This window comes from Stenotrophomonas sp. 05L414_2 (genome assembly GCF_056397905.1).
Genome location: NZ_JBFTOJ010000001.1, coordinates 1 through 56209, shown reverse-complemented (window position 1 = coordinate 56209; position 56209 = coordinate 1). Strand labels below are relative to the sequence as shown.

At 67.2% G+C, this 56209-nt stretch carries 54 protein-coding genes (1 of these 54 cut by a window edge); 20 read left to right on the top strand and 34 right to left on the bottom strand.

Annotated features, from left to right (window positions below; genetic code table 11):
• A protein-coding gene (locus tag AC1DJN_RS00270; RefSeq protein ID WP_478038539.1) for an MFS transporter crosses the window boundary here: on the bottom strand, positions 1-1119 show its 5' portion. The gene continues 216 nt to the left of window position 1, outside the view; 1119 of the gene's 1335 nt are visible here — the first part of the coding sequence; the start codon lies at positions 1117-1119; its stop codon lies off the left edge, out of view.
• Positions 1120-1340: 221 nt separating this feature from the next.
• On the opposite strand from AC1DJN_RS00270, the gene yedA reads away from it, so the two are divergent.
• Positions 1341-2246 carry a drug/metabolite exporter YedA gene (yedA, locus tag AC1DJN_RS00265; protein ID WP_025878341.1) on the top strand — a complete coding sequence of 302 codons (906 nt, stop codon included), beginning with the start codon at positions 1341-1343 and terminating at the stop codon, positions 2244-2246.
• On the top strand, positions 2243-3142 hold the full coding sequence (gene rarD, locus AC1DJN_RS00260; RefSeq protein ID WP_025878342.1) for an EamA family transporter RarD: 900 nt from the start codon (positions 2243-2245) through the stop codon (positions 3140-3142). The genes yedA and rarD overlap by 4 nt, the downstream gene beginning before the upstream one ends.
• 135 nt (positions 3143-3277) lie before the next feature.
• Here the strand turns inward: rarD and AC1DJN_RS00255 are convergent, their stop codons facing one another.
• Positions 3278-6136: a TonB-dependent receptor plug domain-containing protein gene (locus tag AC1DJN_RS00255; protein WP_218788439.1), complete on the bottom strand. Its 2859-nt coding sequence runs from the start codon at positions 6134-6136 to the stop codon at positions 3278-3280.
• 169 nt (positions 6137-6305) lie between these two features.
• Here AC1DJN_RS00255 and AC1DJN_RS00250 point away from each other — a divergent pair, with 169 nt between their 5' ends.
• On the top strand, positions 6306-6782 hold the full coding sequence (locus AC1DJN_RS00250; RefSeq protein ID WP_478038536.1) for a YrhB domain-containing protein: 477 nt from the start codon (positions 6306-6308) through the stop codon (positions 6780-6782).
• 74 nt (positions 6783-6856) lie between these two features.
• On the opposite strand, the gene AC1DJN_RS00245 is transcribed toward AC1DJN_RS00250, so the two are convergent.
• The 4 genes from AC1DJN_RS00245 to AC1DJN_RS00230 form a co-directional block, all read right to left on the bottom strand.
• On the bottom strand, positions 6857-8173 hold the full coding sequence (locus AC1DJN_RS00245; protein ID WP_025878344.1) for an ABC transporter permease: 1317 nt from the start codon (positions 8171-8173) through the stop codon (positions 6857-6859).
• Between the two features lie 13 nt (positions 8174-8186).
• On the bottom strand, positions 8187-9344 hold the full coding sequence (locus tag AC1DJN_RS00240) for an ABC transporter permease (RefSeq protein WP_282280299.1): 1158 nt from the start codon (positions 9342-9344) through the stop codon (positions 8187-8189).
• A 14-nt stretch (positions 9345-9358) separates the two neighbouring features.
• Positions 9359-10048: an ABC transporter ATP-binding protein gene (locus AC1DJN_RS00235; RefSeq protein WP_025878346.1), complete on the bottom strand. Its 690-nt coding sequence runs from the start codon at positions 10046-10048 to the stop codon at positions 9359-9361.
• A 117-nt stretch (positions 10049-10165) separates the two neighbouring features.
• Positions 10166-11413 carry an efflux RND transporter periplasmic adaptor subunit gene (locus tag AC1DJN_RS00230; protein ID WP_478038533.1) on the bottom strand — a complete coding sequence of 416 codons (1248 nt, stop codon included), beginning with the start codon at positions 11411-11413 and terminating at the stop codon, positions 10166-10168.
• 202 nt (positions 11414-11615) lie between these two features.
• Here AC1DJN_RS00230 and AC1DJN_RS00225 point away from each other — a divergent pair, with 202 nt between their 5' ends.
• From AC1DJN_RS00225 to AC1DJN_RS00215, 3 genes are read left to right on the top strand one after another with little or no spacing between them, the layout of a single operon-like run.
• Positions 11616-11951 (top strand): ATP-binding cassette domain-containing protein, encoded by a 336-nt coding sequence (locus AC1DJN_RS00225; protein ID WP_025878348.1) that lies wholly within the window; start codon positions 11616-11618, stop codon positions 11949-11951.
• 6 nt (positions 11952-11957) lie between these two features.
• Positions 11958-13172 carry a sensor histidine kinase gene (locus AC1DJN_RS00220; protein WP_478013594.1) on the top strand — a complete coding sequence of 405 codons (1215 nt, stop codon included), beginning with the start codon at positions 11958-11960 and terminating at the stop codon, positions 13170-13172.
• Entirely contained in the window at positions 13169-13771 is a 603-nt protein-coding gene (locus AC1DJN_RS00215) for a response regulator transcription factor (RefSeq protein WP_025878350.1), read from the top strand. Before AC1DJN_RS00220 ends, AC1DJN_RS00215 begins: the two co-directional genes overlap by 4 nt.
• A gap of 520 nt (positions 13772-14291) precedes the next feature.
• Here AC1DJN_RS00215 and AC1DJN_RS00210 read toward each other — a convergent pair.
• From AC1DJN_RS00210 to AC1DJN_RS00165, 10 genes are all read right to left on the bottom strand, one after another.
• Entirely contained in the window at positions 14292-14828 is a 537-nt protein-coding gene (locus AC1DJN_RS00210; RefSeq protein ID WP_025878352.1) for a cytochrome b, read from the bottom strand.
• Entirely contained in the window at positions 14825-15931 is a 1107-nt protein-coding gene (locus AC1DJN_RS00205) for a catalase family peroxidase (protein WP_025878353.1), read from the bottom strand. Before AC1DJN_RS00205 ends, AC1DJN_RS00210 begins: the two co-directional genes overlap by 4 nt.
• 168 nt (positions 15932-16099) lie before the next feature.
• On the bottom strand, positions 16100-17467 hold the full coding sequence (locus AC1DJN_RS00200; protein ID WP_032978292.1) for a leucyl aminopeptidase family protein: 1368 nt from the start codon (positions 17465-17467) through the stop codon (positions 16100-16102).
• Positions 17468-17470: 3 nt separating this feature from the next.
• Complete coding sequence (locus AC1DJN_RS00195; RefSeq protein WP_478038529.1) at positions 17471-18199, bottom strand: HAD family hydrolase; 729 nt, start codon at positions 18197-18199, stop codon at positions 17471-17473.
• Between the two features lie 62 nt (positions 18200-18261).
• Positions 18262-18732, bottom strand: coding sequence for a hypothetical protein (locus tag AC1DJN_RS00190; protein WP_032978295.1), 471 nt, complete (start codon positions 18730-18732; stop codon positions 18262-18264).
• A gap of 97 nt (positions 18733-18829) precedes the next feature.
• Entirely contained in the window at positions 18830-19936 is a 1107-nt protein-coding gene (locus tag AC1DJN_RS00185; protein ID WP_025878356.1) for an AI-2E family transporter, read from the bottom strand.
• 67 nt (positions 19937-20003) lie between these two features.
• Positions 20004-20441 carry a hypothetical protein gene (locus AC1DJN_RS00180; RefSeq protein ID WP_025878357.1) on the bottom strand — a complete coding sequence of 146 codons (438 nt, stop codon included), beginning with the start codon at positions 20439-20441 and terminating at the stop codon, positions 20004-20006.
• On the bottom strand, positions 20438-20908 hold the full coding sequence (locus AC1DJN_RS00175; RefSeq protein WP_442251799.1) for a phage holin family protein: 471 nt from the start codon (positions 20906-20908) through the stop codon (positions 20438-20440). Before AC1DJN_RS00175 ends, AC1DJN_RS00180 begins: the two co-directional genes overlap by 4 nt.
• Positions 20909-20916: 8 nt before the next feature.
• Complete coding sequence (locus tag AC1DJN_RS00170) at positions 20917-21279, bottom strand: hypothetical protein (protein WP_025878359.1); 363 nt, start codon at positions 21277-21279, stop codon at positions 20917-20919.
• A 104-nt stretch (positions 21280-21383) separates the two neighbouring features.
• Positions 21384-22817 (bottom strand): Do family serine endopeptidase, encoded by a 1434-nt coding sequence (locus AC1DJN_RS00165; protein WP_025878360.1) that lies wholly within the window; start codon positions 22815-22817, stop codon positions 21384-21386.
• A gap of 489 nt (positions 22818-23306) precedes the next feature.
• On the opposite strand from AC1DJN_RS00165, the gene AC1DJN_RS00160 reads away from it, so the two are divergent.
• Both AC1DJN_RS00160 and AC1DJN_RS00155 read left to right on the top strand, forming a co-directional pair.
• On the top strand, positions 23307-24188 hold the full coding sequence (locus AC1DJN_RS00160; protein ID WP_442251798.1) for a histone: 882 nt from the start codon (positions 23307-23309) through the stop codon (positions 24186-24188).
• Between the two features lie 141 nt (positions 24189-24329).
• Positions 24330-25028 carry a hypothetical protein gene (locus AC1DJN_RS00155; protein WP_059064128.1) on the top strand — a complete coding sequence of 233 codons (699 nt, stop codon included), beginning with the start codon at positions 24330-24332 and terminating at the stop codon, positions 25026-25028.
• Between the two features lie 15 nt (positions 25029-25043).
• Here the strand turns inward: AC1DJN_RS00155 and AC1DJN_RS00150 are convergent, their stop codons facing one another.
• Positions 25044-25403, bottom strand: coding sequence for a DUF1428 domain-containing protein (locus tag AC1DJN_RS00150; protein ID WP_025878363.1), 360 nt, complete (start codon positions 25401-25403; stop codon positions 25044-25046).
• A 278-nt stretch (positions 25404-25681) separates the two neighbouring features.
• Between AC1DJN_RS00150 and AC1DJN_RS00145 the strand changes: the two genes are divergently transcribed.
• A complete protein-coding gene (locus tag AC1DJN_RS00145) occupies positions 25682-26254 on the top strand; it encodes an OmpO family porin (protein ID WP_025878364.1) in 573 nt (190 codons plus the stop codon).
• A 190-nt stretch (positions 26255-26444) separates the two neighbouring features.
• Positions 26445-27122 (top strand): response regulator, encoded by a 678-nt coding sequence (locus tag AC1DJN_RS00140; protein WP_033832821.1) that lies wholly within the window; start codon positions 26445-26447, stop codon positions 27120-27122.
• Between the two features lie 9 nt (positions 27123-27131).
• Here the strand turns inward: AC1DJN_RS00140 and AC1DJN_RS00135 are convergent, their stop codons facing one another.
• A complete protein-coding gene (locus tag AC1DJN_RS00135; RefSeq protein WP_025878366.1) occupies positions 27132-27521 on the bottom strand; it encodes a DUF6165 family protein in 390 nt (129 codons plus the stop codon).
• 165 nt (positions 27522-27686) lie between these two features.
• Between AC1DJN_RS00135 and AC1DJN_RS00130 the strand changes: the two genes are divergently transcribed.
• The gene (locus AC1DJN_RS00130; protein WP_080150464.1) at positions 27687-28385 is read left to right on the top strand and encodes a TorF family putative porin; all 699 of its coding nucleotides are present in this window, start codon (positions 27687-27689) and stop codon (positions 28383-28385) included.
• Here the strand turns inward: AC1DJN_RS00130 and AC1DJN_RS00125 are convergent.
• Complete coding sequence (locus AC1DJN_RS00125) at positions 28382-29530, bottom strand: MFS transporter (protein ID WP_428700737.1); 1149 nt, start codon at positions 29528-29530, stop codon at positions 28382-28384. The two genes, AC1DJN_RS00130 and AC1DJN_RS00125, sit on opposite strands and share 4 nt — an antisense overlap.
• A 144-nt stretch (positions 29531-29674) precedes the next feature.
• Here AC1DJN_RS00125 and AC1DJN_RS00120 point away from each other — a divergent pair, with 144 nt between their 5' ends.
• A complete protein-coding gene (locus tag AC1DJN_RS00120; protein ID WP_478038525.1) occupies positions 29675-30562 on the top strand; it encodes a LysR family transcriptional regulator in 888 nt (295 codons plus the stop codon).
• Here the strand turns inward: AC1DJN_RS00120 and AC1DJN_RS00115 are convergent.
• On the bottom strand, positions 30531-30998 hold the full coding sequence (locus tag AC1DJN_RS00115) for a YehS family protein (RefSeq protein WP_025878370.1): 468 nt from the start codon (positions 30996-30998) through the stop codon (positions 30531-30533). The genes AC1DJN_RS00120 and AC1DJN_RS00115 overlap by 32 nt on opposite strands.
• 85 nt (positions 30999-31083) lie before the next feature.
• Between AC1DJN_RS00115 and AC1DJN_RS00110 the strand changes: the two genes are divergently transcribed.
• A complete protein-coding gene (locus tag AC1DJN_RS00110; protein WP_099844680.1) occupies positions 31084-31578 on the top strand; it encodes a hypothetical protein in 495 nt (164 codons plus the stop codon).
• A gap of 88 nt (positions 31579-31666) precedes the next feature.
• Entirely contained in the window at positions 31667-32419 is a 753-nt protein-coding gene (locus AC1DJN_RS00105) for an SDR family NAD(P)-dependent oxidoreductase (protein WP_025878372.1), read from the top strand.
• Between the two features lie 86 nt (positions 32420-32505).
• Here AC1DJN_RS00105 and AC1DJN_RS00100 read toward each other — a convergent pair whose 3' ends face one another.
• From AC1DJN_RS00100 to AC1DJN_RS00085, 4 genes are all read right to left on the bottom strand, one after another.
• The gene (locus AC1DJN_RS00100; protein WP_032977036.1) at positions 32506-33399 is read right to left on the bottom strand and encodes an SPOR domain-containing protein; all 894 of its coding nucleotides are present in this window, start codon (positions 33397-33399) and stop codon (positions 32506-32508) included.
• 21 nt (positions 33400-33420) lie between these two features.
• Entirely contained in the window at positions 33421-35109 is a 1689-nt protein-coding gene (argS, locus tag AC1DJN_RS00095) for an arginine--tRNA ligase (RefSeq protein WP_025878374.1), read from the bottom strand.
• 114 nt (positions 35110-35223) lie between these two features.
• The gene (gene radC / locus AC1DJN_RS00090; protein WP_032977045.1) at positions 35224-35928 is read right to left on the bottom strand and encodes a RadC family protein; all 705 of its coding nucleotides are present in this window, start codon (positions 35926-35928) and stop codon (positions 35224-35226) included.
• 71 nt (positions 35929-35999) lie between these two features.
• Positions 36000-36626, bottom strand: a complete 627-nt coding sequence (locus AC1DJN_RS00085; RefSeq protein ID WP_025878376.1) for a response regulator — start codon at positions 36624-36626, stop codon at positions 36000-36002.
• Between the two features lie 225 nt (positions 36627-36851).
• Here AC1DJN_RS00085 and coaBC point away from each other — a divergent pair, with 225 nt between their 5' ends.
• Genes coaBC through AC1DJN_RS00070 form a run of 3 tightly spaced genes read left to right on the top strand, consistent with a single transcriptional unit; the run spans position 36852 to position 40954 of the window.
• Positions 36852-38108 carry a bifunctional phosphopantothenoylcysteine decarboxylase/phosphopantothenate--cysteine ligase CoaBC gene (coaBC, locus tag AC1DJN_RS00080; RefSeq protein WP_059064131.1) on the top strand — a complete coding sequence of 419 codons (1257 nt, stop codon included), beginning with the start codon at positions 36852-36854 and terminating at the stop codon, positions 38106-38108.
• Positions 38105-38593, top strand: coding sequence for a dUTP diphosphatase (gene dut, locus AC1DJN_RS00075; protein ID WP_025878378.1), 489 nt, complete (start codon positions 38105-38107; stop codon positions 38591-38593). The genes coaBC and dut overlap by 4 nt, the downstream gene beginning before the upstream one ends.
• A gap of 12 nt (positions 38594-38605) precedes the next feature.
• Positions 38606-40954 (top strand): phosphomannomutase/phosphoglucomutase, encoded by a 2349-nt coding sequence (locus AC1DJN_RS00070; RefSeq protein WP_282280743.1) that lies wholly within the window; start codon positions 38606-38608, stop codon positions 40952-40954.
• Positions 40955-41289: 335 nt separating this feature from the next.
• On the opposite strand, the gene AC1DJN_RS00065 is transcribed toward AC1DJN_RS00070, so the two are convergent.
• From AC1DJN_RS00065 to pyrE, 8 genes are all read right to left on the bottom strand, one after another.
• Positions 41290-42003, bottom strand: a complete 714-nt coding sequence (locus tag AC1DJN_RS00065) for a response regulator transcription factor (protein WP_025879418.1) — start codon at positions 42001-42003, stop codon at positions 41290-41292.
• On the bottom strand, positions 41984-44644 hold the full coding sequence (locus tag AC1DJN_RS00060; protein WP_025879419.1) for a sensor histidine kinase: 2661 nt from the start codon (positions 44642-44644) through the stop codon (positions 41984-41986). Before AC1DJN_RS00060 ends, AC1DJN_RS00065 begins: the two co-directional genes overlap by 20 nt.
• Positions 44645-44695: 51 nt before the next feature.
• Positions 44696-45340, bottom strand: a complete 645-nt coding sequence (gene kdpC / locus AC1DJN_RS00055) for a potassium-transporting ATPase subunit KdpC (protein WP_442251797.1) — start codon at positions 45338-45340, stop codon at positions 44696-44698.
• Complete coding sequence (gene kdpB, locus AC1DJN_RS00050) at positions 45337-47397, bottom strand: potassium-transporting ATPase subunit KdpB (RefSeq protein ID WP_478038523.1); 2061 nt, start codon at positions 47395-47397, stop codon at positions 45337-45339. The genes kdpC and kdpB overlap by 4 nt, the downstream gene beginning before the upstream one ends.
• A 9-nt stretch (positions 47398-47406) precedes the next feature.
• A complete protein-coding gene (kdpA, locus tag AC1DJN_RS00045; RefSeq protein ID WP_478038521.1) occupies positions 47407-49116 on the bottom strand; it encodes a potassium-transporting ATPase subunit KdpA in 1710 nt (569 codons plus the stop codon).
• Positions 49117-49128: 12 nt separating this feature from the next.
• Positions 49129-49221 (bottom strand): potassium-transporting ATPase subunit F, encoded by a 93-nt coding sequence (locus AC1DJN_RS00040; RefSeq protein WP_313444161.1) that lies wholly within the window; start codon positions 49219-49221, stop codon positions 49129-49131.
• 175 nt (positions 49222-49396) lie between these two features.
• Entirely contained in the window at positions 49397-50071 is a 675-nt protein-coding gene (locus tag AC1DJN_RS00035; RefSeq protein ID WP_025879423.1) for a hypothetical protein, read from the bottom strand.
• A gap of 19 nt (positions 50072-50090) precedes the next feature.
• Entirely contained in the window at positions 50091-50750 is a 660-nt protein-coding gene (gene pyrE / locus AC1DJN_RS00030) for an orotate phosphoribosyltransferase (protein ID WP_025879424.1), read from the bottom strand.
• A gap of 163 nt (positions 50751-50913) precedes the next feature.
• Between pyrE and AC1DJN_RS00025 the strand changes: the two genes are divergently transcribed.
• The 3 genes from AC1DJN_RS00025 to AC1DJN_RS00015 all read left to right on the top strand — a co-directional run bounded on the left by AC1DJN_RS00025 (position 50914) and on the right by AC1DJN_RS00015 (position 53323).
• Positions 50914-51714, top strand: coding sequence for an exodeoxyribonuclease III (locus AC1DJN_RS00025; protein WP_478038518.1), 801 nt, complete (start codon positions 50914-50916; stop codon positions 51712-51714).
• Entirely contained in the window at positions 51711-53015 is a 1305-nt protein-coding gene (locus AC1DJN_RS00020) for an AmpG family muropeptide MFS transporter (protein ID WP_478038516.1), read from the top strand. Before AC1DJN_RS00025 ends, AC1DJN_RS00020 begins: the two co-directional genes overlap by 4 nt.
• Positions 53016-53092: 77 nt before the next feature.
• Positions 53093-53323, top strand: coding sequence for a hypothetical protein (locus tag AC1DJN_RS00015; RefSeq protein WP_025879428.1), 231 nt, complete (start codon positions 53093-53095; stop codon positions 53321-53323).
• Positions 53324-53377: 54 nt separating this feature from the next.
• Here AC1DJN_RS00015 and AC1DJN_RS00010 read toward each other — a convergent pair whose 3' ends face one another.
• A complete protein-coding gene (locus tag AC1DJN_RS00010; protein ID WP_080277682.1) occupies positions 53378-54505 on the bottom strand; it encodes an anhydro-N-acetylmuramic acid kinase in 1128 nt (375 codons plus the stop codon).
• A 64-nt stretch (positions 54506-54569) separates the two neighbouring features.
• Positions 54570-56039, bottom strand: coding sequence for a M23 family metallopeptidase (locus tag AC1DJN_RS00005; protein WP_025879426.1), 1470 nt, complete (start codon positions 56037-56039; stop codon positions 54570-54572).
• Positions 56040-56209 lie beyond the last annotated feature (170 nt).

Below are 56209 nucleotides of genomic sequence, written 5' to 3'. Positions count from 1 at the left end.
GGGGAACAGCTCTGCCTTCACCACGGCGTTGATSGAGGTGTARCCGGTGAGGATGACAAAGCCCAGTGCCAGGGTGAGGAAGGCGAGGGTGGCATCGTGCTGGTGCGGCAGCTGGGTGATCAGGTACCAGCTGTACAGCACGCCGCCCACACCGAAGAACACCAGCAGGCTCTTGCGGCCGATGATGTCCGACAGCCAGCCGCCGACCGGCTGCAACACCATCAGGAAGGCCAGCACGCCCAGGTTGATCAGGGTGCCGGTCATCGGGTCGTTGCCGGCGAAGGCGCTCTGGATCATCTTCGGGCCGTTCACCGAGTAGGTGTAGAAGGCGATGGTGCCACCGGCGGTGATCAGGAAGCACAGCAGCAGCGGACGCCACTGGTGCACGAACAGTTCGTACATCGAGCCGGACTTCTTGTCCTTGCCCTCGCGCGCGGCTTCGATGGAGGATTCCGACAGCGACTCGTCCATGCCACGGCGCAGCCAGAACACGACCACGGCGGCGATGCCACCGATGCCGAAGGCGATGCGCCAGCCCCACTCGGAGATTTCCGGCTTGGCCCAGAACGTCAGCATCACGAACAGGGTCAGCTGTGCCAGCACATGGCCGCCCACCAGGGTGACGTAGTGGAACGAGGACAGGAAGCCGCGGCGGCCCGGAATGGCGGCCTCGGACATGTAGGTGGCGCTGGCACCGTACTCGCCACCGGTGGCGAAGCCCTGCAGCAGGCGCGCGAACAGCAGGATGATCGCCGCCCAGATGCCGATGCTGGCAGCGGTGGGGGTGATGGCGATGATGARCGAGCAGAAGGCCATCAGCGTGACCGACACGGTCAATGCAAGGCGACGGCCATGACGGTCGGCGAAGCGACCGAAGAACCATGCGCCGATCGGGCGCATCAGGAAGGTCGCGGCGAAGATCGCCCACACGTACAGGGTGGAGTTCTTGTCTTCAGGCGAGAAGAACTGCGATTCGAAGTACACGGCGAACACCGAGTACACGTAGACGTCGTACCACTCCACCAGGTTGCCGGCGGAGCCTTTGAGGGTGTTGGAGATGGAACGCCGCAGGGCGGCGCCGTCGGTGCTGGGGACAGCGGATTGGGACGTAGTGCTCATCCGGGTGGGGATCCTCGATGCGGTGCGTCCATGCGGGAAATTGCGCTGCCAGGCGCGCGGTGCGCTGCCGGCCAGCCTCCTTGGTACTGCAACCCACGTCAACGCCGGGTGCCGGAAGGGGCGGGCGGGGCATGGATGGATGACAGCGTGCCACTACATGGGCTGCCGGACCATAACCAAAACGTCCTAAAATCCGTGTTCCCCCAGCTCCCTGGTGCGTCATGTCGGCTCCCCCCGTTCCGTCTGCGGCTGCCCCACGGGGCGGCCTTGTCGTGCTGGCACTGCTGCTGGTCTACGTGGTCTGGGGCTCGACCTACCTGGGTATCGCCAAGGCCCTGCATGGCGGCGCGCTGCCACTGACGATGGTCTCCGGCAGCCGGTTCATCATTGCCGGCGGCCTGATGTACCTGGCGCTGCGCCTGTTCTGGAAGATGCCCAGACCCACCCTGCGGCAGTGGCGCAACCTGGTCATCATGGGCGTGACCATGCTGGTGCTGGGCAACGGCATGGTGGTGCTGGCCGAACGCGAGGTGTCATCCGGCCTGGCCGCTACCGCGGTGGCCTCGGTGCCGTTGTGGATGGCGCTGTTCTCGGCCCTGCGCGGGCAGCATGCCAGCAAGGGCGAATGGCTGGGCATCGCCGTTGGCTTCGTCGGCGTGGTCTGGCTCAACGCCGGCAGCAGCCTGACCGCATCGCCCACCGGGCTGGTGCTGCTGCTGATCGCGCCGGTCGGCTGGGCGTTCGGCTCGGTGTGGGCACGCGGGCAGGATCTGCCGGGGCCGTTCATGACGGCCGCCGGGCAGATGATCTGCGGTGGCGTGCTGCTGGTGCTGATCGGCCTGGTCGTCGGCGAGCGCCCCACCACCCTGCCCGACAGCGGTGGCCTGCTGGCGATGGCCTACCTGTGCGTGTTCGGTTCGATCGTGGCGTTCACCGCTTACGTCTGGCTGCTGCAGAACGTGCGCCCGGCGCTGGCCGGCAGCTATGCCTACGTCAATCCGGTGATTGCTGTCCTGTTGGGGGCTGCATTGAATGGTGAACGCTTTGGTTGGCGCGACTTCCTGGCCATGGCGGTGATACTTCTGGGTGTGGTGGTACTGACGATGGCAAGGACACGCAAGCGATGAGCATGGACGAGAAAGAACAGCGACGGGGCCTGTTGATCACTGCCTCCACCTTCGTGCTGTGGGGGCTGGTGCCGGTGTACTGGCATCTGCTCAACGAAGTGCCTTCGTTCCAGATCATCGCCCACCGCATCATCTGGAGCACCGTGCTGGTGGTGGCCTGGCTGCTGATCGCATCACGGCTGGGTTGGTGGAAGAAGATCGCCGCGCAACCGCGCGCGCTGCCGATCCTGGCGGTATCGAGCCTGACCATCGCCTTCAACTGGGGCCTGTACATCTGGGCGATCAACGCAGGGCATGTGATCGAAACCAGCCTGGGCTATTTCATCAACCCGCTGGTGAACGTTCTGCTGGGCGTGCTGGTGCTGAAGGAGCGCCTGCGCCGCGTGCAGTGGCTGGCGGTAGCCATCGCCGCGGTGGGCGTGGCCTGGCTGACCATCGATGCGGGCACGCCGCCGTGGATCGCGCTGGGCCTGGCGTGCTCGTTCGGCCTGTACGGCCTGCTGCGCAAGCTGGTGTCGGTCGATCCGGTGGCCGGGCTGGGCGTGGAAAGCCTGTACCTGTTCCTGCCCGCGCTGGGCTTCGCGCTKTGGTCGGAAAACGGCCATGGCGGTGGCTTCTTCGGTGGCTGGGGCTGGGCAAACGACCTGATGCTGATTTTCGGCGGGGTGATCACGGCGGTGCCGCTGATCGGCTTCGCCTACGGGGTCAAGCGCATCCCGCTGTCGCTGGTCGGCATCCTGCAGTACATCGCACCGAGCCTGCAGCTGCTGCTGGGCGTGTTCTTCTTCCACGAAGCGTTCGACACCGGCAAGGCGATTGGTTTTGCGGCGATCTGGGCCGGGTTGGTCCTGTACGTCGGTGACAACGTACGGGCGATGCGCGGCGCGAAACGGTAGCGCCTCCGGGGTCAGATCCCTTCGCGATGCAAAGGGATCCGACGCCGCAAAAAAGAACGGCGCCCCGAGGGGCGCCGTTCTGCTTCCATCCACGGCCAGGAGAGAGTTGGCCGGGGCGGGAACGCGGTTGCAGGCTTAGAAGCGCTGCTGGTACTTCATGTACATGAAACGACCGATGTCGAAGCCACCGTAGTAGGTGAAGCTGCTGTTGGGCTGGCTGTACATGATCGGACCCTGGTGGTCGAACACGTTGTTCAGGCCCAACGACACGGTGCCATCCCACGGCAGGCTGTAACGCACCTGCAGGTCGTGGAAGGTGTTGGAACCCACCTTGCGGCTCGGCTGTGCATCGGTATACGGCGAAACAAAGTCGGCCATGTTGCAGTCCGGGCCACCGCCCAGATCGTACGAGCAGGCTTCCTTCATGCCCGAGTAGTAACGGGCGGTCCAGCCGATGCCGAGGTTGCCGTACTGCCAATCCAGGTTGAAGGTCGAACGTACGCGGAAGTCACCGGCCCAGCCCACGCGCTGCTCCACCGGGGTGGTGGCGGCGCTGTCGTTGCGCTGCTCCAGGTAGTCGGTGTAGGTGGTGTTCCAGTTGATGGCGAACTTGCCGTATGCGGTTTCCGGCAGGCGGTAACGCACACCGATGTCATAGCCGGCGGTTTCGCGGTAGCCGGCGTTGACCAGCGAACGATCCAGCGCCGAGACCTGGCCGCGGGTGGCCGCAGCGGTGGAACGGGTGAAGCGACCGCATGCCGAATCCACGCCCTGCACGTAGCACTGGTTGAGGATGTCGGTAGCCGACTCGCCCACGATGGCGTTGTCGATGCGGATCTTCCACCAGTCCAGGCTGACGTCCAGGCCCTGCACGAATTCCGGGCTGTAGACCAGGCCGACGGTCCAGGTCTTGGCGGTTTCCGGCTTCAGTTCCGGGTTGGAACCGGAGTTGAAATCGGAGGTGGCCTGCTGGCCCGGGCGGTTGGCAAGGTTGCCGTCCGAACCGGTCTGCTGACGGAAGTTGGCGGGCACGTTCAGCGCCTGGCAGCGTGCTGCCACGGTCGGGCTGCTGGCGGCGATGCCGAACTTCGTATCGCACGGATCGGTGAACGAATCGCGGCTGGAAACCGCGCCGCCGTAGAGATCGTCCACGGTCGGTGCACGGAAGCCGGTGCCGTAGGTGGCGCGTACCAGCAGGCTGTCGATCGGCTTCCACTTCAGGCCGAACTTGCTGTTGGTGGTCGAACCGAAGGTGTTGTAGTCGGTGTAGCGACCGGCCAGGTCCAGCGACAGCTCGCGGGCGAAGGCCATGTCGGCCAGCAGCGGCACCTGCATTTCCAGGTAGACCTCGTTGAGCGAGTAGTCGCCACGGGTCGGCTGGCCGGTGGTGCCGGCGATCTGGCCCTTCTGCACCATCAGGTCCGGGGTGTAGCTGGCTTCTTCGCTGCGGTGCTCAAAGCCCATCGCGCCCATGATGTCGCCGGCCGGCAGGCTGAACAGCGAGCCGGAGATGTTGGCGCTGGCGACCTTGGTGGTGCTGCGCATCTTGTCGACGAAGCGGGTGAACAGGTAGTCCTGCACGTCCTGGTTGCCCAGCGAGCCCGGGCCGGTGTAGCCCATCGGCGCAGCCGGATTCCACGGCACGCAGCCGGCGATCACCGCACCCGGCGTACCGCAGCGGGCCACGTCGCCGTCCATGAAGGACGGGCCGACGGCGAGGTTGACGTTCGGCTGGTACATGCTGCCCGTGCCAACGCGCTCGCCTTCATTGCGGTTGTACATGTAGCTGACGTTCCAGTCCCAGTAGCGCGAACCGGTTTCGAAGCTGCCTTCCAGGCCGAGGCTGGCACGCTTGGTTTCCAGCGTGTTCTCGGTACCGCGCGGCAGCTCTTCGGTGCGGTGCGAGAACAGCACGTCCTGGCCCCACTTGTTGAAGGTGCTGTCCTTGGACAGCGCAGCGCGCGTGCCGTTGCGCGACTGCGCAGCCGAGACCGAGTACGGGTAGCCGGCCAGGTGCTTGGTCGACTCGCGCTTGCTGTACAGCGCATCGGCGACGATGCGCAGGTTGTCGGTGATCGAGAAGCCGCCGTTGGCGAACACCGAGGTGCGCTCCAGGCCGCTCAGCAGGCTCATGTTGGTCTTGGCGTTGGCGCCGTCAGCCGGATCCGGCGTGTGGAAGTTGCCAGCGCTGCTCGGGTCGCCGCCCGGGCCCACGGTCAGCGGCTTGCCACCGACGGTGACCGTGCCCCACTGGGTGGTCGGGCTCAGCGCGTCGACGTCGTCGGCATGGCGCGGGCCACCCGGGTAGCGGCTGAACTCGCGCGCATCGCCGAGGATTTCGTCTTCCTTGGTGCGCTCGGCGCCGACGCTGAACCAGCCGCGGTCGAAGGTCTTGCCGAAGGTGGCGCTGTAGGAGCGCTTCTGGCCGTCGCCTTCACCGTACTGGCCGACATAGACGCTGGCTTCGCCACCGTCGAAGTTCTTGCGGGTGATGATGTTGACCACGCCGGCGATGGCGTCCGAGCCGTACAGCGCCGAGGCGCCATCGGTCAGCACTTCGACGCGTTCGACGATCGCCGACGGAATCGAGGCCAGGTCGGAGTAACCGCCGGCGCTGACGCCCATGCGGCGGCCGTCGATCAGCACCAGGCTGCGTTCCGGGCCGAGGTTGCGCAGGCTGACATACATGCCGCCGAAATCGCGCGAGGAGCTCAGCGAGGACGAACGGCTCAGGCTCGGTGCGCCGGCTGCAGTGACGTCCTGCAGGATGTCGGCAACGTTGACGTAGCCCTTCTTCTCGATGTCGGCGCGGTTGAGTGCCACCACCGGCTGCGCGGTCTCGACACTGGCCTGGCGGATGCGCGAGCCGGTGATCTCGATGCGGTCGAGGTTGGTGGGGGTATCGCCGGCTTCCTGTGCGAAAGCGGGCGTGGTGCAGCTGGCGGCCAGCGCGATGACGATCGCGTTGCGCAGCGGGGTGGTCTTCAGGGACATCCGTGAAATCTCGTGTTTCAGAAAAAACATGCGTCCGTTCTATGGACGCGTGGGGTGCTGCAAACCAACGTGGGGGCCGGATTCTAGAGTGTTTTCATCGGTAACTGTTTGTCCGCGCGCGCTGTAACGCCGCGAAAATGAATCGCAACCAACAATCCACAGGTGCACTGTGCGCAACGTCACGCGCGATGCGTTTGCGATGGGCAGAGGCACCGATAGCGGCACGAACCCGGCACGCTTGAGTGGTTGCAACAACGCATCGCAGTACGCACGTAGCTATCAGTTGTGGTACTCCGTCCCGCATGAAACGCTCTTCGCGTTGTCGTCGAAAGAAGGAGATGAAGGGATGATCCACCTCGAAGAGGCACGCCGCCGAGTGGAGGCTRCACTTGCCACCGACGATGAACCGGTTGTCATCACGCACGAGCATGAAGTCGTCGAAGGCTGGCTGTTCTGTTTCCAATCGCTGCGCTACCTGCAATCCGGCGAGATATCGGATGCGTTGGCCGGCAATGGACCGATCTTCTTCGACAGGCATACGGGCGATCAGCACCCGCTGTGCACGGCATGTGCGCCGGAGGAAGCCCTGCGTCAGCATCTGGCCTCGCGTACCCCGCCATCTGAAGCCACGTCGGTGGACTTCTGAATTCCGGGAACGAAAAAGGGACGGAGCTTTCGCCCCGTCCCCTGCGCAACGCTCAATAAATCAATGCGTGATGCTCAGGTCTCGCGCAGCGCCGTGGTGATCGGCAGGCGTGCCGCGCGCAGCGCCGGGAACAACCCGCCCACCAGGCCGATGCCCAGCGCCCACTTCAACCCGCTCCACAGCAGTTCCGGCGATACATGGAACTTGAACACCACCGCGCTGAAGTTGCTGCCGATGGTGGACACGCTGTAGCCGTTGAACAGCAGCCACGCCACCGCACATCCCAGCAGTCCACCGAGCAGCGCCAGCAGCATGGTTTCCAGCATCACTGCAGTCACCACCGGCAGGCCACGGAAGCCGATCGCACGCATGGTGGCGATCTCGCGTGCGCGTGTGGCCACGGCGGCATACATCGTGTTGAGCGCACCGAACACGGCGCCCACTGCCATGATGGTGCCGATCACCTTGCCGAGGATGTCGATCAGCTTGGTCAACCCACCACCCTGCTTGCTGTAGTAGACGCGGGTGGTTTCCACGTCCAGCTTCAGGCGCGGATCGGCGGCCACGGCGGCCTTGAACTGCTCGAAGCCGGCCTTGCCGTCGGTACGCACGCTGATCGACTGCCAGGCACTGCGCTGGTAGGTGGTGGCCAGCGTGTCGGCGTCGGTCCACAGTTCCGAGTCATGCGCATCGCCGGTAGCGAACACGCCCACGACCGTCCAGGTCTGGTTGCCCAGGGTGAGCGTTTTGCCAACATCCATGTCGCGGAACTGGCTCCTGGCGCCCTGGCCGACCACGATCTCGCGCAGGCCGGCGGCGAACCGGCGGCCTTCGACGATCTTGACCTTGTCATGCACGGCCCACGCCTGCGGGCCGACACCGCGGAACTGTGCATTGACGTCGGTGCCATCGGCCTTGGACACCAGGTTGACCACCTGCGAGAGTTCCGGCGACAGCAGCGGCCGCCCCTGCGCATCGCGGGTGATGCCGGGCAGGGTGGACAGCGTCGGGACCTGTTCGCGGGTGATGACCGAGTTGGTCTCGGCCTGCGAACCGCCGCGCAGCACGATCGCGGTGGTGTCATCGCCGGTGTTGTTGAGCGTGGCCTGGAAGCCTTCGCCCATCGCCAGCATCGCGACCAGTACGCCGACCACGCCGGCGATGCCGACCACGATCACCGAGGAGGCACCCCAGCGTTGCGGCAGGCTGGCGATGCCGATGCGGGTGGCGGCCAGGGCCAGCCGGCCACTGCGGGTGAGCGCCAGCCACAGCCCCAGCAGCACCGCGATGGCAGCGACGCCGATCCACGGCAGGCTGATCCAAACCACCAGGCCAACGACCAGCAGCAGCACGGTCACCGCGTTCCCCAGCCACTTCTTGAGCTTGTTCATGTCGGTGTCCTCTTCAGCGGCCGGCGAGCGCGTCGACGATCTTCAGGCGCTTGGCGCGCAGTGCGGGCAGCAGCCCGACCACGATGCCGATCACCACGATCAGGACGATGCCCACCAGCCAGGTCGGCGTCGGTACGTGCGGCGGCAGCATGCCCATGCTCTTGGGGCTGATGGCCGGCAGGATCAGCGCCGCCAGGCCCATGCCGATCAGTCCACCGAGGCCGATCAGCAGCACCGATTCGACCATCACCAGGGTCAGCACCGTGCCGTCCTTGAAGCCCAGCGTCTTCAGCGTGGCCAGTTCCGGAACGCGCTCGCGCACCGCCTGGGCCATGGTGTTGCCGGTCAACAGCAGCAGGGTGAAGAACACCGCGCCCATGATCGAGGTGACGATCATGCCGATGTCGGCGAACTGTTTCACGAACGCCTGCTGGAACGCCGATTCGGTCTGGGTCTTGGTTTCGTGGTCGGAGTTGGCCGAGATCGCATCGATGGCCTGCGCCACTCTCGACGACTGCTCCGGGTTGTCCAGCGTCACCGTGTACCAGCTCACCTGGTTCTTGATGTAGTCGTTGGACTCATCGAAGTACTTCCAGTTCATCATCAACTGGCGTTCTTCATTGGCCGCCAGTGCGCGATCCTTCGAGCGATAGATGCCCTTCAGTTCCAGCGGCCAGTCGTTGCTGCCGCCACGCGGGAAGATGGTGGCCTGCAGCGGGATGGTGTCGCCGATCTTCCAGCCGAACTGCTTGGCCAGCGTCTCGCCGACGATCGCGCCGGTACGGGTCTGCTGCCAGTCCTGCAGCTGCGCCGGGTCGATCTGCAGCTCGCGGTAGACATCGAAGTAGTTGGGCGCCACCGAGAAGTTGGGGAAGAAGTTCTTCGGGTCCTGGTAGATGCCGCCGAACCACATGCCGTAGGTGACATCGCGCACGCCGCTGACCTGGCGGATCTGCGTTTCCAGGCGGATCGGCAGCGACTGGGTGATCGACAGGCGCGAAGCCACCACCAACCGGTTGGCACCTTCCACGCTGCCACCGGACGAGAACGCCACGCGCACCGAGTCGAGCATGCCGAACAGCAGGAACGCGGCCACCACCGACAGCAGGGTCAACAGGGTGCGGGTGCGGCTGCGGAACAGCTGCGCCCAGACCAACGAGAAGTATTTCATCGCTGTGGCCTCCGTCAGTGGGCCAGCGGCGCGTCGGCCAGCTCGCCCTTGTCCAGGTGCACCGTGTGGGTGGCGTACTCGGCAGCCTTCGGGTCATGGGTGACCATGATGATGGTCTTGCCRTGTTCGCGGTTGAGTTGCTGCAGCAGGCCCAGGATCTCTTCGGCGGACTGGCGGTCAAGATCGCCGGTAGGTTCGTCGCAGATCAGGAAGGTCGGGTCGGAGACGATCGCGCGGGCGATCGCCACGCGCTGCTGCTGGCCGCCGGACAGTTCGTTGGGGCGATGGCTGCGGCGGTCGGCCAGGCCGACCAGGGTCAGCGCGATCTCGGCATTGCGCTTGCGCTGCGCCGCGCTGAGGTGGGTCAGCAGCAACGGCAGTTCCACGTTCTTCTGCGCGGTCAGCATCGGCATCAGGTTGTAGAACTGGAACACGAAGCCGACATGATGGCTGCGCCACGTCGACAGCTGGCCGCCGCTCATCTGGTCGATGCGCTCGCCTTCGATGCTGATCTCGCCGCCGGTGGGGTTGTCCAGACCGCCGATCAGGTTGAGCAGGGTGGTCTTGCCGGAACCGGACGGGCCCATCAGCGCGACGAAATCGCCGCTGGCGATATCCAGGTCGATGCCGTGCAGCACCTGCACCTTTTCGGGGCCACGCTGGTAGGTCTTGGTGATGTTGCGCAGTGAAACCAGGGTCGACATGGGTGGTTCTCCACGAAAGGCGGGAAACGGGGATGCGTCCCGGCCAACGGCCGGCACGCGTCGAACAGTGGTGCTTTCCAGCGGTACTGCCGGTGGCGCCATGCGGGCGCCGGGCCGTTACTGCGCTTGCTTCTGCTTGACCCTGGTGCCGTCGCGCAGGGTGTCCAGCGGGTTGACCACCACCGACTCCCCCGCGCTCACGCCCTTGAGGATCTGGCGGTCCTTGCCCATCGCCTGGCCCGCCTCGACCGTGCGTTGCTGCACACGGTTGTCATCGCCCAGTGCGAAGGCCACCGACGCGCCCTCACGCTCGACCACCGCAGTGGCCGGAACGCGCACGCCCTGTGGCTTGGCTTCGGTCTGCGGCTTGGCCTGTTCCAGGAAGCTGACCCGCACGCCCATCTCCGGCACGATGCGCGGATCTTTCACCTTCAGTGTGACCCGTACCTTCACCGTGGCCTTGCCGCGGTCAGCGGTGGGGACGATGGCGATCACCTCGGCCGGGATCTTCCAGTCCGGGTAGGCGTTGAGCGTGGCTTCCACCGGCATCTTCGGCTGCACGCGGCCGATGAAGGYTTCGCCGACCTCGACTTCGATCTCCAGCGATTCCATGTCGACGATGGTGCCGATGCCGGTACGGGTGAAGCCACCACCGGCCGACAGCGGCGAGACGATTTCGCCGGGCTGCGCGGCCTTGGCGGTGACCACGCCGGAGAACGGCGCGCGCACGATGTTGTTGTCCACGCCAAGGTCGGCGATGGACAGCTGGTCGTTGGCAACCTTGACGTTGCGTCGTGCGGTTTCCAGCTGCGCACGCAGGCTGTCACGCTGGGCCACGGCCTGGTCGTACTGCGAACGCGAGACCAGCTGCTGGCCGACCAGCGCCTGCAGGCGGCTGGCTTCAGCGGCGGCCTGCTTCTGCTGGGCTTCCAGGCCGACCACCTGGCTGCGTGCGGCCTGCAGCTGCGAGGCGTACAGGTTGCGCTGCGCGTCGGCATCGATCGGGTCCAGGGTGGCCATGATCTGCCCCTGTTCCACCCGCATGCCTTCTTCGATCATCACCTCGCGCACCTTGCCGGTGATCTTGGCCGACACCGTGGCCATGCGCCGGGCGACCACGTAGCCGCTGGCGTCGAGCACCGAGCTGCTGGCGCTGCCCTGCTGGATGGCCACCGCCGGCGCGGTGTCCACTTCCACGGTGGGCGCGCGGCCGAACAGTGCGAATGCACCACCGGCCAGCAGCACGATGATCACGGCCACGGCGATCCACAGCCAGCGGCGGCCACCACTGCCGCCACTGGAGGCGGGCGGTGGCGACTTGCGGTCGATACGGAGTTCCTTCAACAGCTCGGCAGAAGCGTTCATTCGTTCCATCACAGGCGTTCGGGCGGGTGTGACCGGAAGGGCAGGCAGCGGCGGTTCCGGCGGTGGAGCGTGCGGCACAGCATGAAGGCAGGTGCATCGGCGATGGCAGTGACAGCTGTCATCCGATGTCATTGACGGCGGCAACTGCGAAATGTGACCACGGCGGCACAGGATGGCAACGTCCCCGCTACCGGTACCGCCCATGGATACGATCGCTCCGTCGCTGGCCCGCCTGCAGCAGGTGCAGGTGCGTTACCGCGACCATACCGCCCTGCACGGCATCGACCTGCAGGTGCGCGCTGGCCAGGTACTGGCCCTGCTGGGCCGCAACGGTGCCGGCAAGAGTACCGCGATCAGCGTGCTGTTGGGCCTGCGCCGTGCCGACGCCGGCCAGGTCGAGCTGCTGGGCGGTGATCCGCAGCAGCGCGATCAGCGGCTCGGCCTCGGCGTGATGCTGCAGAGCACCAGCCTGCCGCCGATGCTGCAGGTGGATGAACTGGTGGCGCAGGCGTGTCGGCGCCTGCGCCGGGTCGGCTGAACTGGCATGATCGGCAGCGATCGTCCCCGCCTGGAATCTTCCGTGCCACCGAGCTGGCTTGCGTCCCTGCTGCGCCCTGCCCCGGATTCGGCGGTGGCCGAACTGCTGCGGCGTGGCAAGTCGCCCTGGAGTGGTGCGATCCACCTGCTGTGGTCGGTCTGGATCTTCCTTACCCCGGTGCTCGGGAATGGCTTCACGCTGCGCTGGTTGTTGCTGACGCTGGCCAGCTATCCGTTGTTCCTGCTGTTCTATGCCAGGGTGATGCTGGCGCCACGGCACCACGCCTGGCGCTACGCGCTGGGCATGATTGCGATGGCCCTGGTGCTGCTGCCGTGGTATCCGTCGGGACTGAGCTACTTCGTGTTCGGCTGCGTGATGATCCGCATGAGCAGCCGCGGCGGCTGGTGGGTGTACCTGTTGCAGCTCACTGGCCTGAATCTCCTGTTCTGCAGCACCGCGCTCTACTTCGGTTATCCGTGGCAGGCCATGGTGTGGATGCCGGCGGTGTCGTTCATTGTCGGGCTGGTGGTCAACGTGGAGGCCTTGAGCCATCAGCGCGACGTTGCCCTGCAGCTGTCCCAGGACGAGGTGCGGCGCCTGGCGACCACCGCCGAGCGCGAGCGCATCGGCCGTGATCTGCATGACCTGCTGGGGCATACGCTGTCATTGATCACGCTGAAGCTGGAACTGGCGCGCAAGCTGTACGACCGCGATGACGCGCGTGCCCGGCAGGAAATCGGCGAGGCCGAGGAGATTGCCCGCGAGGCGCTGGCGCAGGTACGCAGTGCGGTCACCGGCATCCGCGCCAGCGACCTGGCCGGCGAGCTGGCCTCGGCACGCCTGCTGCTGGAATGCCAACAGGTACACCTGCAGTACATGCCGCCGCCACCGATGCCAGTGGAGGTAGAGCGTGGGCTGGCACTGGTGCTGCGCGAGGCGGCGACCAACATCGTGCGCCACGCGCAGGCGACCCGGGTGCAGGTGGATTTCATGCTTGAGGACCGACAGTTGGTGATGCAGATACGCGATGACGGCCGTGGTGGTGTGCAGGCCGAGGGCAACGGATTGTGTGGCATGCGTGAGCGCGCAGCGGCGCTGGGTGGCCAGTTGACGCTGCAGTCGCCGCGCGGGGAAGGCACGCTGCTGACCGTGCGCGTGCCCCTGGTGGCCGCGACTACGCCGCTGTCGCCGGCATCGCTGGCACAGGGAGGCGCGGCATGATCCGCATCCTGCTGGCCGAGGATCAGGCGATGGTGCGTGGCGCATTGTCGGCGTTGCTGGGCCTGGAACCGGATATCGAGGTACTGGGCAGTGCTGCCGACGGCGAAGCCGCCTGGCGCATGCTGCAGCAGCTGCAGCCGGACATCCTGGTCACCGACATTGAGATGCCGGGGCTGAGCGGGCTGGAACTGGCCCAGCGCATCGCCCGCCATGAACTGCCGATCAAGGTGGTGATCGTGACCACCTTCGCCCGTGCCGGTTTCCTGCGTCGCGCATTGGAAGCGGGTGTACTGGGCTATCTGCTGAAAGATGCACCGGCCGAGAACCTGGCCGAGGCACTGCGCAAGGTGAAGCAGGGCATCCGTGCGATCGATCCGCAGCTGGCGCTGGATGCGTGGTCGCAGGCCGACCCGCTGACCGACCGCGAGCGCCGCGTACTGCGCTTGGCAGGCGAGGGCCGCACCGCCAGTGAGATCGCCGAGCAGCTGGGGCTGTCGCACGGCACGGTGCGCAATTACCTGTCCGAATGCATCGGCAAGCTGGGCGTGGCCAACCGGATTGAGGCGTATCGGCTGGCACGGCAGAAGGGGTGGTTGTAGCGGGGCGTCACTTTTCTTTTCGCGTGAAAAGAAAAGTAACCAAAAGAAACACGCCGCCGGCCGCGAGCCGGTGCTGCGCACCAGTACCCTGCGCTTCTCGGTGAATCAGGGGACGGCGCCGAACTCGCTGCGCTCAGACATCGGCGCCTCTTCGCCCCTGATTCCCCTGCGATGCTCGGCTCGCTAGAAGGCGGAATGGAAGGTCAAGATCAACGGCAAAGGCATCCACGCATGGCGTGGATCTACTGGGTGCAGCTGCGGCYTTTGACGTTGGGTCCGCCTTSAAGCGAGCCGAGCACCGCAGGKCCGGCGAGGGCGAAGAGGCGCGGGTGTCTGAGCGCAGCGAGTTCCCGCGCCGTCCCTCGACGGACCGAGGARCRCAGGGYACCGGCGTGCGMAGCACGMCGGCTCGCGGCTGGCGGCGCGTTTCTTTTGGTTACTTTTCTTTTCGCGCGAAAAGAAAAGTGACACCCCTCCGCAGTCGCGGAAAAGGGCAGCCGGGAACCCCCGGCGAACCCATTCAATCCTTCCCGCGTGCCATCGCCTGGAACACGCCATCGCGGCGCACCCACAGGTGGAACAGCGCCGCACCCACGTGCATCAGCACCGTGGCGAACAACACGTATGCCAGCAGGCTGTGCGCATTGCGCAGCGCGGCGTACAGCGCTGGCGTGTGCGGCACGATCGGCGGCAGGTGCAGGCCACCGCCCAGCACGATCGGGTAGCCGCCGGCCGACAGCATCGCCCAGCCGATCAGCGGCATCGCCAGCATCAACGCGTACAGCATCCAGTGCGAAGCCTTCGCGGCCAGCACCTGCCACGCGGGAAGATCCGCTGGCAGCGGCGGTGGGCGGTGGCGCAGGCGGTTGTACAGGCGCAGCACCGCCAGCAGCAGGATGGCGATACCCAGCGGCCGGTGCAGGTCGATCAGCATGGGGCGCAGGTGCAGCGAGGCGACCATGGTCACGCCGATGAACAGCATGGCGATGATCATCAGCGCCATGGACCAGTGCAGCACCCGGGCGAGCAGGTTGAAGTGGCCGTTGCCGGTACTCATCGTGCTTCCCCCTTCGTCTGTGCCGCCGCACCGCTGGCGCGCTCGCGCTCGCGGCGGTTGAACGACTGCGAATACACCGCCGAGCGCGCAGCCAGGATCGGGTCGTCGCTGCCGCGCACGCCGCTGGGCACGATCAGCGGATCGAAGTTGAGCTGGCCGCAGGCGCCTTCTTCCTGCGACTGCATGCGGTCGAGGCTGAGCACGCCCGCCACCACCTGTTCGCGCGATTCAGGCCACGGCACCGAGGGATCATCAATGGCATCGCCCGGCGCGGCCAGGCTGACCACCAGGTTCCAGCGCACCGGGCCGGTGGCCAGGCGCTGCTGCAGTTCCTGGCTGAGGAAATCGACATTGGCCTGCTTGCGCGCCTCCGCATCCATCTCCACCAGCGGCGCCTGCGGCTGCCAGCGCCAGCGCACCGCGCGCTTCTGTCCCTGCGCGTTGGTGAACCAGAAACTGTTGACGCTGTTGAAGGTGGTGTTGGCCCAGCTGCTGGTCCACGGTGCGCTCTTGGCCCACTGCTGGAAGGCCTGTGCGCTGGGGTATCTGGCCAGCACGGCCGCCATCTTCTGCGGGTCGGGCTTGCCGGTGGCCGGATCCGGAATCTGCGCGCGGGTCTGCTCGTAGAACGCCTCGGCGGTGGGCACGGCGAAGAACGGGAAGCTGTTCATCGCCATCCGCCATTCCTGCCCGTCATCGCCCACCAGCTGCACGGCGATGCTGCGCACGCGCGCGCTGCCATCGGCGCCGTGCGGATCGCCGCCGCCGATCGACAGCCGGCCCAGCACCGGAACCTTCGCCTGCGAGAACACCCGTGCGCTGGACAGCGTGGGCGCCTGTGCGCTGGGTTCGAACCAGCCGCTCACGCACACCCCTTTGCTGTGCGCGCGGCGGAAGCCGGGATGTGCAGGGCCGGTGGCCTCGATGGTGTCGGTGAAGCGCTGTGCGGTCAGCCGGTCGCGGCCGATCCAACCGGCCAGCCAGGCGAAGGCGAGGGCAACGATGCCCAGGATCAGTGCGATCAGCGCGATCCAGGGCAAGGGCGAATGCCGGCGCGGCGCGCCCGGCTCCTGGCCGGCGCGGGTGTAGCGGAAGAGCGACATGGTCGGAGTCCTGCCTTCACGGATGTGTGGGTGGGCGACCACACCATCCTCGCAGAACCCGGCCGGGGCCGAAATTCAATTTTTCGTCAGATTTGCAGGTTGATGCAGTGCCGACCAAGGTCGGCACCCACCGGCATGGGCAGCGCCGGGCCATGCCCGGCGGCTCCATCAGCCGTAACGTGCCTTCAGCATCGTCCAGGCCGAACGCAGGGCCAGGGCTTCGCCACCGGCCGGGCGGCCCGGGCGCTCGCCATCGTTCCAGGCATACACGTCCAGATGTGCCCAGCGCTGTCCGTCTTCCAGGAAGCGTTCCAGGTACAGCGCGGCGGTGACCGAGCCGGCCATGCGCGAACCGGCGTTGGCCAGGTCGGCGATGCCGCTGCTCAGGTAACGCAGGTACGGGCGCCACAACGGCATGCGCCACACCGGGTCACGGGTGGCGTCGCCAGCCTGCAGCCACTGCTGGGCGAGCGTGTCATCGTTGCTGAACAGCGCCGGCAGGTCCGGGCCCAGCGCGATGCGTGCCGCGCCGGTCAGCGTGGCGAAGTCCAGCACCAGGTCCGGCTTCTGCTCACCGGCGAACGTCAGCGCGTCGCACAGGATCACCCGGCCTTCGGCATCGGTGTTGTCGATCTCCACGCTCAGGCCCTTGCGGGTGGCGATCACTTCGCCCGGACGGAAGGCATCCGGGCCGATCGCATTTTCCACCGCCGGTACCAGCAGGGTCAGGCGCACCGGCAGCTGCTGGGCCATCACCAGCCCGGCCAGGGCCAGCGCGTGTGCGGCGCCGCCCATGTCCTTCTTCATGTTGCGCATGCCATCGGCCGGCTTGATGTCCAGGCCGCCGGTATCGAAGCACACGCCCTTGCCGACCAGTGCCAGCGCCGGGTCGGTCTCCTTGCCCCAGCGCAGCACGATCAGCCGCGGCGCACGGTGCGAGGCACGGCCCACCGCATGGATGGCCGGGAAGTTCTGCGCCAGCAGTTCGTCGCCGGTGATGGCTTCCACCTGCGCGCCATGCGCTTCAGCCAGGGCACGCGCGGCGTCTTCCAGCTGCTGCGGGCCCATGTCTTCGGTCGGCGTGTTGACCCAGTCACGCACGCGCAGGCTGGCGGCGATCAGGTCGGCCACTTCGCCGGTCGGTGCAGCCACCAGCTGGGCCGGCGCGCGGTTGCGCTTGCGGTAGCGGTCGAAGCGGTAGCTGCCCAGGCCCCAGCCCAGCTGCAGCAGCGCCTGCTCGGCGGCCGGCAGTTCGCTGGCCAGCTGCCACACGCTACCTTCCGGCAGGGCATGCGGTGCATGGGCGTAGCTGTAGGCATCGGCACGATCACCGACGCCGATCACCGCGCCAGCCAGGCCATCGGCGCCGGGCAGCAGCGCAACCGAATGCGCGCCCGCAGTGAAGCCCTGCGACTTCAACCACGCCTGGGTGGCAGCAGATTGGCTGTTCTTCCACGCCTCGAACTGGCTGCGGTCCAGCACGTGCAGCGGCAGTGCGGCGGTGGTGTCGGCGGTGAAGCCAGTGATCTCGCTCATGCGTCAGGTACTCCGGGATGCGTCAGCGTCGGCGGCGTCGAGGTTGGCATCGAGCCAATCGGCCAGGCCGGTGAGGGTGTCGAACTGCAGGTCAGGCTGCAGCTGCGGATGGTTCCAGGTGGCCGCTTCGCGGTTGATCCAGCAGCCGCGCAGGCCGGCAGCCATCGCGCCGGCCACGTCCATCTCGACGTGGTCGCCCACGTGCAGCACCTGCGCCGGGGCGACGCCCAGGCGGTCGCAGGCAGCGTGGAAAATGCTCGCTTCCGGCTTGGCCGCGCCATGCTCGCGCGCGCCCAGCTGGAAGCTGAAGTGATGGGCCAGGCCGATCCGTTCCAGATCGGCGTTGCCGTTGCTCAACGCGGCCACCGGCACCCGCGCGGCGATACGCGCCAGTGCGTCCAGCGCATCGGGGTAGCACTCCACCTGGTTGCGCGCGGCGTAGAACACTTCATACGCCGGTTCCAGAAGATCCAGGCTGGCGCCACTGTTTTCCAGCGCCTCCTGGATCGTCAGCCGGCGCAGCGCGCTCAGGTCGAAATGCAGGTGGGGGTTGTCGCGGAACGAGCGCTCGCGCAGTTCGCGCAKGGCCGCCACCGGATACATCGCGGCGGTGGCGGGGCTGTGTTCGCGCATCCAGTCGAACAGGACCTGGTCGATGCGGGCGCCGATCGGAGCGAACGGCCACAGCGTATCGTCGAGGTCGAGGGTGATGGCAAGGACAGGGAATTTCACCCCGCCATTCTACGCCTGCCCGCGCGGGCTTTCATGCGCGCGGCGGGCAGGCGCCGCCGCCGTCAGTGGCTGCGCAGGTCGTAGGAGCAGTACAGGACGGTCTGGCCATCGACGCGATCGACGCTCAGGTCATGCCTGCCCACTTCGCGCCGGTAGCCACCGGCCACCGGCGGCGGCATCTTCGCCAAGGCGGCGACCTTGCTGATTTCCGCGCTGCCGAAGTACGCCGTGTAACTGTCCACGCCATCCTCGCCGCTGGAGCCGTCGTAGGAAGTCACATGGGTCACCGGCAGGCCAAGCACCATCAGCGGCGAGGCCAGTGTGTAGCCGTCGTCGTACTCGTCCCTGGTCTTGGCCCCGGCGGGCATCAGCACCTTGGCCATGGCATCGAACTGTTCGGGCGTGAGATGGCGCTGGCAGGTGATGGCCTCCACCAGCTGGGTGCGGGCCACTTCCGCACTGGGCGGGGCGGCGGCGAAGGCGGGGGCGGCCAGGCAGGTCAGGGCGAGGCATCGACGCGCGAAAGAGAACATGGGGAGGGTTCCATCCTGGGAAAAAGCGGGCGCATATTCTGCCAGCCTTCGCCGTCCCACCGTTCCTCTCCCCGCACGCCCGTCGATGGAGCGCGCCTCACTCCAGCAGCCGCGCCCAGCCGTGCATGCCGTCCAGCCGCGCCAGCACCAGCTTGATGCAGACCAGCAGCGGCACCGCCAGCAGCAGGCCGATCATGCCCCAGGCCCAGCCGAACACCATCAGCGCCAGGATCAGCACCAGCGGTGACAGTTTCATCTGCCGACCAAGCACGATCGGCGTCACCAGCTGCCCTTCCAGGGTATGCAGGGCCAGGTAGGCGGCCGCAGGCAGCAGTGCCTGCAGCGGGTCGCGGAACTCGACAAAGCCCATCAGCAGCATCAATGCGACGCCGAGCAGCGGACCGACATAGGGCGCGAAATTCAGCAGCGCCGCCACGGTTCCCCACAGCAGCGCCTCCTGCAGGCCGATGCCCAGCAGCATCAGCACCCCGGCCAACAGCAGGCCGACCACCGTGTTGATCACGCTGATGGTCAATACGTAGCGCGACACCTCATGCTCGATCGAGCGCAGGATGTCACTGGTGAAACGCTGCTGCTGCCGGTTCGGGAACAGGGCGATCGCTGCACGCTGCAGGCTCTGGCCGTAGATCATGAAGAACAGCGTCAGCAGCACGACGGCCAGCACCGAGGCGGCCAGCCGCGGCGCACGGGTGAGCATCCGGTAGGGGTCGTCCAGCTGGGTGCGGATCACCTGCACCTTGCGGTTGCCGTCGCCGCCGGCCACGCGCGCGAAATTCTCTGCGGCCTGGTTGGCCTGCTGCACCGGCTTGGTCAGGTCCTGCACCTGGCGCGCAACCTTGCGCAGCTGCTGCGGTGCTTCCTGTGCCCAGTCCATCGCCGGGCCGATCAGCTGCACCGCCAGCGCACCGGTCACGCCCAGGCCGGCGCCCAGCACCAGCAGGGCGCCGAGCGCGCGCGGAATCCACAGCTTCTGCAGCAGGCGCAGGATGGGGTTGCCGACTAGGGCGAAGAACATCGCCAGCAGGACCGGCAGGATGATGTCCTGCGCCGCCCACAGGGTGAACGCCACGGCCAGGGTCGCCAGGATCACCAGCGACATCGGGCCACGTGGGCGCGAGGGCGGCGGCAGGGGTGCGGACTCGTCCGGCGCAGGCGACGACGGGGACAACAGGGACTCGCTCATCGACGCACCGACCAGAAAGAGAAGCCCATTATCGGCCCGCCGCGATCAACGCGGCGGGTAAGGTTCGTCAACGTTCGGACATCTCGGTCGCCGCTTCGGCCGGACGGGGCTCACGCAGCTCGGGCTCGGCCACCGGGCGTGCTGCCGGTCGTGCCGCAGCGGCGGGTGGCGGCCCGGCCGCCTCATCCACCTGGTCGGCGGCATCGTCTGCGGTTTCCGCCGCCTGCGCCGCCACCACCGAAGCAAACGCGGCCTGGGCGCTGGCGAACAGGCTGGACACCGAACCGACCATCTGCAGCCAACGCGCTCCGTTGACCTTGCCCGGAACCTCCAGCTTGCCGGCGATGAATCCGCCGGCCAGACCCACCACCACGATGCGCAGTGGCGACCAGCCCTGTCGCCAGACCTGGCTGAGCACGTTCCAGTGGTCCTGGGTCTCGCCGAGGCGCACGGCCATCACCTGTTCGCAACGTTTCACACGCCGCTGCAGTGCACCGAACTTCATGGCTTGCCCTCCGGGATCTGCACGCCGGCATCGGGATCATCATCGGTGGGCTCATCGAACAGGCCCAACCGGGACAACTGACGCCGGGTGGCGTGCATGCCGGTGTGGTGGAAGAAGTAGGAAACGCGCCAGATCGCATAGCCGGTGACGGCCAGGCTCAGCAGCGAGGTGATCAGCAGGGCCTGCAGCCAGCTCAGGCCGAAGCTCTGCAGCAGGGCGATGAGGGTGGCGGCCAGCAACAGCCAGGCCGACGCACCGAACACGATGGCGACGCCGGCCCAGGCCAATGCGCGGCCGAATGCGCTGCGCGCCAGCGCGAAGTCCGCCGACGCCAACCGGCGCAGCGAACGCAGTGAGTGCTTGGCCGAATCGGCAGTCGCCTGGCCGGCTGCGCCGACCTGGCGGATGCTTTCGTCCAACGGCGGCGTGGCCGCCGGATCAGGACGTTGCGTGGTGTCTTCGCTCACGCCGCAGCTTACTTGTCGCTGCCGCGGGCCAGCTTGGCGATGATCCAGCCGGTAGCGAAGGCCACGCCGAACGAGGCCAGCGGACGTTCGCGGATCAGCTCAGCAGCGCTGTCGATCAGGTCCTTGCCCTTGTCCATCAGCGCGTCGACCTGTTCCTTGGCGGCGGCACCACCGAACTCGGCAGCAGCCAGGCCCGACAGCGCGCTGTCGGAAAGTTCAGCCTTGACGTTGGCCTTGCCGATGCGCAGTTCATCGGTCGCGGCGCCGGTAGCGCCCTTGATCGCACCGCCGGCAGCGCTGGCGGCCTGCTTCAGGTGGGAACCGGCTTCACCCAGGTGGTCCTTCAGGTTCTCGGTATTGGTGGGGCTCATCGAATCACTCCTGTTGCGATGGGGGAACGGGCGATCGGCGCTTGGCCGACCTGGACGTACAGCAATAGCATCACGTGGGTATAGGGGGCGTTACGGCCAGGCGATCAGCGCATCACCAACTGGCCCTGCTGCTGGCCATTGTTGCGCAGCACGCGCAGCACCAGGGTGGGCGGGCGCTGCTGGAAATTGGCGCGCCAGCTGGCCAGGTCGGCGAACTCGCCCACCGTGGCGTCGGTGATGATGTCGCCCTGCTGCAGGCCATTGGTCGCGGCGCGGCTGCCGCGCTTGACCTCGCTGACCAGCACGCCGCCCACGCCAGACTGACGCAGCGATTCGGGCAGGTCGACGAAGCTGGCACCGGTCAGGCGCGGGTCCAGGCTCTCGCCGCTGACCACGCGCGCCTGTTCCTTCAGCGTTGCCTTGATCTGCAGCGGCTTGCCTTCGCGGCGAACGTCCAGAGTCAGCACGCTGCCCACCGCCGCCAGGCCTTCCACGTTGTGCAGTGCTTCGGCACTGTCCACGCGCTGGCCGTTGGCCGATACCACCACGTCGCCCGGCTTCAGTCCTGCGGCGGCACCGGCCGAACCGGCCAGCACGCGGGTTACCAGGGCGCCACGGGTTTCGCCCAGGCCCAGGCCCTGCGCGATCTGCGCGCTCAGGTTCTGGCTTTCGATGCCCAGCGTGCCGCGCACCACCACACCATGCTTGACCAGCTGGTCGACCACGCTGCGGGCCAGGTTCGACGGAATCGCCAGGCCCAGGCCGATGTTGCCGGCCATGCTGCCCTGCGGGTTGAAGCTGGCGGTGTTGATGCCCACCAGCTGGCCCTGCAGGTTGACCAGTGCGCCACCGGAATTGCCGGGGTTGATCGATGCATCGGTCTGGATGAAGTTCTGGTAGCCCAGCCCGCGGATGCCACTGCGGCCCACCGCCGAGACGATGCCCGAGGTGACCGTCTGGCTGAAACCGAACGGATTGCCGATGGCGACCACGAAGTCGCCCACCCGCAGCTGGTCGCTGTTGCCCAGCTTGATGTCGGTCAGGTTCTGCGCCGGAATGCGGATCAGCGCGATGTCGGTGTCGCGGTCCGAGCCGAGGAACTCGGCCTTCACCGTGCGCCCATCGGCCAGTGTCACCTGCACGTCATCAGCGTTGTCGATGACGTGGTGGTTGGTCAGCACCAGGCCTTCGGTGGCATCGATGATGACGCCCGAACCGAGTGACTCGTTGATCCGCTCCTGCGGGATGTCCGGGAACAGGCGGCGGAAGAACGGGTCGTTGAAGAACGGGTTGCGTACCCGCACCACCTGCTTGGTGTTGACGCTGACCACCGCCGGCATCGCCTTTTCCAGCATCGGTGCAAGCGAAGGCACCGCCTGCCCGGCGACCGCGGCCGGCAGCGCTGCGGAGGTGGGCAGTACCGCCGGCAGCGGAGCGGCATCGGCACGGTTGTCCAGGTGCGCATTGAGGCCGGTGGCAACGAAGCCGCCGAAGGCAGCGGCGATTGCGAGCGTAAGCAGGGTGGGAAGCGGTCGCATGGGAGTCGGTTCGCAGGCTGAGGTTGGGGCCGTTGACGCATACGGTAGAACAAGCTGAATGAGTGTGTCGCGATCTGGATAAATGCCCCATGAAAATCCGACCCTCACCGCAGGCGCCGGAAAGCTGACGCGCGCACCACAACGCTGTTCGCGACAGCCGCGAGCGAGTGCCGCAAGGCACGCCGGCAGCGCCCTGATACACCGCGACACTTGCGCAGTTCCGCGCATCCCGACCTTGCGATGACGCTCAGTGCTGCGCGGATGTGTGGCTGCTGCCAGTGCCTGCATCGGCACGCCAGCAGCAGGCAGGCTGCGCAGCACACTGCTTAAAAAAAGGGATTTCCTGACTGCGGGGCACGTCCGCCGCCGCTATCGCTTACTCCAGTTGCGTCGCACAGGATGCGATTGGCCGGCCGTGCCCGTTCCACGATAGCCATTGTCGGTATAGCATCGCCCCGTTTTGACAATCCAGGCCCCTAGGAGGGCAACATGAGCAACGGTAATGGTGTGTCGGTCGTGACCGACGCCGTCGAGAACGTGAAAGAAACCGCCACCAACGTCGGCGAGACCATCGCCCACGCCGCCGAAGACGCAGTGAAGTCGGTCAAGAAGACCGTCAAGCGCGCCCGCAAGGCTGCCACCACCCGCGTCGCCAAGGCCAAGAAGGTCGTGGCCAAGGTCGAGAAGACCGTTGCCAAGAAGGCCGAGAAGGCTGCCAAGTCGGTCGGCAAGACCGTTGCCAACGCCAAGAAGAAGCTGGAAGCGGCCAAGAAGAACGCCAAGGCCGAAGCTGCTGCCCTGAAGAAGGAAGTGGCCAAGAAGAAGGCGGCTGCCGGCAAGACCGTGACCAAGAAGGTTGCTGCTGCCAAGAAGACCACCAAGGCTGCCGGCAAGAAGGTCGCTACCGTGAAGAAGGCCGCCACCAAGAAGGTTGCGACCGCCAAGAAGGCTGTGGCCAAGAAGACCGCTGCTGCCAAGAAGGTTGTCGGCAAGAAGGTCGCTACCGCCAAGAAGGCTGTGGCCAAGAAGACCGTGGCCGCCAGGACGGTCGTCGGCAAGAAGGTCGCTACCGCCAAGAAGGCTGCGGCCAAGAAGACCGTCGCTGCCAAGAAGGTCGTCGGCAAGAAGACTGTCGCTGCCAAGAAGGTCGTCGGCAAGAAGACCGTCGCTGCCAAGAAGGTCGTCGGCAAGAAGACCGCCACTGCCAAGAAGGTTGTCGGCAAGAAGACCGCTGCTGCCAAGAAGGTTGTCGGCAAGAAGGTCGCTGCTACCCGCAAGACGGTCGCCAAGAAGGCTGCACCGCTGAAGAAGGCCGTGGCCAAGAAGGCTCCGGCCAAGAAGGCCGTGCGCAAGGCTGCCAAGCGCAAGTAATCGCGCGTGGTTTGAAGGCCCTTCCGCTCATCGGGCGGGAGGGCCTTCTGCGTTTTCGGGGGGGGGGACTGATCATTGCCTGGCGTGGATCTGCGGCAGCAGCCTGGGGCAAGATGAAGGTCTTCCGCAGGAGCCCTGACCATGCGCGGCATCGATTTCAGTTCCTGGCAGGGCGTGCTGTCCACCCTGGCCGGGTTGGTCCTGATCACCCTGCTCGGCGTGGGCATCCGCCTGCTGGTGATGCAGACCCTGCAGCAGCGCCGCGAACGAGAGAATCGGCAGATCAATGAGCGGCTGCGTACCTTGATGGCGGCCTACAAGACGCTGGGCGGCTCCTTCACCGGTGAGCTGGGGGTCGATCCAACCCACCTGCGCGACCTGCGCCAGCGGGCCCACGAAGAAGGCATCGCCGAGCCGGGCTCGGATCGGGCCCGGCGCATCCGCGATGCGGTCGAAGCGGCCTTGTCGGACATCCTGCTGCTGGGCACCGACGAGCAGGTACGGCTGGCCGCGCGCGCTGCCAGTGAACTGGCACAGGGGCGTGCGGTGCACACACACGAACTGGTGATCTCGCTGCGCGACTTCGTCCGCGAGGCGCTGGACCTTGCGCCGGTACCGGCCGACCTGGAGATCCCGCGCCAAGGGCCTACCCGCCCTGCGGGCAGCGGTGGCGGAAGTGGCAAGGGCCGCAACGAGGGCGACGCCAAGGGCGGTCGCACCGGTGGAGGTGGCGGCGGTGGCGGCGGCATGGGTGCCGGAATGGGCGGGCTGGGTGTTGGTGCCGGTGCTGCGCTGGGTGCCGGCCACGCGGCCGGTGAGGATGAAGCGGGCGCCCGCTGAGGACGCCCGCCCGGGTCAGCGCTTGAGTTCGAAGATCGGCTCGAATCCGCCGTAGATCATCCGTGCACCGTCGAACGGCATGGGATTCTTCGACGGGTCCAACCGCGGGTCTTCCATCATTTTCTGCATGCCTGCATCGCGGGTGGCCTTGTCCGGCCACTCGATCCAGGAAAACACCACGGTCTCCTCCGCCGTGGCTTTCACCGCGCCGAAGAAGTCGGTGGTCTTGCCGTGCGGCACGTCATCGCCCCAGCACTCGACCACGCGCAGCGCGCCGTGTTCGAGGAACACCACGTCGCCGCTGCGCGCGTGGGCGAGGAACTTCTCCTTGTTGGCGGTGGGCACCGCCAGGACGAAACCATCGATGTAGCTCATCGCTTGCCTCCGGAATGGACCGTGCCAGGTGCACGGCCTTCATTGAGTCGACGCTTCAGGGCGCGGCAAATCGACATCGATTGCCGCGCCATTGAATCGAAGCGCGTGCGCGTACCGCGCGCGTATGCCTGAGCCTTGCTGAATCAATGCAAAAAATTCAGCAATGCGAAGACCGCTGTTTTCAGGGAGCGTTGTGGCGAATAACGGAGAATTTACATTYCCGATGCGATGGCGCCCTGGCGCTGCTGCACACCATAAGAAAGTAAAGGTGTACCCCCATGAAGAATTCGCTGATTGCTCTGGCTCTGGCCGCTGCCCTGCCGTTCACCGCTTCGGCCGCCGAGAACCTGTCCTACAACTACGCCGAGGCTGACTACGCCAAGACCGACGTTGACGGCATCAAGGCTGATGGCTGGGGCGTGAAGGGTTCCTACGGCTTCCTGCCGAACTTCCACGCTTTCGGCGAGTACAGCCGTCAGGAAGTCGACCACACCAACATCAAGGTTGACCAGTGGAAGGTCGGTGCCGGCTACAACGTCGAAATCGCTCCGTCGACCGACTTCGTTGCCCGCGTCGCCTACCAGAAGTTCGACCAGAAGCACGGCCTGGATTTCAACGGCTACAGCGCTGAAGCCGGTATCCGTACCGCGTTCGGTGCCCACGCTGAGGTCTACGGCCTGGTCGGTTACGAAGATTATTCGAAGAAGCACGGCGTCGACATCGACAGCCAGTGGTACGGCCGTCTGGGTGGTCAGGTCAAGCTGAACCAGAACTGGGGCCTGAACGGCGAGCTGAAGATGAACCGCCACGGCGACAAGGAATACACCGTCGGCCCGCGCTTCAGCTGGTAATTGCATCTACGGCGCGCCCGCGCGCTGTTCGTGCTGAAACAGGCCCGGCATTGCCGGGCCTGTTGCGTTGTGGGAATCAGAACAGAGTCTGACTGCGATGCGCGGCGTCATGTTGCATTGCAATGAATTGGATTCCGCCACCGCCAGTGGCGGCCTACGGTGGATATCCCGTGCTGCCGGATACACCGCGATGCCGCCCGTACTCCCACCGCTGCTCCCCGACCGGCCGCGCCGTCTGGCGCTGCTGGATCCGCATCCGGTGCTGCGGCTGGGGGTGGAAGTGCTGCTGCACCAGCACAGCGGCGTGCACGTGCGCGGCAGCTACGCCAACGAAGATGACCTGGTGGAACTGCTGCAACGCGAACCCGGCTGCGTTGACCTGCTGGTGATCGATGCGCTGCCGCTGGGGGATCTTGGCGACGGGTTGCAGCTGCTGCGCGGATTGTCCCGGCGCTGGCCCAGCCTGCCGATACTGGTGCTGTCGGCGCACTGCAATGCCAGCACCGTGGCCACGACGATGCAGGCCGGCGCACGCGGCTTCCTGTCCAAGGCGACCACGCCGGAAATGCTGCTGCGCGCGGTGGACGTGGTGGCCCGCGGTGGGCGGTTCGTGCCCCCGGAGCTGCGCACGCAGCTGAATCGATCGCGCGCGCGGCGCATGTCGGCGCCCAGCCTGACGCCACTGAGCCGGCGTGAACGCGAAGTGCTGCGGCTGGTGCTGCAGGGGTGCAGCACCGGCGAAGTGGCCCGGCGCTTCCAGCGCTCGGCCAGCACGATCAGCACGCAGAAGAAAGCGGCCTACCAGAAGCTCGGCATCCGCAGCGATGTCGAACTGTTCCGCATCCGCCACCTGCTGGAGTGTGGCTGACGGGCGCGCTTACTCGCCCTGGTACTGCTTTTCCTCGACCAACGCCGAACCGGCAACACGGTTGATCTCGTTCTTCACCTGTACGCGTTCGCCGTTGGTGCCGTACACGCCGCGCGCCAGCTGGATGAACGCCTCGTCGAATACCTGCGCCGCTTCCTTGTCGCGCAGCTGGTCCTGGATCTCCCACATGCGCTCGTTGATGGCCTTCAACTGCGTCTTCAGCGCGGCCAGTGCCGGCTGCGCGTCAAGCTGCTGCTGCAGCAGCGGCAGCAGGCCGTCAAGCTCGGTGCGCACGTTGGCCAGCTTGGTCGCATCGTCGATGCGCTCGGCCTTGATCTCGAGAATGGTGATCTTGTCGATCAGCTCGCCGATCGATACCGGGGTCAGGATGGCGTCCACGTGGTTGGTTCCTGGAAATAGGCCCGCATGATACCGCGCCCACCGYAGCGCGGATTTACGCTGAATTTGCGCTGGCACGGCAGCATCGCCATCGAACCGTTACGGCCMTGCCATCGACACTGCCGTCCCGGCGGACAGACCGCCTTCGACGAGGAAGTGAGTGCAGTGAAGAGCAAGGGGATGATCATGGCCAGCGCGGCCGCACTGGCGGGGCTGCTGTGCGCCGGCAGCGTGCAGGCGCAGGTGCAGGTGAGTGGCACGGCGGCATTGACCAGCGACTATGTCTGGCGCGGCAGTTCGCAGAGCGAGGGCGATCCGGCCGCGCAGGTGGGGGCAAAGGTGACGGTGGGTTCGGGCTGGTATGCCAGCGCATGGGGATCGAATGTCTCGTTCACGCCGGACAGCGGGGCACGCAGCGAGTTCGATCTCGTCGCCGGCTGGTCCGGCGCGCTGTCGCCGGACTGGAGCCTGGATGCGAACCTCACCCGGTATGTCTATCCGGGCACTGGCCGCGCACTGGACTGGACCGAACTCAATGTCACCACCACCTGGAAGCAACGCGCCTGGCTGCAGGTTGCCCACTCCAACGATGCCCTGGCCGGCGGCCGTCGCGGCACCTACGCACAGCTGGGCGTGCGGGTGCCGTTGAACGAGCGCGTGCGGTTGGAAGCGGCGGTGGGGCAGTACTGGCTGGCCACCGCGCAGGGGCCGGACTACCTGCATGGCCAGCTCAGTGCCATTGCCACGTTGACGCCGGCCTGGGAACTGCGCGCCACCGTGCATGACACCGACAGCGCCGCCAAGCGTCTGTTCCCGGGCAATGCCGGTGGACGCTGGGAACTGGCGCTGCAGGGCAGCTTCTAGTCGGCCGACGCGGCCTGGCGTGCGCGCCAGGCACTGGGCAGCCACACCAGCAGGGCCAGTACCGCCACCGCGGTACCGGCCACGCACACGCCGGTCCAGCCGAAACGCTGGTAGACCTGTGCCGACAGCAGCGAGCCCAGCGAACCCCCGATGAAATAGCCGGTCATGTAACCGGCATTGAGGCGGTTGCGTGCCTCCGGCTGCAGTGCGTAGATCAGGTTCTGGTTGCTGACATGCAGCAGCTGCGCGGCCAGGTCCAGCACCACCACGCCGACCAGCAGCGCCAGCAGCGAATACGCCGACAGCCCCAGAGGCAGCCAGGACAGCAGCAACAGCACCAGCGCAATGGCCGTGGCCCGGCCGGTCTGGCCACGATCCGACATGCGCCCGGCAAGGCCGGCAGCCAGCGTACCGGCGGCACCGACCAGCCCGAACAGGCCGATGGTGGCGTCGCTGTAGGCATACGGCGGCTGCGCCAGCAGGAAGGCCAGTGGCGTCCAGAAGATCGCGAACATCGCAAAGCTGCACGCGCCGAGCAGCGTGCGCTGGCACAGCACCGGTTCCTGCACGAACAGCGTGCCGATCGAGCGCAGCAGCGCGAAGTAGCTCAGCCCGGCGCTGTGGTGGAAACGCGGCAGGCCGCGCTGCAGGGCCAGCGCGGTCAGCACCAGCGTTCCTGCAGCGATCGCATAGACCAGGCGCCAGTCGCCCAGGCTCGACAGCAGCCCGGCCACGGTGCGTGCCAGCAGGATGCCCAGCAGCAGCCCGCTCATCAGCGTGCCGACCACGCGGCCGCGATGCTCCGGTGCGGCCAGGGTGGCGGCGAACGGCACCAGCACCTGCGCCACCACCGAGAACAACCCGGTGATCGCGGTACCGGCCAGCAGCCATGGCAACGACGGCGCGCACGCGCTGATCACCAGCCCGCTGGCCGACAGCAACGTCATCACCACGATCAGCCGGCGGCGCTCGAACAGGTCACCCAACGGCACCAGCAGGATCAGGCCAGCGGCGTAGCTCAACTGCGCAGCGGTCACCACCATGCCGACCTGGCCGAAAGGCACGCCGAAGGCATCGGCGATGGTATGCAGCAACGGCTGCGCGTAGTAATTGCTGGCCACCGCGACGCCGGTGGCGACCGACATCAACAGGATCTGCCAGCGCTGCAGGGGAGGAAGGGAAGGAGACACGCGATGTTCCGTGAAGCAGGGCAGCACAGTGTCTGCCTGCTGCGGTCATGATGGAAATGAATCATCATCATCGCTGTCATCTGGAATTGAGATACGGGTGTGAACCTGAAGCAGCTCGAGTTCGCCGTGGCCCTGGCTGAAGAGGGCAACTTCACCCGTGCGGCCGCGCGCTGCCACGTCGTGCAGTCGGCCCTGAGCCATCAGATTGCCCATCTGGAGCAGGAGCTGGGCACGGTGTTGTTCGAGCGGCTGCCGCGCCAGGTGCGCGCCACCGCGGCGGGAGAGGCGTTGCTGGTGCACGCCCGGCAGGTGCTGGCCAGCCTGCGCCACCTGCGTGCCGACGTCGCTGCCGTCAGTGGTGACGTGCGCGGACTGCTGGCGATCGGGCAGATCTCGTCGCTGACCGGCGTCGACGTGGTGGCCATGCTGGCTGCCTTCCAGCAGCAGCACCCGCAGGTGGAGTTCCAGTTGCGGGTGGACAAGAGCGAGACCCTGCTGCAGCAGGTGCAGTCGCGCGCACTGGACGTGGCGCTGGTGGGGCTGGCGCCGTCGGCCCATCTGGAGGGCGYCTGCCACCAGATGCTGCAGGAAGAGGATCTGGTGGCCGTGCTGGCGCCGCAGCATCGGCTGGCCACGCGCCAGCGGTTGCCGTTGGCGGCGCTGCAGGATGAGGCCCTGGTCGATTTCCCGCGGGGGACCGGCGCGCGCCGGCAGACCGATGATGCGTTCGCCGCAGCGGGCCTGCCGCATCAGGTGCGTTTCGAGGTCAACCTGATGGAACTGGTCGAGCGCTTCGTCCGCCACGGCCTTGCGGTGGGCATCGTGCCAGTGCGGATCGCCGACGGTTTTGAAGGGGTGGTGCAGGTGCCGCTGCAACCGACCCCGACCCGGCGCGTACATCTGGTCTGGCAGCGCCTGCCGACGCCGGCCGCACGCGCCTTCGTCGACGCCGTGCTCAGCTGCGCAGGCGCAGGCTCAGGCCCTTGAGGAAGTTGCGCAGCATCTGGTCCAGGCAGCGCCGGTAGTTCTTGTGGCCGGGCTGGCGGAACAGCGCGCCGAGTTCGGATTTGGAGACGTTGAAGCCGATGCTGGTGAAGATCTCCATCATGTCGACATCGCGCAGCTGGAAGGCCACGCGCAGCTTCTTCAACACCAGGTTGTTGTCGATGCGGGTTTCCACCGCGCGCGGCGCCTGGCCCTCATCGTGACCGCGCAGGTGCAGGATCAGGCCATCGAGGAAGTGCGCCAGCGCACTGTCGCTCATCGGCTGGAAACCCGGCTCGTCTTCACGCAGCAGCCAGGCCTTGGCCTGGTCGACATCCACTTCGAACGCCGGATCGGCCATCTGGCACAGGGTCACCACGTGGTGGTCGCCGAGGTCCAGGGAGTAGCGCACGCTGCGCAGTACATCATTATTGATCATGGCCCATTGTACCGGCCCTGCGGCTGTAACCGGACTGTCACCGGATTGCAGCATCGTGAGCGCTGTTCTGCAGAGACCCTCTCCGATGCGCCGGTACCTCCTTTCCGTTCTGCTGGCCGCCAGCAGCTTCGCCGCCACCGCCCAGGACCGTTTCGTGCCCGTGGAGCAGCGTCTCAGCGCGGCCCAGCTGGCCGAAGTGGGCCTGGACGCGACCCAGCTGCAGACCCTGAACCGCGTGCTGCGCGAGGCCGAGGCATCTACGCCCGTACCCACGCGGGCGGCGGTTGCGGCCAACACCGGCGCGCCGTTGCCGGCCAACGTTCCCGCCCCGGCGGCGATGCACCTGGGCCTGGAAGAGGGGCCAGTCAGCGCGCGCGTGGTCGGCGACGTCGCGGGTTGGCAGCCGGGCTCGGTGTTCACCCTCGACAACGGTCAGCAGTGGCAGGTGATGAAGGGCCAGATGAAGCTGCGCAAGACCCTGCAGGCACCGCAGATCGAGGTGATTCCGGGTATCGCCGGACGCTGGTTCCTGCAGGTCGACGAAGATCTGCCGAAGGCACGCGTGTTCCGCCTGCGCTGACCGCGCGCACCGCAGCGGGCCGATCAGGCAACGCAGCCGTGGGCCGACGGTGCCAGAATGGCGGTCTGGTTTCCCACGGAGTTGTCTGATGACCCGAACCGTCCTGATTACCGGCGCCACTTCCGGCTTCGGCGCCGCTGCCGTACACCGCTTCGCCCAGGCGGGCTGGAAAGTGATCGCCACCGGCCGTCGCAGCGAACGCCTGCAGCCGCTGGTCGAGCGCTACGGCAAGGAGGTGGTGCACGCGGCCGTGTTCGACGTGCGTGATCCGGTCGCGATGGAAGCGGCACTGCTGGCGCTGCCGCCGGCCTTCGGTGACATCGATCTGCTGGTCAACAATGCCGGTCTGGCCCAGGGCACCGCGCCGGCGCAGAGCGCCAGTCTGAAGGACTGGACGACGATGATCGACACCAACATCACCGCGCTGGTCACCCTGACCCATCGCCTGTTGCCGCAGCTGGTGGAGCGCAAGGGCGCCATCATCAACATTTCGTCGGTGGCCGGTGTCTATCCGTATCCGGGCGGCAACGCCTATGGCGGCACCAAGGCGTTCGTCAGCCAGTTCTCGCTGGGCCTGCGTTCGGACCTGCACGGTACCGGTGTACGCGTGACCACCATCGAGCCGGGCATGGCCGAAACCGAGTTCACCGTGGTCCGCACCCATGGCGACCAGGTTGCGTCGGACAAGCTGTACACCGGCGCCAACCCGATGACCGCCGAAGACATCGCCGAGCAGATCTTCTGGGTGGCGAGCCTGCCCCCGCACCTGAACATCAATCGCCTGGAACTGATGCCGGTCAGCCAGTCGTTCGCCGGTTTCCAGGTTGCCCGCGAGAGCTGATCCGCTGTCTGCAGCGTCGAGCCCGGCGCTGCACGGGCAAAAAAAAAGCCGGGCAATGCCCGGCTTTTTTCATTATGCCTGCACGCTTACTGCGCCTTGATCGCCATCGCCTGCAGGCCGGTGCCATCCAGCTTCTGCTTGGCTTCGGAAAGCTCACCGGCGGTGCCATAGGGCCCCATGCGTACGCGGTACACGGTCTTGCCGTTGATCTGCGCCGACTCCACGCGTGCGGCCAGGCCCATCATCGCCAGCTTGGCCTTGGTCGCTTCGGCATCGCCGGACGCGCCGAACGCACCGGCCTGCAGGATGTAGCGGGCGTTGTCGGCCGGTGCCGGGGCTGCTGCAGTGCTGGCGGTGGCCGGCGCGGTTTCGCTGCGTGCCGCAGGAGCGGCGGCAACGGTGCTGGTGCTGGCCGGCGCGGTGGTGGCCGCTGGCGCGGCGGTCGTCGGGCGTTCACTCACCGGCGTCGGCAGCGGACGGCTGGTGGCGGTCACCGGCGCGGTGCTGGCAACGCTCGCCGTCGCCGCAGGGGCTGCGGCCGCAACCGCCGCCGGCACGGGCTTGCCTTCCAGTGCGGCCTGCGCGCGCTGCGCTTCGGCCTTGCTCCGGCGCTGTTCCTCGGCGCGCGCGCTGGCGGCCAGTTCGGCGTCGGACATCTCCACTTCCTTGCCAGGCAGCAGGGTGTAGAAGTCGTACTGGGTGGCGGCCGGCTTTTCCGGCTCAGCCGGTTTCGGCGTGACCGGCTGTGCGGCCGGCTGGGTGCCGACATCGCCTTCGCCATCGGCCACCGGCGCCGGCTGCGCGTTCGGGTTCGGCTGCGGACCGGCGCGCAGGAAGCCATCGCCCTCGCCCTTGAACAGGTTCGGCGCCGCCAGGAACACCACGGCGGCGATCGCCACGCCGGCAACCAGCCACACCCATCCGGGCGTGCCTTGGCTGCTGTTGCGCCGAGCCTGTGTCTTGCCGCGTCGTGCTGCCATGTCTACTGCGTCTCCTGAGGCTTACATTTTTTCCGGGGCGGAAACGCCCAGGAGGTCGAGGCCGTTGGCCAGTACCTGGCGCGCCGCGCAGGCCAGGGTCAACTTGGCATTGCGATCGGTCGCGTCGTCCACCAGCACCGGCGTCCCGTGATACCACGTGTGGAAGGCGTGCGCCAATTCGCGCAGGTACTGCGCGACCAGATGCGGTTCCAGCGCCACGCCGGCCGCTTCCACCACTTCCGGATAACGCGAGATCTCGTTCATCAGGGCCAGCGATGCGTCATCGGCCAGGCGGCCCAGATTGGACAGGCCGGTGCCCTGTTCGTAGACCAGACCCTTCTCCTGCGCCTGGCGCAGCAGGCTGCAGACACGGGCATGTGCGTACTGCACGTAGAACACCGGGTTGTCGTTGCTCTGCTGACGGGCCAGGTCGATGTCGAAGGTCAGCTGTGAATCGGGCTTGCGTGCGATCAGGAACCAGCGGGTCGCGTCGCGGCCGGCTTCTTCGATGAGGTCGCGCAGGGTGAAGTAGCTGCCGGCACGCTTGGACAGCTTCACTTCCTCGCCGCCGCGCATGACGGTGACCATCTGGTGCAGCACGTATTCAGGCCAGCCCTGCGGGATGCCCACTTCCATGGCCTGCAGGCCGGCACGCACGCGCGCCAGTGAACCGTGGTGGTCCGCGCCCAGTTCGGTGATCGCGCGCTCGTAGCCGCGCTGCCACTTCGACAGGTGGTAGGCCACGTCCGGCACGAAGTAGGTGAAGGTGCCGTCGGACTTGCGCATCACGCGGTCCTTGTCGTCACCGAAGTCGGTGCTGCGCAGCCACAGCGCGCCGCCTTCCTCATAGGTATGGCCCGACGCCTGCAGCTTGGCCACTGCCTCGGCGACCTTGCCATCGGCGTACAGCGAGCTTTCCAGGAAGTAGATGTCGAAATCCACGCCGAACGCGGCCAGGTCCAGGTTCTGCTCGTTGCGCAGGTAGGCCACGGCGAAGCGGCGGATCGCCTGCAGGTCGTCCGGGTCCTTGGCGCCGACCACCAGGGTGCCTTCCAGGTCGACGCTGGCGCCGGACATGTAGGCACGTGCCACGTCGGCGATGTAGTCGCCGCGGTAGCCGCCTTCCGGCCAGCCTTCCTGGTCCGGGGCAATGCCCTTCACCCGGGCCTGGGTCGACAGCGCCAGGTTCTCGATCTGCACGCCGGCATCGTTGTAGTAGAACTCGCGCTTGGCATTCCAGCCGTTGGCATCGAGCACGCGTGCCACGCAGTCGCCGATGGCCGCGGCGCGGCCGTGGCCGACATGCAGCGGACCGGTCGGGTTGGCCGACACATACTCCACGCCTACCGTGCGGCCATTGCCGGACAGGTTGCGGCCGTAATCGGCGCCTTCCTTGATGACGGTGACGGCTTCACGCTGGTACGCGGCCGGCGCCAGGTGGAAATTGATGAAGCCGGGGCCGGCGATCTCGACCTTGCTGACGTCTTCGCTGCGCGGCAGTGCCTCGACCAGCGCCTGTGCCAGTGCGCGCGGATTGCTGCGCGCGGCCTTGGCCAGCAGCATCGCGGCGTTGGTGGCGAAGTCGCCATGGTCGCGGGTCTTCGGGCGCTCGACCACGAAGTCCGGCGGCAGGGAGTCGACGGGCAGGGTGCCATTGGCGCGCAAGGCTTCGATGCCTTGGCTGATCAGGGCGCGGAGGAGATTTTTCACGAGGCCTGCTGTGAGAATGAGCGGCGGAATCGCCCATTTTAGCGCAGATGCCGGCCTCAACGCTGACCGGGGCCTGCCTGCCAGGGCACGCGTCGCGGCGTGCTGCTGCGGGGCTCATCCGACCAGGCGGGCCTGGAGCGGTGGCAGAAGACCCCGTTCAGCAAACGAAACCGGACGCCCCTCGCCGACCACGAAGTGGTCCAGCAGGCGGATGTCGACCAGTGCCAAGGCCCGTTGCAGTTCCTCGGTGATCTGCGCGTCGGCGGCCGAGGGTTCCGGGTCGCCAGAGGGATGGTTATGGCTGAGGATGACCGCGGCGGCGTTGTGCAGCAGGGCTCTGCGCACTACTTCACGGGGGTAGACCGGGGCCGCGTTGATGGTACCGGCGAACAGTTCCTCGCAGGCGATCAGGCGGTGGCGGTTGTCCAGGAACAGGACCACGAACAGTTCCCGTGCCTGCCCACGCAGACGGTGCTGCAGGTAACGGCCGACGGCGGCAGGGTTGTTGCCGACCGCTTCGCCCTGTTGCAGTTCAGCGGCCAGGTAGCGGTGGGCCAGCTCCAGCCCTGCGGCCAGCGTGCAGCTGCGAGCCGGCCCCAACCCGGGGAGTTTCGATAGTTCGCGGGCGGAGCGGTCCAGCAGCACGCGCAACGGGCCGTGGGCGAGCAACAGGTCGCGCGCGGTCTGTACGGCGTCCCGGCCGCCAATGCCGGAACCCAGGAACAGGGCCAGCAGTTCGGCGTCGGACAGTGAAGTGGGACCGCGGGCCAGCAGCTTCTCGCGGGGGCGCTCTTCTTCGGGCCATTCATGGATGGGCATGGCACCCATCATGGCGATCATCGCCGACCGCTCCCATAAGCCCTTGCCGCACCTGCGGGTCGGCCAAGCCCTCAGTCGCGCCGGGTCTGCAGGTAGTCGTAGAGTTCCTGGTTGGTCTGCAGGCCCAGCTTGCGCATGGCTTCGGCCTTCTGCCGGCTGATCGTCTTCGGGCTGCGCCCGCTGCGGTCGGCGATGGCATTGATGTTCAGGCCATCGGTCAGCAGTTGCAGCACTTCCAGTTCGCGTGTCGACAACGCAGCCGGTGGATGGGGGAACAGCAGATCGCGGGCCTGCAGGTGGCGCCGCAGCTGGTCGGAAACGAACACCTGCCCGGCCATGGCGGCATGCAGGGCCTGCGGTAGTTCGGCGAAGTCGGCGCTCTTGTCGACAAGGCCGTGTACGCCATCGCGCAGCAGGCCATCGAGCAAGCCCGGGTGCCTGGCCCCGGTCAGCACTACCACGGGAAGGTCGGGATGGCGTTGGCGCAGCTCGGCCAGCAGTTCAGGGCCGTCCGGGCCGGGGCCGGGCATGGACAGGTCGGTGAGTACGGCGTGGCAGGGCTGCTGGACCAGCAGCTGCAGCAGTCCGGCACCGTCGGCAGCGGCACCGGCCACGTCCATCTGGTGACGCTCAAGCACGATTCGGATGCCGTGCAGGACGACCGGATGGTCGTCGGCAATGATGATGCGCGGTTGCACGGGGAACTCCTGGGAAATCGAACGGCACACCTCGGTGGCCAGCAATGATTCTGCAAAGCGGGGACGCGAAGAGGTATAGGAAAGTTCCGAATCGGCGCGCAGCAAACCCGGAAAACTCCATCGGCCCCCGCCCATGTGCTGATAGCCGCCCGCTATGTGCCGCGTGCACCGGGAGGTTGCTGGCCTTCGGGTAAGCTAACGCCCTCGTTTGCACAGGAATTCCAGGTGGCTGATTCTCCCAACGCTTCCCCGACGCGGACCCGCGCGCTGGAAGGCCAGAAACTGCTCTTGTGTGTCGGTGGCGGGATCGCGGCCTACAAGGCCCTGGAACTGGTTCGACGCCTGCGTGATGCCGGTGCGCTGGTGCAGGTGGCGATGACGGCCGGCGCCCAGCAGTTCGTCACCCCACTCAGCTTCCAGGCCCTTTCCGGCCAGCCGACCCGCACTACCTTGTGGGACAGCGCCGCCGAACAGGCCATGGGCCACATTGAACTGGCACGCTGGGCCGATCGCATCGTGATCGCGCCAGGCACCGCCGACCTGCTGGCCCGCCTGGCCCAGGGCCACGCCGACGACCTGGTCAGCACCTTGTGCCTGGCCAGCACCGCACCGCTGACCGTGTGCCCGGCGATGAACCATCGGATGTGGCTGCATCCGGCCACCCAGGCCAATATCGCCCTGCTGCGCCAGCGCGGCGCGCAGGTGATCGGTCCGGTCGATGGGCCGCTGGCCGAAGGCGAATCCGGCCCCGGTCGTTTGGCCGAGCCGGCCGACATCGTCGCCGCCCTGGCCGCCAACGGCGCTGCCGCTGCCGCAGCGCCGGAAACGCGCGCCCTGCAGGGCCTGCGACTGCTGATCAGCGCTGGCCCGACCTATGAAGACATCGATCCGGTGCGTTACGTGGGCAACCGCAGCAGCGGCAAGATGGGCTACGCGCTGGCCGCCGCTGCCGCCGGGCTCGGTGCCCAGGTGGTGCTGGTCAGCGGCCCGGTGCAGCTGCCGACGCCGCCCGGCGTGCAGCGCATCGATGTGCGCTCTGCCGCGCAGATGCGCGAAGCGGTGCTGGATGCGCTGCCGGCCGACATCTACATCGGTGCTGCCGCCGTTTCCGACTACACCCCGCGCCAGGTGGCCGCGCAGAAGCTGAAGAAGACCGCCGACAGCCAGTCGCTGGTGATCGAGTTGGTGCGCACCCCGGACATCCTGGCCGAGGTTGCCGCGCAGACGCAGTCGTTGAAGCTGGTGGTCGGCTTTGCCGCCGAGACCCACGATGTGGAGAAATATGCGCGCGGCAAGCTGGTCGACAAGCGCCTGGACCTGGTGATCGCCAACCAGGTGGGCATCAGCGGCGGTGGTTTCGAAAGCGACAACAATGCCGCCACGGCCTTCTGGCAGGATGGCGAACAGGTATTCCCGGCTACTTCCAAGCGTGAGCTGGCCGAACAACTGCTGGCGCTGATCGCGCGGAGGCTTCAGGCATGACCCAGGCAAGCAACACCCACGGACTCTCCCCGCAACCGTTGCAGGTAAAGCTGCTCGACCCCCGCTTCGGCGACAGCTGGCCGCTGCCGGCCTATGCCACCGAAGCCAGCGCCGGCATGGATCTGCGCGCGGCGCTGGAAACCGCGCTGACCCTCCAGCCGGGCGATACCGCACTGGTTCCCAGCGGCCTGGCCATCCATATCGCCGATCCTCATCTGTGCGCAGTGATCCTGCCGCGTTCGGGCCTGGGCCATCGCCATGGCATCGTGCTCGGCAACGGCACCGGCCTGATCGACGCCGACTACCAGGGGCCGCTGCTGATCAGTGTCTGGAACCGTGGCCGCGAGGCCTTCACCATCGAGCCGGGCGATCGCATCGCCCAGTTGGTGATCGTGCCGATTGCCCGCGTCAGCCTGCAGGTGGTGGATACTTTCACCGACAGCGTGCGGGGAACGGGTGGATTCGGCCATACCGGGGTGCGTTGACAGGGGACATCGATGAGCGGCATCGGGGAAGCACAGCGGGGAACGACGTTGGGACGCAGCGCGCCATTGCTGGGCGTGCTGCTGGTACTGCTGGCCGCCTGGTTCGGCTGGAGCGCGGTGCAGCAGTGGCGGCAGGCCGCCAGCGGGGACGCGCTGGAACAGGCGCGCGACCAGGCCGTGCAAGGGCTGCAGCAGGCTGCCTCCGGCCAGTTGCAGCAGCTGCAGCAGCAGTTGAAGGGCGACCGCGTGCAGCAGGCGCTGCAGGCCGGTGATGCCGCCGGCGCCGCGCTGGCGCTGCGGGAAAGCTGGACCGGCGTCGAGCAGGTGGAGGTGCTGGGCGCTGACCTGGCCGCAGGCTATGCCGATGCGGCCACTTTTGGATTCGCACGCCTGGCCCTGCTGGAATCTGCGCTGGCCGAAGGCAAGGCAACCCTGCGCGTGGTCCACGATGGCGGCGGCAACCGCCTGGGTCTGGCCGCGCCGGTGCAACTGGCCGGTGTCGGGCCGGCGGTGGTGTATGTCCGCCAGCCGCTGCTGCGGTTGACCGCGCCGCTGGATCAGGTGAGCGCCCCCGGCAATGGCTTCCTGGCGCTGCGCCAGGGAGCACACAACATCGTGGTGCAGGGCGATACCGGCCTGTCCGAGAGCGCCGAAGCAATGGCGCGCCCGGTGGCGGGAACGCCGTTGCGGCTGGCCGCCGGGGTGCCCAATGTGGAACCCGGCCCGCTGGGGCTGGGAGCCCTCGCCAGCGCGATTGTCGCCCTGCTGCTGGGCTTCATCGCGGTACTGCTGGTGGTAGGTCGTGGCCGGCTGCCGAAATCACTGCCGCTGCCCAGCCGGCGCAGCGCGGTGGCCGACGCCGATCACGGCCCGACCCTGCGCGAAAGCCTGCAGATGGTCCCGCCAACTGTGCCCGGCGAGACGGTGGCCGAGGCTGCGCCACCTCCACCGCCACCGGTTCCGGCCGACGAGCTGGCTGCAGGCATCTTCCGCGCCTACGACATCCGCGGCGTCGTGGGCAGCCAGCTGACGGCGCGCACCGCCGCGCTGATCGGCCAGGCCATCGGCACCGTCGCCCTTGAGCAGGGCCTGCGCGAGGTGGTGATCGGTCGCGATGGGCGCTTGTCCGGTCCCGAACTGTCGGCCGGTCTTGCCGAAGGCCTGCGGCGTGCCGGCTGTGCGGTCATCGATATCGGCCTGGCGCCGACCCCGGTGGTGTATTTCGCCGCCTTCCATCTGCGCACCGGTACCTGTGTAGCGGTCACCGGCAGCCACAATCCGCCGGACTACAACGGTTTCAAGATCGTCATCGGTGGTGAGACCCTGTCCGGCGATGCGATCACCGACCTTTACCAGCGCATTGTCGAAGGCCGTCTGGTGCAGGCTGCGGAGCCGGGTGATTACCAGCAGCGCGAGGTCGCCGCCGATTACATCCAGCGTATTGCCGATGACGTGCAGCTGGACCGACCACTGAAAGTGGTGGCCGACGCGGGCAACGGCGTGGCCGGTGCCTTCGCCCCGCAGCTGCTGGAAGCGATCGGCGCAGAAGTCATCCCGTTGTACTGCGATGTCGACGGCACCTTCCCCAACCACCACCCCGATCCCAGCGAGCCGGCCAACCTGGAAGACCTGGTGCAGACGGTCAAGCGCTTTGGCGCCGACCTCGGCGTGGCGTTCGATGGTGATGGCGATCGCCTTGGCGTGGTCACCAGTGAAGGCAAGATCATCTACGCCGACCGTCTGCTGATGCTGTTCGCCGCCGACGTGCTGATGCGCAACCCGGGCGCGATGGTGATCTACGACGTGAAGTGCACCGGCAGGTTGTCCGATCACGTGCTGCGCAACGGCGGCAGCCCGTTGATGTGGAAGACCGGGCACTCGCTGATGAAGGCGAAGATGCGCGAGACCGACGCCGAACTGGCGGGCGAGATGAGCGGCCACTTCTTCTTCAAGGAACGCTGGTTCGGCTTTGACGATGGCCTGTATGCCGCTGCACGCCTGCTGGAGATCCTGGCCCAGCGCGAGGAAACGCCGGACGAAGTGCTGGCCGAACTGCCGGAAATGGTGGCGACGCCGGAGCTGAAGGTGCCGGTGGCCGAGGGCACCCCGCATGCGTTGGTGGCGATGCTGGTGGCCGCTGCGCAGTCGCCGGACAACCCGTATGTCGGCGGCCGCCTGTCGACCATCGACGGCCTGCGGGTGGACTTCGCCGACGGCTGGGGCCTGGTTCGCGCCTCCAACACCACGCCGGTGCTGGTGCTACGTTTCGAAGGCAACGACGAAGCAGCACTGGAGCGTATCCAGGCGCTGTTCCGCAGCCAGCTGCAGCCGGTGCTGGGCGACACCCCGCTGGGGTTCTGAGGTGAGGCCGGGCTGCGCCCGGCACCCGCGGTAGTGCCGGCCGCTGGCCGGCAACCTCAACAGCAACAGCGGGCACTCCGTGGGTTGGTGGAGCGGTGTCGGAGTGCGGGGACGCCGCAAGTACGTCCTTGTAGGCTTGGCAGCCGCATCCATGCGGCTGACACCCCGCACTCCGACACCGCCCCACCTCTGACAATTTCCCGGTGCTGTTGGTGGGTGTCGACCTTGGTCGACACAGTAGATCCACGCCAAGCGTGGATGCTCTTCGATGATGTCCATCCACGCATGGCGTGGATCTACTTGTCTGGTGGGTGCYGACCGAGGGTCGGCACGCCTCACCCCTTGAACCGCAGCCCCACGCCCGGTTCGGTGAACAGGTAGCGCGAATCCAGCGCCGAGTCGCCCAGCTTGTGCCGCAGCTTGCCGACCAGGATGCGCAGGTAGTGGGTGTCGTGCTGGTGGGTGGGCCCCCAGATTTCCTGCAGGATCTGTGGCTGGGTGACCACCCGCCCGGCATTGCGCAGCAGCAGCGACAGCAATGCGTACTCCTTGCGGGTCAATGCCACCAGCTCGCCATCGATCGCCACTTCACGGCGCACCAGGTCCACGTGCAGGTGGCCATCGTCGAACACCGGCGGCGTGCCATCGGTCGGCACGCTGCGTGTGCGCAGCAGCGCCCGCACCCGCGCCATCAGTTCCTGGGTGCCGAAGGGCTTGGTCACATAGTCGTTGGCGCCGTTGTCCAGTGCACGCACTTTCTCGGTTTCGCCGGCACGCACGGTCAGCATGATCACCGGCACCTGGCTCCACTGCCGCAGCTGCTCCAGTACCTCGTGGCCTTCCATGTCCGGCAGGCCGATGTCCAGGATCACCAGGTCCATGTCCTCGCTGGCAGCCATCTGCAGGCCTTCCTGGCCGGTCGCGGCCTGGCGCACCTGGTAGCCCTGCGCGCGCAGGCTGATGTCCAGGAACCGGCGGATCTGTGTTTCATCGTCGATCACCAGCACGCGCGGGGCCGGCGCGCTGGCATCAGTCGGGGTCGGACTCATCGTGGGAGGCTGGCTTGAGCAGGGGCAGGGTAATGCGGATCAGGGTACCGCGACCGTCGCGCCCGGGCAGCGCCTGCACGCTGCCGCCGTGTGCGCCGATCATGCCCTGGCAGATGGTCAGGCCCAGGCCGGTGCCGTGGCGGCCGCGGTCGCCGCGTTCGACGCTGTAGAACATGTCGAAGATGCGCGCGCGCTCGTCGTCGGGAATGCCGGGGCCGGCATCGATCACGTCGATGCGCAGCTGACCGTCCAGTTCGCGCGCCAGCACCTGCACGGCGGCATCGGCTGGCGAGAACTTGGCAGCGTTCTCCATCACGTTGAACACCGCCTGTTCCACCAGTGCCGGATGCACCCATATCGGTGCCAGCGTTGCCGGAATATCCAGCTCCAGCCGCACCTTCGGCTGGTAGCGCTGCAGGCGTCGGGCGGCCGAACCGATCAGCTCGTCCACGCCTATCCAGTCGCGGTTGATCTTCAGGCCCTCGTGGCCCAACCGGGTCATGTCCAGCAGGTTCTGGATGTAGCGGTCCAGGCGCTCGCCTTCGACCAGGATGGTGTCCAGCAACGCGCGGCGGTCGGCCAGATCCATCGCCGTACCGTAGCTGGCCAGGCTGTCGGCCGAGCCGATCATCGCTGCCAGCGGCGAACGCAGGTCGTGCGACACCGAGGAAAGCAGGGCAGAGCGCAGCCGCTCGGTCTCGTTGCTCACATGCGCCTGTTCCAGCTCGGCCACCAGGCGCGTGCGCAACGCGGCCTGGGCGATGTCGTCGACCATCGCTTCGGCCAGCTGGCGCTGTTCGGGCAGCAGCCGCGCCTGCGCACCCGGCAGGTACAGGCCGGCCACGCCGATCGCGCGGTCTTCGCCGTCCAGCAGCGGCAGGAACCACCATTGCGCGCCGGCCAGGGTATCGGTGAAGCGGCCACTGGGCTGGCCATGGCGCAGGGCCCAGTCGGCCGCCGCCAGATCGGTATCACCGGGCAGGCTGCGGCCACCGGCGGCGGTATCGGCGCCGATCCGCAGCCAGGCCGGTACGTCCATGGCCTGTTCCAGCGCATGCCGGCCGGCCTGTGCCACTTCACCATTGCCGGCCGCGCTGGCCAGCTGCCGGCCCAGCTGCTGGCGTGCGCGTGCATGGCGGTTGGCCGCGCGCAGTGCGATCACCTGCATGCGCAGGCGCGACGCCAGGCGTCCGGCCACCAGCGCCGCCGCCAGGAACAGGAACACGGTGATCACGCCCTGCCGCGCGCCGATGGCGAAGGTGAAGCGCGGCGCGATGAACAGGAAGTTGTAAGCGAGAAAACACAGGATCGCCGCCATCACCGCGACGCTGGCGCGGGTACGTGCAGCCACCAGCACCACCGCCACGATGAACACCATCGACAGATCGGCCATGCCCACCCAGCGTTCGACCAGCCACGCCACCGCGCAGGCAAGGGCGGTGGCGATCAGGGCCTGCAACGGCTCGTGGCTGACCCCGCGCATCGGTGGCAGCAGCCCCTCTCGACGGGAACGCGCACGCGCCTGCGGCGTGCTGATGATGGTGATCTCGTAGTGCGCGCCGCGCTGGATCAGCTGCTGGGTCAGGGTGCGGTTGAACATCCGCGCCAGCGGCCGTTCGCGGGTACGCCCCAGCACCAGCGTCGATACGCCGTTGTGCGCGGCGTGGTCGAGCAATGCATCGGCGATGCTTGAACCATGCAGCAGCTCGGCTTCGCCGCCGAGGCGGCGGGCCAGCGCGAACGCAGCATCGATCTCGCGCCGGGTCGCTTCGTCCTGGCGGCGCCCCTGCACCGTCACCACCGTCCACGGTGCATCGCGGCGTTCGGCGATGCGCCGTGCCACCCGCACCAGGTATTCGCTCTGGCCACCGCCGTCGATCGCCACCAGCACGCCACGCCGCAACGGCAGATTGCTCTCGCCGCGCGCGGCGCGGGCTTCGCGCAGGCTGCTGTCGACACGGTCGGCGGCCTCCTGCATCGCCAGCTCGCGCAATGCGGTCAGGTTGGCCGGCGAGAAGAACGCCTGCAGGGCCTGCGCGGCCTGCTCGGGCACGTACACCTTGCCCTGCTGCAGGCGCGCGATCAGTTCGCGCGGCGGCAGGTCGACCAGCACGATGTCATGCAGGCGGTCGAGCACGCCATCGGGCACGGTCTCGCTGACACGCACGCCGGTGATGCGCATCACCACATCGTTGAGGCTTTCCAGATGCTGGATGTTGACCGTGGTCCAGACGTCGATGCCGGCGTCCAGCAGTTCCATCACGTCCTGCCAGCGCCGTTCGTGGCGGCTGCCCGGCGCATTGCGATGGGCCAGCTCGTCCACCAGCACCAGCGCTGGTTTTCTCGCCAGCACGGCGTCCAGGTCCATCTCCTGCAGGTCGTGGCCATGGTAGGCCACGTCCTTCAGCGGCAGCCGTGGCAGGCCTTCCAGCAGGGCCTGGGTATCGGCACGGCCGTGGGTCTCCACCAGCCCGACCACCAGGTCCACGCCACGGCGCAGCTGTTCCTGCGCGCGGGTCAGCATGGCGTAGGTCTTGCCGACGCCGGGCGCAGCGCCCAGGAACACGGTGAGCTTGCCACCGGCTTCGCGTTGCAGTCCTTCCACCAGGGCGTTGGCCTGGCGGGTCCGCAGATCAGTCATGGGAGCCGCTGTCATGGCCGCCATTGTGCGCGCAGCGGGTGCAGCCCTGCATCACGGCGCGCGTGCCGCGTGGTCCAGTGCGAAGTTCAGCGTCACCACGTTCACCCGTGGCTGGCCGAATACGCCCCATTGCCGGCCCTGCGTGTTGGCCTTCACCAGTGCCTGCACCTGCTCGACGGGCAGGCCACGCGCACGCGCCACCCGGGCCACCTGCAGCTGCGCTGCCGCCGGCGACAACTGCGGATCCAGCCCGCCGCCGGACTGGGTGACCAGATCGGCAGGCACCTGCGCGGGCGTGACGCCTTCGCGCGCGGCCACTGCTGCGGTGCTCGCCGCCACACGCTCGGCCAGCGCCGGGTTGCTGCGGGCCAGGTTGGAGCCGGCCGCCGCCATCGGGTCGTAGTTGGCGGCCGACGGTCGCGCCTGGAAGTAGCCATCGCCGGTGAACGGCTGCGACAGCCATGCCGACGCACGCACCTGGCCGCGGCCATCGCGCAGCAGGCTGCCTTCGGCCTGCGCCGGGAAGGACAGGCCGGCAAAACCGGTGGCGATGCCGGCGTAGACCGCACCGGCCAGCAGCAGGGTGGCCACGCCCAGGCCGATGGCCGGGCGCCAGCTGGCGCCATCCTGCAGCGTGGCCACGCGCGCCTCGCGCTTCAGCTCGCGGGAAAGGGAAGGGGAGTCAGAACGGTTCATGCGCCGAATACCAGGACAAGAAGGAGGTCGATCAACTTGATCGCCGCGAACGGCAGCAGCACGCCACCCAGGCCGTACACCAGCATGTTCCGGCGCAGCAGCGCCGTTGCGGTGGCCGGGCGGAAGCGCACACCGCGCAACGCCAGCGGGATCAGGGCGGGAATCACCAGGGCATTGAAGATCAGCGCCGCAAGCACCGCGTTGCGCGGGCTCGACAGCTGCATCACGTTCAGCGCGGCCATCGCAGGCACGGTGGCGGCAAACAACGCCGGCAGGATCGCGAAGTACTTGGACACATCGTTGGCCAGCGAGAACGTGGTCAGCGCGCCGCGGGTGATCAGCTGCTGCTTGCCCACCTCCACCACCGCCAGCAGCTTGGCCGGATCCGAATCCAGATCGACCATGTTGCCGGCTTCCTTGGCCGCCTGCGTGCCCGAATTCATCGCCAGGCCGATGTCGGCCTGGGCCAGCGCCGGCGCATCGTTGGTACCGTCGCCGACCATCGCCACCAGGCGGCCACCGGCCTGCTCGGCACGGATGCGGGCCAGCTTGTCCTCGGGCCGTGCCTCGGCGATGTAGTCATCCACGCCGGCTTCGGCGGCGATCGCAGCAGCCGTCAGCGGGTTGTCACCGGTGATCATCACCGTGCGGATGCCCATCGCCCGCAGCTGTGCGAACTTCTCGCGCATGCCGTGCTTGACCACGTCCGACAGCTCGATCACGCCCAGCACATGGCGACCCTCGGCCACTACCAGCGGCGTGGCACCGTTGCGCGCGACCTGGTCCACGCGCCCGGCCAGTTCGGCCGGTACGGTGCCGCCGAGCGCCTGCACATGGGCGCGGATCGCATCGGCAGYGCCCTTGCGGATCTGCCGGCCGTGCATCAGGTCGACACCGGACATGCGGGTCTGCGCACTGAAGGCCAGGTAGTCGGCCTGGTCCGGCTCGGCGGTGGTGCAGCCCTGTTCGCGGGCCAGGCGCACGATCGACTTGCCTTCCGGGGTCGGGTCGGCCAGCGATGACAGCAGCGCCGCCTCACGCAGCTGGTCGGCGTCGATTCCGGCCAGTGCGTGGAAGTGGCTGGCCTGGCGGTCGCCGTAGGTGATGGTGCCGGTCTTGTCGAGCAGCAGCACGTCGACGTCACCGGCCACTTCCACCGCCTTGCCCGACTTGGCCAGCACGTTGGCCGCCAGCGCGCGGTTCATGCCGGCGATGCCGATGGCCGGCAGCAGGCCACCGATGGTGGTCGGGATCAGGCACACCAGCAGCGCGATCAGCAGCAGCGGATCCACCTTGACGCCCACCGACGCACCGATCGCCGGCAGCGTCGCCACCACCACCAGGAAGGTCAGCGTCATCGCCGCCAGCAGCAGGGTCAGCGCGATTTCATTCGGGGTCTTCTGACGGTTGGCGCCTTCCACCAGCGCGATCATGCGGTCCAGGAAGCTGTGTCCCGGCTCGGCAGTGATGCGCACGACGATCTGGTCGGACAGCACCTTGGTGCCGCCGATCACGCCGGAGCGATCAGTACCCGCCTCGCGCAGCACCGGTGCCGACTCGCCGGTCACCGCCGCTTCGTTGATGGTGGCCAGGCCCTGCACGATCTCGCCGTCGGCCGGCACCAGCTCGCCGGCACTGACGATCACATGATCACCGGGGCGCAGTTCCGCGGCGGGCACCTGGGTCTCGCTGGCACCGGCCTGCGCCGACGCCAGGCGACGCGCCACCAGGTCCTGGCGGGCGCGGCGCAGCGAGGCGGCCTGGCCACGGCCACGTGCTTCGGCCACGGCCTCGGCGAAATTGCCGAACAGCACGGTGACCAGCAGGATCGCGGTCACCGCCAGGCCGAAGCCCAGTGGTGCATTGCCGGTCAGGGTGATGATCGCGGCGACGATCGTGCCGGCCATCACCACCGCCATCACCGGGCTGCGCACCAGATGCATCGGCGACAGCTTGCGTACGGCCTCGATGAGCGCGCGGCGCAGGCCGGCGGCATCGAGCAGGGCCGGGCGGGAAGCCACGGAAGAGGAACGGTTTGCGGTTGCGTGACTACTCATGGGGTGTCCTCAGTGCAGTCCCAGGCTCAGGTGGTCGGCGATCGGGCCGAGTACCAGCGCCGGCATGAACTGCAGCACGGTCAGGATGACGATCACCGAGACCAGGGTCAGGGCGAACGTCGGGGTTTCGATCTGCAGGCTGCCGGCCGATTCAGGGGCCTGCCGCTTGGCGGCCAGCTGTGCGGCCACCACCAGCGGGATGATCAGCAGCGGGAAGCGGCCCAGCAGCAGCACCAGCGAGCAGCTCAGGTTCCACCAGGGCGTGGCGTCACCCAGTCCCTCGAAGCCCGAGCCGTTGTTGGCGTAGGCCGAGACGTACTCGTAGAACACCTGGCTGATGCCATGGAAGCCGGGATTGGAGGTGCCCGCCAGACCCGGCACGGCCAGCGTGATCGCGGTGAACAGCAGCAGGGTGATCGGCTGCAGCAGCACCAGCAGTGCCAGCAGGCGCACCTGCGGCGTTTCCAGCTTGCGGCCGAACAGTTCCGGTGTACGGCCGGTCATCAGCCCGGCCAGGAACACACCCAGCAGCAGGTACACGATGAACTGCTGCAGGCCGCAGCCGATGCCGCCCCAGATCGCGCTGACCAGCATGTTGACCATCGCCAGGCCGCCGGACAGCGGGCTCAGCGAATCATGCATGCCGTTGACCGAACCGTTGGAGACCTGGGTGGTCACCGCCGCCCACAGCGCGGTGCCATCGGCGCCGAAGCGTACTTCCTTGCCTTCCATCAGCAGCGGCGTGGCCGCGCTGGCGCTATGGCCCTCGCTCCATACCATCGCACCGGTGGACAGCAGCGACATGCCGAGCATGCAGCTGAACACCAGCGCGCCGAAACGACGGCGCCCGGTGAACGCGCCGATCATGAAGATCACCGCCATCGGCACCAGCAGGATGCCGATCACCTCCAGCATGTTCGACACCGGGGTCGGGTTCTCCAGCGGGAAGCTGCTGTTCGGGCCATACCAGCCGCCGCCGTTGGCGCCCAGCTGTTTGGCCGCGACCATCGCCGCAACCGGGCCCAGCGGCAGCTTCTGCTGCGCCATGCCGGCACTGGCATCGATCGGCGTGGCCTGGGGGCCACCGGCCATCGTGGAGGGCACGCCCTGGCTGGTCAGCAGCAGCGTCCATACCAGGCACAGCGGCAGCAGGAAGCGCACGCACAGGCGCACGACGTCGGCGTAGTAATTGCCCACCGCCACCTGGCGGTCATCGCCCGCGGCGGGCGCAGTAACCGATTTCGGCGCGCGCGAGAACAATGCACGCAACGTGGCCACGGCCAGCGCCAGGCCCATCATCGGCGTCACCACCTGCAGGCCGGTGATGCCGGTCATCTGCGAGAAGTAGGACAGCTGGGCCTGGCCGGAATAGTGCTGCTGGTTGGTGTTGGTCAGGAACGAGATCATCGTGTGCAGCGCCGTGTCCCAGCRCATGTTCGGGATCTGGTCCGGATTCAACGGCAACCACGCCTGGGTCATGAACACGGCCTGGGTCAGCACCGCGATCACCACGTTGCTGAGCACGAATGCCAGCACGTAGCCACGCCAGGACATCGAACGTGAAGGATCAACGCCGAGCACCTTGTACAGCGGCTTTTCGATCCAGTGGAACAGCACGTCGACCTTCATCGGCGTGCCGCGCATCACCCGGGCGAGGTACAGGCCCAGGGGCCAGGCCAGCAGCAGGCTGGCGGCAAGAATGGCAAGAATTTCAGTCATGGCAGGCTCCGCTCAGAACGACTCGGGCCGCAGCACGACATAAACAAGATAGGCGGCGGCAACCAGCACCAGCACGCCACACAGCAACGACAGCCAGGGGGACATGGAATTTGAGACCTGGTGGAACCCCTCCACCTCAGGCCGTCATCGTCGTCCCCGCCCCCATAAACGCACTACGCGCCGGACAGGGCCRACGCGTAAAGAGTGCATAAATTCCAGGGTCCAGGCCGTAACCCGGCAAGCGGCAGCGCCGGGCCATGCCGGGCGAACAGCGCGCCGCTCAACCCGCCGGGGTCTGTGCCGGCACGTCCACCGGCGCCAATCCCTTCAGCTGCCGATAGCGCTGCAGGCTGCTTTCGATTTCGACCTTCAATGCCTGCTGCTGCTGTTCGAAACTGGCCAGCAGCCGTTGCTGCGACTGCAGCTGCGCATGGCGCTGGCCGATCGCCTGGGCCTGCTTGTCGGCCACCTTGCCGCCGGCCAGTTCGCGGTCGCCGGCGGCAGCAAGCAGGGCCACCAGCGATTCGCGCAGGCTGGCCACGTTGTACTGGGCGGTCTTGAGGTTGTTGTCGAGCACCTCCTGGCGCTCGGCGAACACGCGCCGCAGCGCATTCTCATCACCGTAGGTGGTCAGCATCGCCTGTTCGGTACGCTGCCGGGTCTGCTCGGCCATCTGATCCAGCTGGACCTGCGCCGCCGCCGTGCTGGCGGCAGCGCGTTCCTCATCGCTCAACGCGCGCTGCACCTGCGCGTTGCGCAGGCCGCTGTTGGCGCTGAACTCATCACGGGCGTGGTTGACCGCATCGGCCGGCAGCGCGTCGCTGCAGATCCGCTCCTTGCCCTCGTTCCAGCAGTACAGCTTCTTGTCTGCGGCCTTGCCGCTGGACTGTGCCAGCAGCGTCTGCGGCATCACCAGCAGCAGGCTGGCAGCAACGATGGCAGGAACTCGGAACATGCGACCTTCCCCCTGATGGTCAGCGCGTGGAACGGACGCCGTACTGGGCGCGATAGGCCTCCAGCGGCTGCCGGTAGCCTACAAGTTCCGGATTTCCGGACGCGAAATCAAGCAGGTCGGCCAGCGTCGCCACGGCGATCACCGGGATGCCGGCCTCTTCGGCCACGGCCTGTGCGGCGGAGCGATGGTCGCTGTCCGAGGCGATCTCCTGGCGGTCCAGGGCCACCACGATGCCGGCCGGAATACCGCCCGCAGCGCGGATGATCGCCAGCGCCTCGCGGATGGCGGTGCCGGCGGTGATCACGTCGTCGACGATCAGCACGCGCTTGCCGGTCATGTCGGCGCCGATCAACTGGCCGCCTTCACCATGGTCCTTCACTTCCTTGCGGTTGAACGACAGCGGCAGATCGCGGCCACGCTGGGCCAGCTCGCAGGCCATTGCGGTGGCCAGCGGAATGCCCTTGTAGGCCGGGCCGAACACCACGTCGTACTTGATCCCGGTGGCGTCGATGGCGTCGGAATAGCACGCCCCCAGCTGCGACAGCAGGGAACCGGAGTCGAAACGGCCGGCGTTGAAGAAATAGGGGCTCAGCCGGCCGGACTTGAGGGTGAACTGGCCGAAGCGCAGGGCGTCGGCGGTCAGGGCCAGCTGCAGGAAACGGTGACGGTGGTCGCTCATCAAAACTCGATTCATCTTCATTTGGAGCGCAAATCCTAATCCAGCTGGGCTTTCTGCGCTCGTCCGGCCCCTTCACGCAGGTATCCGCAGCTGCCCCCGCGGGCTGCTCAGCCCGGCAGGCAACCGGTATGCTTGCCCGGTTTCCCGCCGTAGGTTCTTCCGCATGCGCATCATCAGCTTCAACGCCAATGGCATCCGCTCGGCCGCCACCAAGGGCTTCCTCGACTGGTTCCGTGGCCAGGACGCCGACGTCCTCTGCATCCAGGAGACCAAGGCCCAGGAAGACCAGCTGACCGACCCGATGTTCCGCCCGGACGGCCACCATTGCTTCTACCGCGATGCCATCACCAAGAAGGGCTACAGCGGCGTGGCGATCTACAGCAAGCGCGAACCGGACCAGGTCATCACCTCGCTGGGCTGGGCCCCGTTCGACGACGAAGGCCGCTACATCGAGGCCCGCTTCGGCAACCTCAGCGTGGTCTCCTTCTATATCCCGTCCGGCAGTTCGGGCGACCTGCGCCAGGGCTTCAAGTTTGAAGTGATGGAGTGGCTGCGGCCGATCCTCGAGGAATGGGCGCGCAGTGGCCGCGACTACGTGCTGTGCGGCGACTGGAACATCGTTCGCTCGGCGCTGGACATCAAGAACTGGAAGTCCAACCAGAAGAACTCCGGCTGCCTGCCCGAGGAACGCGACTGGCTCAATGCCCTGTGTGCCGACCATGGCCAGGCCACCGATGTGGGCGCAGGTCGCGGCTGGGCCGATGCCTACCGCCTGCTCAACCCGACCGGCGAGGACTACACCTGGTGGAGCAACCGTGGCGCCGCCCGCGCCAACAACGTTGGYTGGCGCATCGACTACCAGTTCRTCASCCCSGGCCTGYGYGAYCGCCTGCGCAGCTGCTCGATCTACCGCGACCAGCGCTTCTCCGACCACGCGCCGTTCATCGTGGACTACGACCTGTGACCGAGGCTGCCAAGCCTGCCGGTTACAAGGGCTGGGCCGGCATCAAGCGTGCGTTCGGTACGCCCTCGGCGCTGACCATGGCCCTGCTGGGCTTCGGTAGTGGCCTGYCGTTCCTGCTGATCGCCTCGCAGACCCTGTCCACCCGTCTGCGCGATGTCGGCCTCGATCTGGGCAGCATCGGCCTGATCAGCCTGGCCAGCTTCTTCTACCTGCTCAAGTTCGTCTGGGCACCCCTGCTGGATCGCTACGCGTTTCCGTTGCTGGGGTTCCTCGGTCGCCGCCGCTCGTGGCTGCTGGTCTCGCAGATCCTGGTGCTGGTGGGCCTGGTGGCACTGGCGTTCGTGCGGCCAGAGCAGGGCGTGTGGCCGCTGGTGGCCTGGGTACTGGTGGCATCGTTTGCAGGTGCCACCCAGGATTCAGTGGTCGACGCCTACCGCATCGAGATCGCGCCGCAGACCGCGCAGGCCGCGTTGGCCGCCACGTACACGCTGGGCTATCGCATCGGCCTGATCCTGGCCGGTGCCGGCGCCTTGTACCTGGCACAGTTCGAAGGCTGGATCATTGCCTATCTGGCCATGGCCGCACTGATGATCCTGCCGATCATCACCACGCTGTTCTGCCGCGAACCGGAGCGCCCGGCCAACGCCGTGCAGCGCCGCATCGACATTGCCGAAGCGTTCGTACAGCCGATCACCAGCTTCTTCACCCGCAACGGCATGGCACTGGCGCTGGCGCTGCTGGCGTTCGTCGGGTTCTTCAAGTTTCCCGACCAGGTCATCGGCGTGATGGCCGGACCCTTCTATCTCGATTCGGGCTTCGACAAGGCCGACATCGCTACGGTCTCCAAGCTGTTCGGCGTGTGGATGGGTATTGGTGGGGCGTTCCTTGGCGGTATCGCCGTCGCCGCCTTCGGTTTCCGCCGGATGCTGCTTGTCGCGGCGCTGGGCGTGGCCCTGTCGAATCTGGCCTTCCTGCTGATGGCGCACAATCCCGGGCAGTTGTGGGCGTTCTACGCCGCGCTCAGCGCCGACAACCTGTTCCAGGGCTTTGCCGGCACGGTGCTGGTGGCTTTCATGTCTTCGCTGACCGATCGCAACTTCACCGCAACCCAGTATGCCCTGCTGGTATCGCTGGCCAACCTGCCGGGCAAGTTCGTCGGCGGCGTTTCCGGTTACATCGTGGAGGCCACCTCGTACAGCACCTTCTTCATGCTCAGCGCCGTCACGGTGGTGCCCACCATGCTGCTGCTGGCCTGGCTGTGGCCACGCATCGTTGATCGTGGGCCGTCTCCCGCCGCCTGATTGCCTGTGTGCGCTTACTGCGGGATGATCGCCCCGACGCGCCGAGGGGGCGGTGCCTTGCGAACGGGGAAGTGAGCATGGCCGACGTAGTGCTGCGGGACCTGGACCCGCTGCTGCTGGAACGCATCAAACGGGTCTCGGTGGCCCGTGGCTGGACCCACGAACAGACCTGCGCGGTCCTGCTGGAGCAGGGCCTGTTCAGCAGTGAACTGGAGGTCCGCTCCGGCTTCGGCGATCCCGAAGTCGACGCGCTTTCCGACGCGATCGCCGCACTGCAGGCGCTGCCGGCCGGCCAGGGCTTCGATTGATCTGATGTCGGGTCGCCGGGCATGGCCCGGCGGAGCCCGGCGGATGGCGTCACCTCACGCCGGATGGATCGCCCCGAGAATCCGCGGCCCCGTCGCCCCGGTCACGCTCGGCAGGTTGCCCGGCAGCCCGTCCATCGTCCGCTGCGCCAGCCAGGCAAACCCCATCGCCTCCACATACTCCGGGTCCAGCCCGTGCAGCGCCGTGGACTCCACCACCACGCCCGGCAACCGCGCCGCCAGCCGCCGCATCAACTGCGTATTGCGCACGCCACCGCCGCACACCAGCACCCGCCGGGTGTGCGGCTGCTGGGCCAGCAGCGCATCAACCACCGTCGCCGCGGTCAGCTCCAGCAGTGTCGCCTGCACATCTGCTGCGGCGAACTGGCCTTCCTCCATGTGTGCTTCGGCCCACGGCAGGTGGAACTGCTCGCGCCCGGTGCTCTTGGGCGGCGGCAGCGCGAACCACGGATCCGCGCGCCAGCCGGCCAGCAGGCTGTCATCCACCGCACCGCTGGCTGCGTAGGCGCCGTCAGCATCGAAGCTGCGCCCGGTATGGCGTTGGCACCAGGCATCCATCAGCGCGTTGGCCGGGCCGGTATCGAAGCCACGCACGACGCCCTCGCGGGGAATCAGGGTCAGGTTGGCGATCCCGCCCAGGTTCAGCACCGCACGGTCCTCATCGGCCGCACCCAGCATGTCCAGGTGGAAAGCCGGCATCAGCGGCGCTCCATGGCCACCGGCGGCAACGTCACGGCGGCGGAAATCGCACACGGTGGTGATGCCGGTCAGCTCGGCGATGCGGTTGCCGTCACCCAGCTGCACGGTGAAGGCCGGGTCGGCCAACGGTCGATGGCGCACCGTCTGCCCGTGCGAGCCGATGGCTCGTACCTGCGAACGGTCGACACCGGCTTCTTCCAGCAGCTGGTTGGCGGCGGCGGCGAAGCTGATCGCAATCCGCGCGTCCAGTTCGCCCAGCTCCTCCAGCGACTGCAGCGGGCCGCCTTCGCCGAGGGCCACCAGCCGCGCCCGCAGCACCGGCTCCCAGCGGGCGGTCAGCCCGTGCACGAAGCGGCACCCCCCATCGGCCGGGAACTGCACCAGCGCGGCATCGATGCCGTCAGCGCTGGTGCCCGACATCAGGCCCAGGTAGAGGGGAAGGGACGGATCGGCAGTGGTGTTCATGGCGGGCATAAAAAAAGGACACGGCAAGCTTGTGCTGCCGTGTCCTCCTTCGTCAACGCAGGGCTCAGCCGCGCTTGCGGCCTGCCGGCGCCTTGTCCTTGGCGCTGGCCACCTCGGTGCTCGCGCTTTCGGCGGCCGGCGCGGGGCTGGCGTCGGCGTAGATCAGCTTCTCCATGCCCTGGATGCGGGCCATCGCCGGCGCGGTCTGCGCCCGGAAGGCCACCAGCTCGGCGCCCTTCAGCGGCTCCGGCGGCGGCATGGTCACCGTCAGCGGGTTGCGGTGCTCGCCATTGACGCGGAATTCGTAGTGCAGGTGCGGGCCGGTCGCCAGGCCGGTCGAGCCGACGTAGCCGATCACCGTGCCCTGGGCCACGCGCTGGCCATTCTTGATCCCGGCAAAGCGCGACATATGGCCGTACAGGGTGGTGTGGCCACGGCCGTGGTCGAGGATCACCACGTTGCCATAACCGCGCTGCACGCCGACGAACTGCACCCGCGCATCGCCGGCGGCCATGATCGGGGTACCGGTGCGCGCGGCGTAGTCCACGCCCTTGTGCATGCGCATCTTGCCCAGCACCGGGTGTTTGCGCGCGCCGAAGGTCGAACTCAGCCGTGCGAACGGGATCGGCATGCGGATGAAGCTCTTCTTCAGCGAACGGCCGCTGATGTCGTAGTACTCGGACTTGCCGTTGCGGTCGAAGCGGAAGCCGGAATAGGTCTTGCCGCCGGTGGTGAAGGTCGCCGCCAGGATCTTGCTGGTATCGACCTTCTCGCCCTCGCGCCAGGTCTCATCCATCACCACGCTGAAGCGGTCGCCCGGCTGCAGGTCCTTGGAGAAGTCGATGTCGTACTTGAAGATGTCGTCGGTCATCGTCGCGATCGCCGAYGGTGACAGTCCGGCGCGGCGCGCGGCCGCATACAGCGAACTGGTGATCTCGCCGCTGGTGACCACCGTGCGCGTGGATGTCTCGCGCTTGGTCACCGTTTCCTTGATGTCATCGCCGCTCAGGCTCAGTTCGACCCGGTTGTCGGCATCGCGGTCGAAGCGGATGCTGCGCAGGTCACCGGACAGCGGCATGTCGAAGGCGATCTCGGCACCCGGGCGCAGCTTGGTCAGCGATTCGCGCGCACCCGGATGGTCCAGCACCCGGTGCAGGGTCGTGGCGGAGATGCCGGCCTTGTCGAACAGGTCGCTCAGGGTCTGCCCGCGCTGCACCCGCAGCACCTGCCAGCTGTCGCCGGGGATCTGCTGCTGGCGGGCCATTGCCAACGGCGGCAACGGCAGTGCCAGGCTGGTGTGGCTGTCGGCGTAGGGCGCATCGATGGTGTGCGAGAAGCCCGGCACGATCGTGGCCACCAGCGCGCCAATGGTCACAAACAGGCTGGCGTGCATCCAATGACGCCGCGTCCAGCGCTCATTGAACGCAGCGGGAAGGTGTTGCCTCAGCTTCCGGTGCAGGGCGTTGTCGTGCAGGACGTGGAGTCGTTCCTGGAAGCGCTGCTTGCGAGCGCGGCCTTGATCGGAATTGAGCATCAGATGTCGGTCTCTGGCTGACCCGGGAACGCGGGCCCAAACGCCGGTAACATAGACACCTAACAAATTCGCGTCAAACCCTTGTGCCTATTGGCTTTTGTGAAGCCGATCGGGTTAACTTCGCTTTAACACCCCACATAAGAAACGGCGTTGCCGGGAGTAGTCACGTG

What these genes read in the sequence shown, in the direction of transcription:
- AC1DJN_RS00210 (WP_025878352.1), bottom strand. Translation starts at nt 14,828, where the DNA reads ATGAGTACCGGCAACGGCCACTTCAACCTGCTCGCCCGGGTGCTGCAC.
- AC1DJN_RS00115 (WP_025878370.1), bottom strand. Translation starts at nt 30,998, where the DNA reads ATGATCAATAATGATGTACTGCGCAGCGTGCGCTACTCCCTGGACCTC.
- AC1DJN_RS00065 (WP_025879418.1), bottom strand. Translation starts at nt 42,003, where the DNA reads ATGAGTCCGACCCCGACTGATGCCAGCGCGCCGGCCCCGCGCGTGCTG.
- AC1DJN_RS00140 (WP_033832821.1), top strand. Translation starts at nt 26,445, where the DNA reads ATGCCGCCCGTACTCCCACCGCTGCTCCCCGACCGGCCGCGCCGTCTG.
- AC1DJN_RS00180 (WP_025878357.1), bottom strand. Translation starts at nt 20,441, where the DNA reads ATGAAGTTCGGTGCACTGCAGCGGCGTGTGAAACGTTGCGAACAGGTG.
- AC1DJN_RS00110 (WP_099844680.1), top strand. Translation starts at nt 31,084, where the DNA reads ATGCGCCGGTACCTCCTTTCCGTTCTGCTGGCCGCCAGCAGCTTCGCC.
- pyrE (WP_025879424.1), bottom strand. Translation starts at nt 50,750, where the DNA reads ATGAGCGACCACCGTCACCGTTTCCTGCAGCTGGCCCTGACCGCCGAC.
- AC1DJN_RS00170 (WP_025878359.1), bottom strand. Translation starts at nt 21,279, where the DNA reads ATGAGCCCCACCAATACCGAGAACCTGAAGGACCACCTGGGTGAAGCC.
- AC1DJN_RS00160 (WP_442251798.1), top strand. Translation starts at nt 23,307, where the DNA reads ATGAGCAACGGTAATGGTGTGTCGGTCGTGACCGACGCCGTCGAGAAC.
- AC1DJN_RS00155 (WP_059064128.1), top strand. Translation starts at nt 24,330, where the DNA reads ATGCGCGGCATCGATTTCAGTTCCTGGCAGGGCGTGCTGTCCACCCTG.
- AC1DJN_RS00215 (WP_025878350.1), top strand. Translation starts at nt 13,169, where the DNA reads ATGATCCGCATCCTGCTGGCCGAGGATCAGGCGATGGTGCGTGGCGCA.
- AC1DJN_RS00035 (WP_025879423.1), bottom strand. Translation starts at nt 50,071, where the DNA reads ATGTTCCGAGTTCCTGCCATCGTTGCTGCCAGCCTGCTGCTGGTGATG.
- AC1DJN_RS00220 (WP_478013594.1), top strand. Translation starts at nt 11,958, where the DNA reads ATGATCGGCAGCGATCGTCCCCGCCTGGAATCTTCCGTGCCACCGAGC.
- AC1DJN_RS00165 (WP_025878360.1), bottom strand. Translation starts at nt 22,817, where the DNA reads ATGCGACCGCTTCCCACCCTGCTTACGCTCGCAATCGCCGCTGCCTTC.
- AC1DJN_RS00200 (WP_032978292.1), bottom strand. Translation starts at nt 17,467, where the DNA reads ATGAGCGAGATCACTGGCTTCACCGCCGACACCACCGCCGCACTGCCG.
- AC1DJN_RS00070 (WP_282280743.1), top strand. Translation starts at nt 38,606, where the DNA reads ATGAGCGGCATCGGGGAAGCACAGCGGGGAACGACGTTGGGACGCAGC.
- dut (WP_025878378.1), top strand. Translation starts at nt 38,105, where the DNA reads ATGACCCAGGCAAGCAACACCCACGGACTCTCCCCGCAACCGTTGCAG.
- AC1DJN_RS00010 (WP_080277682.1), bottom strand. Translation starts at nt 54,505, where the DNA reads ATGAACACCACTGCCGATCCGTCCCTTCCCCTCTACCTGGGCCTGATG.
- AC1DJN_RS00185 (WP_025878356.1), bottom strand. Translation starts at nt 19,936, where the DNA reads ATGAGCGAGTCCCTGTTGTCCCCGTCGTCGCCTGCGCCGGACGAGTCC.
- AC1DJN_RS00100 (WP_032977036.1), bottom strand. Translation starts at nt 33,399, where the DNA reads ATGGCAGCACGACGCGGCAAGACACAGGCTCGGCGCAACAGCAGCCAA.
- AC1DJN_RS00040 (WP_313444161.1), bottom strand. Translation starts at nt 49,221, where the DNA reads ATGTCCCCCTGGCTGTCGTTGCTGTGTGGCGTGCTGGTGCTGGTTGCC.
- AC1DJN_RS00190 (WP_032978295.1), bottom strand. Translation starts at nt 18,732, where the DNA reads ATGTTCTCTTTCGCGCGTCGATGCCTCGCCCTGACCTGCCTGGCCGCC.
- AC1DJN_RS00150 (WP_025878363.1), bottom strand. Translation starts at nt 25,403, where the DNA reads ATGAGCTACATCGATGGTTTCGTCCTGGCGGTGCCCACCGCCAACAAG.
- AC1DJN_RS00255 (WP_218788439.1), bottom strand. Translation starts at nt 6,136, where the DNA reads ATGTCCCTGAAGACCACCCCGCTGCGCAACGCGATCGTCATCGCGCTG.
- AC1DJN_RS00245 (WP_025878344.1), bottom strand. Translation starts at nt 8,173, where the DNA reads ATGAACAAGCTCAAGAAGTGGCTGGGGAACGCGGTGACCGTGCTGCTG.
- yedA (WP_025878341.1), top strand. Translation starts at nt 1,341, where the DNA reads ATGTCGGCTCCCCCCGTTCCGTCTGCGGCTGCCCCACGGGGCGGCCTT.
- AC1DJN_RS00015 (WP_025879428.1), top strand. Translation starts at nt 53,093, where the DNA reads ATGGCCGACGTAGTGCTGCGGGACCTGGACCCGCTGCTGCTGGAACGC.
- kdpC (WP_442251797.1), bottom strand. Translation starts at nt 45,340, where the DNA reads ATGAACCGTTCTGACTCCCCTTCCCTTTCCCGCGAGCTGAAGCGCGAG.
- AC1DJN_RS00145 (WP_025878364.1), top strand. Translation starts at nt 25,682, where the DNA reads ATGAAGAATTCGCTGATTGCTCTGGCTCTGGCCGCTGCCCTGCCGTTC.
- radC (WP_032977045.1), bottom strand. Translation starts at nt 35,928, where the DNA reads ATGCCCATCCATGAATGGCCCGAAGAAGAGCGCCCCCGCGAGAAGCTG.
- AC1DJN_RS00125 (WP_428700737.1), bottom strand. Translation starts at nt 29,530, where the DNA reads ATGTCGGTCGCCACCGGCGTCGCGGTGGCCAGCAATTACTACGCGCAG.
- AC1DJN_RS00060 (WP_025879419.1), bottom strand. Translation starts at nt 44,644, where the DNA reads ATGACTGATCTGCGGACCCGCCAGGCCAACGCCCTGGTGGAAGGACTG.
- AC1DJN_RS00205 (WP_025878353.1), bottom strand. Translation starts at nt 15,931, where the DNA reads ATGTCGCTCTTCCGCTACACCCGCGCCGGCCAGGAGCCGGGCGCGCCG.
- AC1DJN_RS00240 (WP_282280299.1), bottom strand. Translation starts at nt 9,344, where the DNA reads ATGAAATACTTCTCGTTGGTCTGGGCGCAGCTGTTCCGCAGCCGCACC.
- AC1DJN_RS00105 (WP_025878372.1), top strand. Translation starts at nt 31,667, where the DNA reads ATGACCCGAACCGTCCTGATTACCGGCGCCACTTCCGGCTTCGGCGCC.
- AC1DJN_RS00225 (WP_025878348.1), top strand. Translation starts at nt 11,616, where the DNA reads ATGGATACGATCGCTCCGTCGCTGGCCCGCCTGCAGCAGGTGCAGGTG.